This is a genomic window from Marinobacter sp. MMG032, assembly GCF_040112695.1.
Classification (GTDB): domain Bacteria; phylum Pseudomonadota; class Gammaproteobacteria; order Pseudomonadales; family Oleiphilaceae; genus Marinobacter; species Marinobacter salsuginis.
Genome location: NZ_CP157802.1, coordinates 1,203,581 through 1,261,251, shown reverse-complemented (window position 1 = coordinate 1,261,251; position 57,671 = coordinate 1,203,581). Strand labels below are relative to the sequence as shown.

Sequence of the window (57,671 nt, the reverse complement as noted above, 5' to 3'; positions counted from 1 at the left end):
GGCCAACTTGACCACGTAAGGGTCCAGTTCGGCCGGCGACTCAGTGATCCGTGTTACCTTCTCGTCTGGATTTTCCGGAGTCGGCTCTGGCTCTGCACCGGCATTGGCGCTGATGCTTTTTTCGGCCGCCGGGCTTTCGGGAGAACGGGTATTAGTCTGCTCACTCGGTGTTGTGGTTTGCGGTTGATTTGTAGTGACAATCTCCGGCTTCGGAGCGGATTCGGGGCGCGGAGGATCAATCTCGAAAGGTGGAATCCTTGATGTGGTCGGGCTCGGGCTGGAGTTCTCAGGCGTATTCGCTGTGGTTTCACGAGCGCCCCGAGGTACCAGCTCGAAACGGACACTGTCCTTATGGGTGACCGCCTGTTCTTCCACGGGGGCCGGGATACCTGACAGCAGCAATGTGTGGAGGAATAGTGCCAGAGATACTGCCAACCCCAGACGGTAAGGAGCCGGCAGGACATGTGGACTGCTTTTTTCAGGCATTGGCGTCAGGCAGTCTTGCTCCGCAGGGTGCCGACGACCGCATCAAGGGCCCGGTCAATCAGCGCCCCCTGCTCAAGCAGGGTCAGCCGGCCGCGCCGCATTTCATGAGCCAGTTCAATTCGGGTTTTCTCAATAACCTTCAGCCCCATCCGGTTCACAAAGACAAAGCAGTCTGCTTCGTCAATGATGGCGGATAGCTTGCACCGGAAATTGGCGCCATTCACGAGACGGAACTCCACCCAGTTGCCGATTTCAATGCCGTCAATCTGAGCAACATATTCGGCGATCGCAGCGTCTTCCAGCTCCTGCTGGCGTTCAACCGCTGTCTGGTGAACGGTGGCAATTTCTTCCTCTGGCTCCTCAGGCGAATCCTGAAGCGCTTCGATTGCAGCGTTTGTGCGGAATGCTTCGGCCAGCTGGTGTTTGAGTTGGCCCATCATCTCATCCAGCCTGGATGAGTTATAGGACACTTCCTCCAACCCTGATCGTAGTGACTTCAGCAGGCCTGGAACAACGCGCACCCACTGGTCTCTTTCGTCATCTTCCTGGTGAGGGTGGAGGCACCAGATAAGATCGTCGACAACCTTGACGGTCGCGTTCCATCGGTGCTCCACATCGTCACGGAGATAGGCGAGAAACATCACACGACTCCAGCCATTCATCAGAATGTCGTGGATCGATTCGGGAAGCTTGTACCGCGAGACTTTTTGCTTTAACAGGTTGTCGACGGTCTGTTGAGCGGTCTGGGATTTGATTCGGCCCCGCTCTGACTCTCGGGTTCTCTGCTCCACCAGGGACGCCTTGCGGTTCTCCCGTTCGAGAAACTGTTCGAATTCCTGGTTGAGGGTTTCGAATAAGGTAACGTCACCGTCAAATTCGTTGAGAATCCTTTGCACAATGTTGTGAATCTGTCCGTAGAGTTTGTCCTTGGCTTTTTCGTCGCTGCTACTCCAGCCAATGCCTGCTCTTGCCAGGGAATTTAGAAGTCGTCTGGCTGGGTGTGTAGCCTGGCTGAAGAAGCTCTTGTCCCTGATGACCACTTTCAGGATCGGAATCTGAAGCCGGCTTATCAATACCTGAACCGGAGCCGAGAGGTTGTAGTCGTCAAGAATAAACTCGAACAACATGGAAACGAGGTTGATGAGATCTTCATCAACCTCGTTCAGCGCCGGTTTTCGGCCGTCTCCGGTATCGGACTGGGAAAGTAGTTGTTGTACCAGTTGATGAAGATCAACGCTGACCGGTTCGCCCGCACTCAGGTTGTTCTGGTCCTGCCGGGCACCAGAGAGCGGTAACGAATTGAGAAGGCTTGCCAGCTCCGCGTCGCCAATAACCCGGAAATTTGGATCCGAGGCTCGGGGCGGTATGCCTGCATTGGCGCGCTGACGCGCCAGCATCTGCCTGATCTGCTCAAAAACAGCACCACTGCCTGTTTCCGCAGCCCTCTGCGTTGCGCTGGCATCAGGGGATGGTCCTTCCTCCTTATCGCTGCTGGCAGCCTCAGATCGGGCGGCCTCGTGCTGCTTACCGGCTTTTCCGTGATACCTGAAATTCGGAATGATGCCGGCCTGAATCAGTATGCGATTGGCTTCGTCCAGAAGCATACCCAGGTTGGAGACCACGTAGCGGTCAAACTGCTTCAGCAGAATCAGGCGTTCGCGAATCTGGATTTCCAGAGCCTGTATGGCCTCAGTAAAGGCGCTGCAAAGATGTTCAGGTGCCATGGGATTCACCGGTGATTCGTCGGTGGCTTCCGGGTACACCTGGCTGAAGCGGGTCTGGAGTTGAAGCAAGGGGCCCTGAAAGTGCGCTTTCGCCTTGGTGATCATGGCGTTGAGCGCAACCTGCTCTTCCAGGTCGTCATTGCCAACCAGGGAGAGAGTATCTGCGTTGGCCTGCTTGCTCAGGTTTTCCTCTTGAAGCGGGCCGGTATGAGGGGGATTGGCGAAGTACTGGGCTACCGTGTTCTGAAAGTGCCGCTCTACACCCTTCCGTTTGATGCGTATTTCACGCATCGCTTCGAAATACCGGTTTTGTTCATTATTGCTGCGGGCATTGTTGGCCAACTCGAACAGCGAATCGTCGACGGCGTCGAAGGCGCCCTGCAGCAAATCACCGAGTCCGGCGACAACGGTGTCCCGGATGCGGGTGACCTCCGCAGGAACCGGTCTGTTACTTCCGGCTTCCCTGTGCTCGCGGAGGTAATGTATGCCGGACTGCTTGTTCATGGCAGACTCCTGTTTACGCCTCAACCGGATACATGACCGAGCGGGTAATCCTTGAATTCTCGTTATTGGTTAAATTTACCGCATTTTATCCAAAGTTAACATGACCAAACGCTAACGTGAGAGCAAATTCAAAAAAAACATGGGGTGCCGGAAAGGCACCCTCATGCAGCTTACTGACTTGCCAATGAGTTTGCGTTCAACTCACATAGACCGGGCCGATACCCATGCTCCAGATGACGACGCTGATGGCAAGCAGAGCGACAAACATTACCAGACCCACAGTCAGGACTGATGAGGCAAACATGAAGCCCTTTTCCGCGGGTATTTTCATCAGGATAGGTAAGCCTTCGTAAAGCAGGTAGACTGCGTAGGCAACAGCTACCAAGCCTGCCAGCATGTTCACCCAGATGTTCGGATAAGCGGCAATGACTCCGATCAGGAAAATGGGGGTCGCTGTGTAGGCGGCCAGGGTCACGCCTCTGGGCGTTCGCTCCGATGCGTCATAAGTGGCTGCAAAGAAATCAATGAATTTGCCCAGCACAAAGATGCCGGCAAGCATGGCCCCATAAAAAAGCATCGATAGCTGTAGCGCACTCGTCACCGACAACTTCGTAATCTGGCCGTCACCAATCTGCCAGCCTACCTGGGTTGTTCCTATGAAACCGGCAACCGCTGGAATCAGTGCTAATAACAGAATATGACCGGCGTATAGCTTTGTGACGGACTCGGATTCATTGCGGATCGCTTCCCACTCCTGGTCAGGATGGGCGAGCAGGCCAAACGTGTGTGTCAGACTCATGGACGTATTCCTTGTGATTGTTTTTGTTTCGCACGCTCCTTCAGTGTTGGTGGGGGAACAACGGGGGTCAAGCTGGCGGTTAAATTTTGATCTTTCTAGAATGTGGGGCGCTATAACCGAAGAGTCTATAGCGCCATCCGGAGGGAGGTTTCAGGGGGTTACTGTTTCAGTGACAGTGAGCGCTTTTTGCGTTTTTTCGGGTGCACAATGGCTGCTTTCACGACGTTGTCCTTGATTTGAAGAACCTCCACCCGGTGGCCGTCCACTTTCAGGCAAACGTTGGTGTCGGGGATGTTCTCAAGGGTTTCTGTGATCAGGCCATTGAGCGTTTTCGGCCCGTCCGTGGGGAGTTTCCAGCCCAGTGTCTTGTTGATCGTGCGCACCGCAGAGGTGCCATCGATAATAAAGGTTCCGTTGTCCTGCGGGATAATGTCCGGGCTGGTGGCAGCGTAGTCCGTCGTGAAGTCGCCGACGATTTCTTCAAGTATGTCCTCAAGGGTTGCCAGACCCAGCACGTCGCCGTACTCGTCTACGACAACGCCAAACCTGCGCCGACCCTTCTGGAAGTTGATCAACTGGGTGTTCAGGGGCGTGCTTTCCGGAATGAAATAGGGCTCCTGGCAAAGCTGCATGATCATGGCCTTGTTGATCTCGTCCTGCTGAAGCAGCTTCGAAGCGCTGCGCAGGTGCAGTATGCCCTGAATGTTATTGATGTCGCCCTTGTAAACCGGAAGCCGCGTGTGTTGGCTGCTGCGCAACTGTCGCAGGATCGTGTCGGTGTCATCTTCCAGGTCGATACCGACCACCTCATTGCGCGGCACCATGATGTCATTTACGGTCACTTTCTCCAGATCCAGAATGCTGACAAGCATGTCCTTATGTTTGGCTGGTATCAGGGCTCCGGCCTCGTTCACCAGGGTTCGGAGTTCTTCCCGGCTAAGGTGGTCGTTGGCGGCGTCGGCGGCGGAAACCCCCAAAAGTTTCAGTATGCCGCCGGTAAACAGATTTACGGCCCAGACGATGGGATAGAGGATTTTGAGCAGTGGCCCAAGTATGTAGCTGGCTGGAAAGGCGATTTTCTCGGGAAACAGCGCCGCCAGGGTTTTCGGGGTGACTTCCGCGAAGATCAGAATCACGATTGTCAGCAGTATGGTGGCGATGGCGATGCCGGCATCGCCCCAGACGCGAATGGCAATAACGGTTGCGATCGACGATGCAAAGATGTTGACGAAATTGTTGCCAATCAGAATTACGCCGATCAACTGGTCAGTGCGTTGCAGCAAACCCTGGGCGCGCTTGGCACCTTTGTGGCCCGTTTTGGCCATGTGTTTCAGGCGGTATCGGTTCAGGGACATCATCCCGGTTTCAGAGCTTGAGAAGAAACCGGAGAGCAGGATCAGTCCGACCAGGAGGATAAACAGCGCGGTAAGCGATGTTTCGTTCAAAAGAGGTGTCCTTATATTGCTGACAAGTAGCGAAAATAGGGTTTTGGCGAGTGTTGTGTCAAGAGAATACCGGGGGCTCCAGGTGGTCAGCCGCCGCGCTGGAAGATCAGCTCCAGCACAAACTTGCTGCCGTAAAAGGCCAGCATCAGCAGTGCGCAGCCTGCGAGTGTCCATCGGCTCGCAGTAATGCCGCGCCAGCCTTTTGTGTAACGGCCGACTAGTAGCGCCACGAAAACCAGAAGGGAGAGAATCGAGAACAGGGTCTTGTGAGCGAGGTTCTGGGCAAAAAGATCTTCTATAAAGAGGGCGCCGGTCACTATTGCCAGGATCAGCATGACAACGCCTGCCCAGACCATTTCAAACAGCAGGGACTCCATGGTCTGCAAAGGTGGCAGGTTACGAACCAGCAGGCTGTTGTAGTTGTGCTTTAGTTGGCGATTCTGGAAATAAAGAAGGACTGCTTGGATGGCCGCCAGGGTGAAGAGGCTGTAGGCTGTTACAGAAAGTGCGATGTGGGAGAGCATGCCATAGCTTTGTTCCGACACCAGTCTCGAGGGACCGTGCGTAACAAGAGCAAGAATGATGGTGAGGCCTGCCAGGGGGTAGACACCCAGGAACAGGCTCTGCACTGGCTTTTTAAGGTTGAGGCCAAGCAACAGAAACACGATCAGCCAGGAAATCAGGACCGAGCTTTTAAAAAAGCTGAAGTCGAAACCTCCGTCGTGGTGGACCGTCTGACCAATCAGAAGTCCATGGCTGGTAAGTGCGAGAACGCCGATCAGGGTGGTAATGGCGATATTGCTCTGGACCCGGCCCCTGAAATGCAGGGCCTGCAGCGCGGTACCGACGCTGTAAAGAAAAAGAGAGGTGACCGCGAGAATCAGCGTTCCCATGACTTCCTTATTAACCACTGTTCTGACTGGGGATCGGCGCAGGTTTCGGCCGATTTGACCGGGCTGGTCGTTTCAGGGCGATAGTCTGGTTATAATGTCGCGATTATGCAACTGGAATCAAGGAGTCGTCGCCGGCTCTGCCGATTCACGCACTCAATTTATCCGAGGTACGGAAGAGCAACATGTTTGAGAACCTCCAAGACCGACTTTCCGGCAGTCTGCGCAAGATTTCCGGCCAGGCGCGCCTCACTGATGACAATATAAAGGACACCCTTCGGGAAGTGCGGATGGCGCTGCTGGAGGCGGACGTCGCCCTGCCAGTTGTGAAGGACTTTGTCGAGGGCGTCCGCAAGCGTGCTATTGGTCAGGAGGTTCAGCGCAGTCTGACGCCAGGCCAGGTCTTTGTGAAAGTTGTCCAGCAGGAGCTGGAGCGAGTAATGGGCGAGGGCAACGAGTCCCTCAACCTGAATGTCCAGCCGCCGGCGGTGGTCATGATGGCCGGTCTCCAGGGTGCAGGTAAAACCACGACCGTCGCCAAGCTGTCCCGTTTCCTTAAGGAGCGACAGAAAAAATCCGTGCTTGTGGTCAGTGCAGACGTATATCGTCCTGCCGCGATCCGCCAGCTTGAAACTCTTGCTGGCGATGTTGGTGTAGAGTTCTTCCCGAGCAGTGCGGATCAGGACCCCGTGGATATTGCCGAGGGCGCCATCGCAGCGGCCAGGAAGAAGCACATTGATGTGGTGATTCTTGATACCGCCGGTCGGCTGCATGTCGATGAACAGATGATGGGCGAAATCGGCCGGTTGCATAAGGCAGTCAACCCGGTTGAGACCCTGTTTGTGGTTGACGCCATGACCGGCCAGGATGCGGCCAACACCGCCAAGGCATTTAATGATGCTCTGCCGCTGACGGGTGTGGTGCTGACCAAAACCGATGGCGATGCCCGTGGCGGCGCCGCCCTGTCTGTTCGCCACATCACCGGAAAGCCAATCAAGTTCCTGGGTGTCGGTGAAAAGTCCGACGCCCTTGAGCCGTTCTACCCGGATCGTGTCGCGTCCCGGATCCTTGGTATGGGGGACGTGCTTTCGCTGATCGAAGAGGCGGAGCGCAAGCTCGACCAGAAAAAGGCCCAGAAGCTCACCAAGAAAATCAAGAAGGGCAAGAGTTTTGACCTGGAGGATTTTCGCGATCAGCTGCAGCAGATGAAGAATATGGGTGGCATCGGTGGTTTGCTCGACAAGCTGCCGGGCATGGGGCAGATGGCTCAGATGGCGCAACAACAGGTGAATGACAAGTCCATGGGGCAGATGGAAGCCATCATCTGTTCGATGACACCTAAAGAGCGCCGTTATCCGGATGTGATCAACAATTCCCGCAAGCGTCGGATAGCCACCGGGTCCGGAACCCAGATCCAGGATGTGAATCGTCTTCTTAAACAGCATAAGCAAATGCAGAAGATGATGAAAAAGTTTGGCAAGAAGGGCGGTATGGCGAATATGATGCGCGGCATGGGTGGCATGATGCCCCCGGGCGGCGGTGGAGGCGGCGGTATGCCTCCGTTTGGCCGTATGTAAAAAGCCTTACATGGAAAACGGGGAAACAACCGGTTTTGCTGTTTTCTTTGGCGCTTTTTTAGCATAGAATAGCGCCCCTTTCGAGTATGGGTCTTCGCGTCAGCTGGTCTTCAGCAGGCGTGAATCGTACAAAGTTCGTACAACAGAACAGGATATTGGTTAAATGGTAACAATCCGTTTGGCTCGTGGTGGCTCCAAGAAGCGCCCGTTCTACCATCTGACAGTCACCGACAGCCGCAAGTCCCGCGACGGTCGTTTCATTGAGCGCGTTGGCTTCTTTAACCCGGTCGCCCGCGGCCAGGAAGAGCGCCTGCGTGTTGATCGTGACCGTGTTGAATTCTGGCTCGGTCAGGGCGCACAGACCAGTGAGCGCGTTGCACAGCTGTTGAAGGCTGCTGAGTAAGACAGCACTGACGCCGGGGTTTATGGCATGACACAGAATTCGCAGGAAACTGTGATCGGCCGGATTACCTCGGTGTTTGGGGTCAAGGGGTGGCTTAAAGTCTTCTCTTACACTGACCCCAGGGAAGGAATACTGAACTATCCCGAGTGGACGCTCGATCTGGATGGCAAACGTATTCCGGCCAAGCTTGAGGAGGGTCGCCGCCAAGGGCAGGGGATCGTCGTCAGGCTTAAAGGTATCAATGACCGTGATCTGGCTCGCACATACTGCGGTGCCGAGGTCAGGGTCTCGACAGCTGAGTTGCCGGAACTCCCTGAAGGCGAGTTTTACTGGTTTCAGTTGGAGGGCCTTGATGTGTATACGGTCGATGATGAGTGCCTTGGTAAAGTGCACCATCTCATGGAAACCGGGTCCAACGATGTTCTGGTGGGACAAGCTACGGCAGGTTCCATCGATCAACGTGAGCGTCTGATTCCGTATCTGCCGGGCGAAGTTGTCCAGAATGTTGATCTGGATTCAAAGCGCATGGTGGTGGACTGGGATCCGGAGTTCTGACGGGTGTGGATTGGCGCAGTCAGTCTGTTCCCGGAAATGTTCGGTGCGGTAACGGATTACGGGATCACGGGAAGGGCAGTCCGGGATGGTCTTCTGACCTTCCAAAGCTGGAATCCCCGTGAATTCACCCATGATCGGCATCGCACGGTAGACGACAGGCCCTATGGGGGCGGCCCTGGCATGCTGATGAAAATTCAGCCGCTCCGGGACGCGATCCGTGCGGCGCGGGAAGCAGCACCCGGCAAACCCTGTGTGGTTTATCTCTCGCCCCAGGGCGAGACTCTGGATCAGTCTGTTGTCGAGTCGCTGGCTGCTGAGCAGCAACTGATTCTGGTGGCGGGCCGGTACGAGGGTGTTGATGAGCGCCTGATAGCGACGGAAGTCGATCGGGAAGTGTCACTGGGTGATTTTGTGCTTTCCGGTGGCGAATTGGCAGCCATGGCTGTCATTGATGCGGTTACACGCCTCATCCCCGGAGCGCTGGGTCATGCGCAGTCGGCAGAGCAGGATTCTTTCGCCGACGGTTTGCTGGATTGTCCGCACTACACCCGGCCCGAAGTTTACGAAGGTCAGGCGGTGCCGGATGTTTTATTGGGCGGTCACCATGATCAGATCCGGCGTTGGCGGCTGAAACAGTCGCTGAGGCGAACCCGGGAGCGACGCCCCGACCTGCTGGAAAGGCGGGTGTTTACGGACGAAGAGCGTGAGCTGCTGGAAGAGATTTTGAACGAACCGGGTGCCTCTGAATGATCAGGGCATTAACAGATTGGGTATCAGGAGCATTACGATGAGCGGCAAGAACAACATCATCAGTCAACTTGAAGCAGAACAGATGACCAAGGAAATCCCTGCGTTTGCGCCGGGCGACACCGTGGTCGTTCAGGTTCGCGTAACCGAGGGTAACCGTGAGCGTCTGCAGGCGTTCGAGGGTGTTGTCATCGGCAAGCGTAACCGCGGCATGAATTCCTCCTTCACCGTTCGTAAGATCTCTTACGGTGTTGGTGTTGAGCGTACCTTCCAGAGCTTCTCCAAGCTGATCGACAGCATCAGCGTGAAGCGTCGTGGCGATGTTCGCCAGGCCAAGCTCTACTACCTGCGCGACCTGTCCGGTAAGGCGGCTCGCATCAAGGAAAAGCTGGGCTGATCAGCAAGGCGCTGAATCGCAGGCAGAAAAAGGCAGCCAAGGGCTGCCTTTTTTGTGTCTGGGGTTCCGCTATCCTTGCCATAGACCGTTCGAAGTCTGGGAACTTGCCATGAAAGCGGAAGATGAATCACTGATTGTGCGGTTCGTTGATGCCATCTGGCTGGAGGACGGGCTTGGCGAAAAGACGCGGCAGGCCTACCGGAGTGATTTGTCGCGATTGGCGGAATGGCTGGAAAGCCAGCCCGGTAAGCCCTCGCTGGCGGATGTTCGCCGAACCGACCTTCTGGCCTGGATGTCGCGGGGGTTGGCCGAAGGAGTCAAGAGCTCCACAGCAGCCCGGCGGCTGTCCGGGCTGCGGCGCTTTTACCGCTTTCTGCTGCGCGAAGGGCTGATCGCTGAAGATCCGACCCTCAGGATCGACAGCCCGAGGTTACCCCGACGTCTTCCGGATTCTCTGACCGAGGAAGAGGTGGATGCACTGCTTTCCGAACCGGACCCGAATATTGCCATCGAACTTCGGGACAAAGCCATGCTCGAGATACTTTATGGTTGTGGTCTGAGGGTCTCCGAGCTGACAGAGTTGCGGGTTGATCAGGTAAACCTGCGCCAGGGCGTCATTCGGATCACCGGCAAGGGTGACAAGGAGCGACTTGTGCCCCTGGGAGAGGAGGCGGTGGACTGGCTGCTAAAGTACATGAAGAGTGCCCGCCCGGAGCTTCTGAAAGGCCGCTCCTGTGATGCGCTGTTTCCCGGCAATCGGGCGGCGGCGATGACCCGCCAGACATTCTGGCACCGCATCAAGCATTACGCCGTGCGGGTTGGTATTCGCAAGCATCTGTCCCCCCACACGCTCAGGCATGCCTTTGCCACGCATCTGCTCAATCATGGCGCGGATCTGCGGGTTGTCCAGATGCTTCTTGGGCACTCGGACCTGTCAACGACCCAGATCTATACCCATGTGGCTCGTCAGCGGCTTCAGTCGCTGCATCAGGCTCATCATCCCAGGGGGTGACAGGCCGACTGGTTGCCCTGCCGGAGGTGAACTTTCCTTTTATGAGCTTGTCGCATTGAATTGATTCCCGGCCTGTGCCAATACTGCCCGGGTTCTTTAACTGATCTCTGAAAAAGGTTGTTTGTCAGAATGAATATTAAACATGCGGTCGTGGCGCTTACCTTCAGTTTCGGCTCACTTGGTATGGCGAATGTCAGTGCCGGTGAAGTCGAAGACCGGATTTCCGAGCGCCTGACCCAGGCCGTCCCGGGCCTTCAGGTGATGTCGGTGAAAGAGTCCGAGGCAAAGGGGCTCTATGAGGTTCAGAGCAACAATGGCGACACGATATACGCGACCGAGGATGGCCAGTATCTGATGACGGGGGATCTTCTGAAGATCACCGAGCAGGGCATTGCCAATGTCACCGAGGCAGCTCGCACTGAGGCCCGTCGCGAAATGATGGCGGACTTTGGTGATAAGGGAGTCATCAGCTTCCCCGCCAAGAACGAAAAAGCCGTCGTGAGTGTGTTCACCGACATCGACTGCCCATACTGCAGGAAGCTGCATGACGAGGTGCCTCAGCTGAACGATTACGGCATTACCGTCAATTACTATGGGTTTCCCCGGTCCGGTCCCAACACTGCGTCTTTCAGGAAGTACGAGTCGGTCTGGTGTGCTGATGATCAGCAGGCTGCCATGAACGCGGCCAAGGCTGGTCAACAGGTGGCCGATGCAAGCTGTGAAAACCCCGTTCGTGAGCAGTTTGAGCTGGGTGGTCGAGTTGGCGTAACCGGTACGCCTGCCATTGTACTGGAAGACGGCAACATGGTGCGGGGCTATGTTCCGGCGCAGCGATTGGCTGAAGGACTGGGCTTGCTCTGACAACCTTCCGGATCCATTGTCCGGGCTGCGTCACAGGGTATTTTCTCTGGATCCGATTCGGGGCTTATTCAGTGGGGCCTGAATCGGTATACTATGCCCGCCTAATATAATTCATCAGCACCCCTTCGGGATCAGAGGTGAGAGTTTGAAAGACGTCAGTGTCGGAATCTGCGGATTGGGAACCGTCGGCGGCGGTACCTTTAATGTCTTGACCCGCAACGCCAGGCTGATTGCCGGCCGGGCCGGGTGCAATATCCGGATCACCCGGATTGCCAGTCGACGGGCCCGCGAGGATATGGACCTCGGGGACGTGCCTTTCAGCACCGACATTTATGACGTGGTGAACGATCCCGGTGTCGATATCGTGGTCGAGCTGATCGGTGGCTATGACGCCGCGCGGGAGCTGGTACTCGCGGCCATCCGCAATGGCAAGCACGTGGTGACTGCCAACAAGGCCCTGATCGCCGTCCACGGCAATGAAATCTTTGAAGCGGCCGAGAAAGCTGGCGTTGTGGTGGCCTACGAGGCAGGTGTTGCCGGTGGCATTCCGGTCATCAAGGCCGTACGTGAAGGCATGGCGGCGAACCGCATTGACTGGATTGCCGGCATTATCAACGGTACCGGTAACTACATTCTGACGGAAATGCGTGCCGGTCGGGAATTTTCCGAGGTTCTCAAGGAAGCCCAGGACCTGGGTTATGCGGAAGCGGATCCGACCTTTGATGTTGAGGGGATCGACGCCGCCCACAAACTGACCATTCTGGCATCCGCCGGTTTCGGTGTGCCCCTGCAATTCGAGAAGGGCTTTACCGAGGGGATCTCCAAGATTACCCCTTACGATATTGCCCATGCCGAGTTATTGGGTTACCGCATCAAGCACCTCGGTATTGCCCGCCGTCGGGATGATGGTATTGAACTTCGGGTTCATCCGACCCTGGTGCCCCAGAGCCACCTGATCGCCCAGGTTGACGGCGTGCTGAATGCAGTCCTGGTAGACGGCGATGCCGTTGGCCAGACCATGTATTACGGCCCTGGCGCCGGTGATGAGGCCACTGCCTCAGCGGTTATCGCAGATATCGTTGATGTCGCCCGTGCCGTAGCAACAGAAAGCAACCTGCGGGTGCCATACCTTGGGTTCTCACCGGAGGCCATGGAAGAGCTGGACGTGCTCTCCATGGAAGACATCCAGTCGGCGTACTACTTGCGAATTACCGCTCTTGATCGTCCGGGTGTGCTGGCCAAGATTGCCTCCATCCTGAGTGAACACGGCATCAATATCGAGTCGATCATGCAGAAGGAATCCGAACTGAAAGACGGTCGGATTCCGGTGATCATCCTGACTCACACCGTTCAGGAACGGCAGATCAACCGTGCGATTGAAGAGCTGGAAGCCCTGTCCGATACCGATGGCCAGGTTGTCCGCATCCGCGCCGAAAACTTCAACTGACAGGTACGAACGTGAGATACATCAGTACGCGGGGTGAAGCGCCCGCACTGGGTTTTGAAGACGTATTGCTGACGGGCCTTGCCACCGATGGCGGGCTTTACGTTCCCGAATCCCTGCCGCATTTCAGTCTGGAGGAAATCCGTAGCTGGCGTGGGCTCCCATACAGTGAGCTGGCCTTCAAGGTCATGCATCCGTTCGTGGACGACGCCATCCCGGCAGACGACTTCCGCAAGATGCTGGATGAGACCTATTCGGTCTTTGCCCATAAGGCAGTCGCTCCGCTGGTTCAGCTGGATACCAACGAGTGGGTGATGGAGCTTTTCCGCGGCCCGACCCTGGCGTTCAAGGACTTTGCACTGCAGCTGCTCGGCCGCCTGCTGGACTACGTGTTGGAAAAACGCAAGCAGCACGTGGTGATCATGGGGGCGACTTCCGGTGACACCGGCTCCGCTGCAATCGAAGGTTGCCGCCGGTGCGAGCATGTGGATATTTTCATCCTGCATCCGCACCAGCGCGTCTCTGAAGTCCAACGCCGCCAGATGACCACCGTTCAGGGTGACAACATCCACAACATTGCGGTGCGTGGCAACTTCGATGACTGCCAGCGCATGGTAAAAGAAAGTTTCGGCAACCAGTCGTTCCTGGGCGGAAAAACCCAGCTGGCCGCCGTGAACTCCATCAACTGGGCCCGGATCATGGCCCAGATTGTTTACTACTTCCATGCGTCCCTCGCCCTGGGTGGGCCGGATCGCAGCATGGCGTTCTCCGTTCCAACTGGAAACTTCGGGGACATCTTTGCCGGCTATCTGGCGAAGAAGATGGGGCTGCCGATCTCACAGCTGGTGATTGCCACCAATCGCAACGATATCCTGCACCGCTTCATGAGCGGCAACAAATACGAGCAGCATCAGCTCGAGCACACGTTGTCACCCAGCATGGATATCATGGTGTCCAGCAACTTCGAGCGCCTGCTGTTTGATCTGCATGGTCGCGATGGGCTGGCTGTGAAGACCCTGCTGGAAAATGCAGCCAAAGGCCCGGTCAGCATTGAAGATTACCGCTGGAAACACGCCCGGAAGCTGTTCGACAGCGACGCGGTGGACGACAAGACCACCTGTGACACCATCCGCGAGATCTACGAGCAGAACGAGTATCTGCTGGATCCCCACACCGCCATCGGGGTGCGCGCTGCGCGCAATTGCCGCCGAGATCCGGCGGTACCGATGATCACCCTGGGTACTGCGCACCCGGCCAAGTTCCCGGATGCAGTAGCCGAGTCCGGCTTGACTGTGGAGCCGCCTCTGCCAGCTCACATGGCTGACCTGTTCGAACGGGAAGAGCGCTACACGGTGCTGGATAACGACATCTCCGGGGTTCAGGAGTTTATTGCCAAGCACTGGAAAAACGCCTGATCGGGTATGACACCAAAAAAGATCCTGCGTCGCCCCCAGCCGGAGATAGTCCCGGACTGGGGGCAAAACCTGCCTCCGTTGCTTCGCCGTCTCTACGCCGCCCGTGGCGTAACCTCTGATGAGCAGCTGAGTTACACCCTCAGACATCTTGCATCTCCCCTGTCACTGAGAGGTATCGACCGGGCAGTTGAGCTGCTGTCGGAAGCGATCCAGCAGCAACAGCGGGTTCTGGTGCTTGGCGATTTCGATGCCGATGGCGCCACTAGCACCGCCGTAGCCATGCTTGGCCTTTCAATGCTCGGTTTGCAGAGCATTGATTTTCGGGTGCCCAGCCGTTTTGCCGACGGCTATGGCCTGACGCCAGGCATTATTGAGCGGCTGCGCGATGAGGGTGAGCTTCCCGACCTGATGGTCACCGTTGATAACGGTATATCCGCCGTTGAAGGTGTCAGAGCGGCCAAAGAACTTGGTGTGAAAGTCGTGGTGACGGATCACCATCTGGCCGGCGATGAGCTTCCGGACGCCGACGCCATCGTAAATCCCAATCAGCCAGGTTGTCCCTTCCTGAGCAAGAACGCCGCCGGTGTTGGTGTCATGTTTTACGTGCTCACGGCACTGCGCAAGCGGCTTCGGGAAAGCAGTCAACTCCCGGATCCTGAACCCAATCTGGGGAGCCTCCTGGACCTGGTGGCGCTGGGTACAGTCGCCGATGTCGTAGCCCTGGATCATAACAACCGGATTTTCGTAGAGCAGGGCTTGCGCCGGATAAGGCAGGGCGAGGCCCGGCCCGGTATCCTTGCGCTCCTTGAAGTCGCTGGCCGCGATCATACTGCAATCAGTTCAACCGATCTTGGGTTTGTGGTCGGCCCCCGATTGAATGCCGCCGGGCGTCTGGATGATATGAGCATCGGCATTGCCTGCCTTCTCGCCGACAGCCAGGACGAAGCGAGGCGCCTGGCCCGGGAGCTGGATACCTTCAACAGGGAACGCCGCACCATCGAGAAGGACATGAAAGCCCAGGCTCAGGATCTGCTTGCTTCCATGTCCCTGGATCTTGAAGGTCTGCCGTGGGGCCTGGCCCTGTTCGATCCCGACTGGCACCAGGGTGTCATCGGCATCCTCGCGGCACGGATTCGAGAACAGACCCACAGGCCCACCATTGCCTTCGCGCCGGATGACAATGGCGAGGATATCAAGGGCTCCGCCCGGTCGATTCCCGGGCTGCATATCCGTGATGTGCTCGCCGTGGTCGACTCCCGCCATCCCGGTATGCTGAAGAAGTTTGGCGGCCACGCCATGGCCGCCGGCATGACCCTGGCCAAAGCGGATCTGGATGCCTTCTCGGAAGCCTTCGATCGGGCCGTGCGAGACAGCGCCTCCGCCGAAGACCTGGAGGCTGCCATCACAACCGATGGCCCCCTGGCCTTGGAAGAGCTATCCCTGGACACCGCCGCACTGCTCAAGCGGGCCGGCCCCTGGGGGCAGCATTTCCCGGAGCCGTTGTTCGACGGCGAGTTTCGGGTGGTGAGCCAGAGAATCGTCGGTGAAAACCATCTGAAGCTGGTTCTGCAACCGGTTGAGGGCGGCGGGATCATTGACGGCATTGCCTTCAATACCGGGCCGGAAGTGCCGGATTACACCCGAACCGGTGCCCGGGTGGTGTATAAGCCGGATGCCAATACCTTTCGGGGGCGGACCAATCTTCAGCTTTTGGTCGATTATCTCGAGCCGCTATCCTGATCCTGCCTGCCTCCCGCTTACTCTGAAGTAGCGGTCAACCACGGCTGATTTACGAACTGATTTCCGGTAAACTCCGCCCTCTGTTTTTACTCTCCATTTTCAAGAGCGAGTAAGGGTTTCATGGAAATTAATCCCATTGTGACGAAGATTAAAGAGCTTCGTGAGCGCACTGAAGCGCTCAGGGGGTATCTTTGACTACGATCAGCGTAGTGAGCGACTGATCGAAGTTGAGCGCGAACTGGAGCAGCCAAGCGTCTGGGACGACCCCGAGCGGGCGCAGGCGCTGGGCAAAGAGCGTGCGGATCTTGAGCTGATCGTCAAGACCATCGATAACCTCACCTCCGGCCTGGAAGACGCCGAAGGCCTGCTGGATATTGCCGCAGAAGAAGAGGACGAAGGCACCGTTGCCGAGATCGAGTCCGATCTTGAGGGCCTTGATAAAGAGCTCGAAAAGCTCGAATTCCGCCGCATGTTCTCCGGCGAAATGGATGCCAACAACGCCTACCTCGATATCCAGGCTGGTTCCGGCGGCACCGAAGCCCAGGACTGGGCCAATATGCTGTTGCGTATGTACCTGCGCTGGGCTGAGCGCCGTGGCTTCAAGGCCGAGATTGTCGAGCTGATGGAAGGTGAAGTGGCGGGCATCAAGAGCGCCACCATTCACATCCAGGGCGACTATGCCTATGGCTGGCTGCGTACCGAAACCGGCGTACACCGGCTGGTGCGTAAATCACCGTTTGATTCCGGCAACCGTAGGCATACTTCGTTCTCTTCCGTGTTTGTATCGCCGGAAGTAGATGACAGCTTCGAGATCGAGATCAATCCGGCGGATTTGCGGGTGGATGTCTATCGTGCCTCCGGCGCCGGTGGTCAGCACGTTAACCGGACCGAGTCGGCGGTGCGTCTGACCCACAATCCCACCGGTATTGTCGTGGCCTGCCAGGCTGGCCGAAGCCAGCACCAGAACAAGGACCAGGCCATGAAGCAGCTGAAGGCCAAGCTGTTTGAGCGCGAGATGCAGGAGCGTAACGCCGAGAAGCAGAAGGCCGAGGACGCCAAGGCCGATATCGGTTGGGGCAGCCAGATCCGTTCCTACGTTCTGGATGACAGCCGTATCAAGGACCTGCGTACCAAGGTTGAAACCAGTAATACCCAGTCGGTGCTGGACGGTGACATTGACAAGTTCATCGAAGCCAGCCTGAAGATGGCGCTGTAACCAGCGCCGTTGCCACGCTAACCCGGACAACCCGATTCCTAGTGAGCCAAAATGACTGATCAAACTCAGAATGCCGCACAGCATGAGGACAACAAGCTGATTGCCGAGCGCCGCGCCAAACTGTCAGAGATGCGCGACCAGGGCAACGCCTTCCCGAACGACTTCCGTCGTGACGCCACCGCCGCCGAACTGCAGGCAAAATACGGCGAGAAAACCAAGGAAGAGCTGGAGTCCCTGGGTATCAAGGTGGCCATTGCCGGCCGCATGATGCTGGATCGCAAGGCATTCAAGGTGGTTCAGGACATGACTGGCCGGATCCAGATCTATGCTTCCAAGGATGTCCAGAAAGACACCAAGCACTGGGATCTGGGGGACATCGTGGGCGTCCGTGGGACCCTTTCCAAGTCAGGCAAGGGCGACCTGTACGTAACCATGGATGAGTACGTGCTGCTCACCAAGTCCCTGCGTCCGTTGCCTGAGAAGCACAAGGGCCTGACGGACACGGAAGCCCGCTACCGTCACCGCTACGTCGATTTGATGGTCAACGAGGACAGTCGCCGGGTGTTCCATGCGCGTTCGAAGATCATCAGCGCCATGCGCCAGTACTTCACCGACCGGGAGTTCATGGAAGTGGAAACTCCGATGCTTCAGGTGATCCCCGGTGGTGCCACCGCGCGGCCCTTCGTGACCCATCATAACGCCCTGGGCATCGACATGTACCTGCGTATTGCCCCGGAATTGTTCCTGAAGCGCCTGGTCGTCGGCGGCTTTGAGCGGGTGTTCGAGATCAACCGGAACTTCCGGAACGAGGGGCTTTCCACCCGTCATAATCCGGAATTCACCATGGTTGAGTTCTACCAGGCCTACGCAGACTACAACGACCTGATGGATCTGACCGAGGACATGCTGCGCACCATCACCGAGAAAGTGCTGGGCACCACCACGGTGGTGAACACCCGCACCCTGGCGGATGGCAGCGAAGAGACCATCGAGTACGACTTCGGCAAGACCTTCGAGCGCCTCACCGTTGTTGATGCCATCCTCCGCTATAACCCGGACATCAAGCCCGAGCAGCTGGCAGATGAGGCCAGCGCCCGCCAGGTCGCCAAAGATCTGGGTATTCACCTCAAGGAAGGCTGGGGTCTGGGCAAGGTGCAGATCGAGATCTTCGAGGCAACGGCGGAGCATCGCCTGATGCAACCGACCTTTATCACCGAGTACCCGAAAGAAGTGTCGCCCCTGGCCCGCTGCAAAGACAGTAACCCGTTCGTCACCGAACGCTTCGAGTTCTTCGTGGGCGGCCGCGAGATTGCCAACGGTTTCTCCGAGCTGAACGACGCCGAAGACCAGGCCGAGCGCTTCCAGGCCCAGGTGGCCGAGAAGGATGCCGGTGACGACGAGGCCATGTTCTACGACGAGGACTACGTCATGGCCCTGGAATATGGCCTGCCGCCCACCGCCGGCGAGGGCATCGGTATCGACCGCCTGGCCATGTTGCTGACCAACTCGGCTTCCATCCGCGACGTCATCCTGTTCCCGGCCATGCGCCCAGAACACAAGCCTGAAAGCCGCAAAGACGAGGAGTGATCCATGAGCCCGGTTGAGGTACTGGCCAGTCAGCTCAGGCCCGACCGGGGCTGGAAAGAACATCTCTCCGAAGAATTCCGCCAGCCCTACATGCAGGGCCTGGCGGAATTCCTGGCTGCCGAGGAGCAAGCCGGCAAAGTCCTGTTCCCCGCCAGCCAACACTGCTTCAACGCACTGAACAGCACGCCGCTGGAAAACGTAAGGGTGGTGATTCTCGGGCAAGACCCCTACCACGGCCCCGGCCAGGCCCACGGCCTGTGCTTCTCCGTGCGCCCGAACGTGGCCATCCCGCCCTCGCTGGTCAACATCTTCAAGGAAATTCAGGACGACCTGGGCATTGCTCCGCCCGATCACGGCTGCCTTCAACCCTGGGCAGAACAGGGCGTATTGCTACTCAACAGCGTCCTCACCGTCGTCCAGGGCCAGGCCGGCGCCCACCAGGGCAAAGGCTGGGAAACGTTCACCGACAAAGTCATCGAAACCATTAACCGCGAACGGGAAGGCGTGGTATTCCTGCTATGGGGTAGCTACGCCAAAAAGAAAGGCCAGCACATCGACCGCACCAAGCACCTCGTCCTCGATGGCCCCCATCCCTCGCCACTGAGCGCTTACCGGGGCTTCTTCGGTTGCAAACACTTCTCAAAGGCGAACGACTGGTTGCAACGGCAGGGAAAGCCCACCGTTAACTGGGCGTTGCCCAGCAAAGCTGAGTTGATCGAGAGATACAAGAAGAGCTGAAGGTCTGCCCGAAAGTAGTCTTCGGGATGGGGTCAGGCTCCCAGAACCGTGCGGAGCCATGGATGGCGGAGCCGAGCGTACAGGGATGTATTTACAGCGTGTTTTGGGAGCCTGACCCCATCTTGAAGACGGGCGGTCAAACTCCCAGCACAAATTACTGAAGCAGCGCCATGGCCGCTTCCATCTGGGCGTTCAGATCCTCTTCCTCGCTCATGTCGATATTCGGATCCAACCCAAGACGATCAAACGCCGAAATCTTCGTCCAGTCCATTTCGTTCCAGGGATGCTCTGAACCTGCAACCAGCTGCAGATTAGCCACCATCACCAGATCCGCATAGTCCGCAGCGGGAACCTGGCGGCTGAAGTTGGCGTATTCCAGCGGAACGTTCTGAAGCTCCTTCGGGAAATCCCACTTCTTGAGGATGGTCGCCCCGATCTTCGGGTGCAGTTCATCAACCACATTGTCCAGCATGATGCTGCTGATCTGGATATCCTGGTCTTCCACATAGCGAAGAATCGGCAGCACGCCGATCAGATGCACCAGGCCTGCAAGGGTGGCCTGGTCCGGCTTGAGCTTGGTGTAGTGTTGCGCCAGAACATGGCAGACACCGGCCACTTCGGTGCTGGTCTGCCAGGTGGCCCGCATGCGCTTGTCGATCATGTCGGAGGTGGCCTGGAACATCTGCTCCATTGCCAGACCCATGGCCAGGTTACTGGTATAGGCCATGCCGAGGCGGCTTACCGCCATGTTCAGATTCTCGATGGCGCGGCTGCCGCGGAACAGCGGGCTATTGGTCACCCGGATAATGCGGGCGGACAGGGCCGTGTCATTGCTGATGACCTTCACCAGGTCCGCTATTGAAGAATCCTCGGATTGCGCAATGTCTCTGACCTGAAGAGCTACTTCGGGAAGGGTGGGCAGCACCAGCTTGTCATTTTCGATAGCTGCGTTGAGATCGGCTTTGATGGTTTCAACAATATTCGACATGGTCAGTAAAGGTCCGCTTAAGGAGTTCGACGAGTGGTCGGAATGTCCGAGCCACGGTCCGAACAATCAAATATGTGAGCTACTGCATAGCAAAATAGCAAATTCTGGCGCGTTTGCCTGTCAACTTATGTATCTGATTGTGCGCTTTTTTCCCTTTCAGGCACCGAGTAGGGCAGCGGCAGAGGCTCCAGAACTACCTCCGGCAGGCCCTCCGGATGAAGGGGGGTGTCGGAGGCATCGTGGCGCACAACGGCAAGCAGTTCCATGCTGCCGTCACGGAATCTGATCGAGTTGACGACTTCTCCCGCGGATCGTTCGCCAGCAAACAGAGCGCTTCCGGGGGCGGGCAACTCTTTCGCCTCTTCCGCACGGAACCGGAACAGGCTTTTTTTCAATTGCCCCAGGAAATGCATGCGGGCAATCACTTCCTGACCCGTGTAGCAGCCCTTTTTGAAATGAACCCCGCCTACATGTTGCCAGTTCAGCATCTGTGGCACGAAGGATTCCTGGGTGGCGGCCGTGAGGGAGGCGACACCCGACGCAATCTCGGATGCCTGCCAGTCTGCCACCGACATCCGGTCGCTGGCGGGTAGTGTTATTTCGCCACCCCGGGTATGCCAGAACTCGAAGCGGGCCGTGCCTTCAGCTGTTGATTGGGTCTTCACAAGGATGCCGTCACGAAGTACGCAAGAGTCACCCGGTTCCCTCAGGCTGCCCATTGCAGTTTCGGCGAGCTTTTCGGCCAGCTCATTGCCCAGAATCCCTACGATGCTGGTTTCCTGGACCAGCTCCATGGTGGTTCCGCGAAAGAGCATCAGGTACTTGCCCAAATGGCTGATGATGTCGTCAGCGAGCTCGGAGGGAAAGTCCATCAGGATGTCGTCACCGGCCCGGACCATGCGGGTGAGGCAGTAGGCGCGGCCCTTGGGCGTCGCCGCTGCCGCTCGCGGGGAGCGATCCGGGGTTACCTCGTCCAGGTTCTGGCTGAACTGGCCCTGGAGAAACTTGTCGGTGCCCGGGCCGCTGATCCGCACAACCACCCGGTCGTCGAGAACCGCCCAGCCGCTATTGGGTAGGGGGAAGTCTGCAACGGCTGATACAGGAGAGTCTGTGTCGGTCATGGCGTGCTCCAGATTGGTGGATCAGATGGATGGTTGCCCGGATTGGCCCAGTCTGAGCCATACCCGCAGGCGACGAAAATCGTCTTTCGAAACGTTACCCGGTCTACCGGATGACGGTGCCAGCAGTATCGTATTGTACGACCGGAATCTGGTGCCAGTCGGACGCAGTTTCAAGAGTGCCAGTCCGGCCCAGACACGACTGGAAGCCGATGGACGGACCTGAACCTGCCGGTTGTCTCCGGTCTTGACGTACAACTCGCCATCCTCGACGACAAGCCCATTGACGGATCCGCCTCCGCGGAGCAAACCGTTGGACCGATACTGCAGCGCGGCTAGGCCGAGCGCAATGGGCGCTGCAGTGAGTAGCCATAACTTGCCGGCCAGCGCCGCAATGAAAAGGAACGCCAGCAGCAACAGCCAGGGCAGCACTGCCAGAGCGCCAACCAGCAGGGAGGGGGTGAGCGTCAGCTCAATCCGGCTGGACACGCTTGAGGATGATGTCGACCATGCGTTGGAGGTCCGGATCTGCCGGGCGGCTGCGCTGCATGAACCACTCGAACATGTCGCTGTCCTCACAGGCGAGCAGTTTCTTGTAGCGGGCCTGATCTTCGGCGTCCAGATCGCGAAAGGCTTCCTCCATGAATGGAATCAGGAGGTTGTCCAGCTCCAGCATCCCGCGACGGCTATGCCACCACAGGCGGTTGAATTCTGCTTTTTCGGACGATGCAGGTGTCTCTGACATAGTGTTTACCATTGAATCGATTGTAACAGTCGGCGTTGGTTCAGGGCGCGAGCGTTCGGTAGGTCGTGGGAACCAGTACGGTATCACGGACCTCGTTGAGTAGTCCCGGATAATCCAGTGTGTAGTGCAACCCCCGACTTTCCCTGCGCTGCAGTGCCGAACAGATGATCAGGTCGGAGACGGTGACCAGGTTCCGAAGTTCCAGCAGGTCGTTGGTCACACGGTAGTTGCTGTAAAACTCTCCGATCTCTGCGGACAGCAGGTCCACCCTGTGCTTGGCCCTCTGGAGCCGCTTGGTGGTCCGCACAATGCCCACGTAGTCCCACATGAAATGCCGCAGCTCGTCCCAGTTATGGGAGATAACAACGTCTTCATCAGAGTCTCTGACCTGGCTTTCGTCCCAGTCCGGGGCTTCTGGTGGTGGCGGAATGTCGGCTTCCCGGCGCGTAATATCCGCAGCGGCGGCGCGTCCATACACCAGGCACTCAAGCAGAGAGTTACTGGCCATGCGGTTGGCACCATGGAGTCCGGTGAATGCGGCCTCGCCCACCACATAGAGCTGATTGACGTCCGTTCTGGCCCGCTCGTCACTCATGACGCCGCCACAGGTATAGTGGGCTGCCGGAACCACGGGAATGGGCTCGCGTGTGATATCAATGCCAAAGCCCAGGCACTTCTCGTAAATGGTGGGGAAGTGGTGTTTGATGAAGTCGGCGGGTTTGTGGCTGATGTCCAGGTACAGATGATCAGCACCCAGTCGCTTCATCTCATGGTCAATGGCCCGGGCAACGATATCCCTTGGTGCCAGCTCTCCACGCTCGTCAAAGCGATCCATGAACCGCGACCCGTCTGGCAGTTTCAGCAGGCCACCCTCGCCCCTGACCGCTTCCGTGATCAAAAAGGATTTGGCGTGGGGGTGATACAGGCATGTTGGGTGGAATTGATTGAATTCCATGTTCGCGACACGGCATCCTGCCCGCCACGCCATGGCAATCCCGTCTCCGGAGGCACCGTCCGGATTGGTTGTATAGCGATAGGCCTTGGAGGCACCACCGGTAGCAATCACCGTGAATCGTGCCCGGAACAGCTCCACATGGTTGTCTTCAAGATTCAGGATATAGGCACCGACACATCGGTTTCCCGGCAGCGACAGTTTGCGATTGGTGATCAGGTCGACTGCCACCCTTCCCGACATGAGCTCGATGTTCGGACGCGCCTCTGCCTGGGACGTCAAAGTCGTTGAAACCGCATGGCCGGTGGCATCTGCTGCGTGAATGATGCGCCGGTGGCTGTGCCCACCTTCCCGCGTAAGGTGGTAATGCTCATCGCGGTCCCGGGTAAAATCAACGCCGGAATCGATCAGCCAATCGATGCTCTCCTTGCCGTGCTCCACAGTGAAACGTACGGCGTCTTCGTGGCAAAGGCCAGCGCCAGCATTCAGGGTGTCAGTAATGTGGTTTTCAGTGGAATCCTGATCATCCAGGACCGCAGCGATTCCGCCTTGCGCCCAGAGGGTTGCTCCACTGCTGATCTGCGCCTTGCTCACCACGCAGACTTTCAGATGCTCTGGCAGATTGAGGGCGACGGTGAGGCCGGCAGCGCCGCTGCCGATAATGAGAACATCGTATTCGAAGGACTGTGGCATCGGGTCGTTATCGCAGGCCATAATGTGGACGTGTATTGAACTAAACTTTACGCTTGCTGTCTATTTGGCCTGACAGGGTGAGCCGCCTGCCAGGAGGCTTCAGCCTGTTCCATTAACGGACGCCGGATAGCATCAATGACGCAGCGCAACTTGGTACAGGCCGGACAGCTGGCCATCAAATCAGGGAACCCCGGCAACCAGGTCATGACTCCGGATACAGAGAAACGACAGGGCGATCACCCAGACAGCCAGACGGACCTGCAACTGGTACGCAAGGTGCGTAATGGTGATCGCGCCGCCTTCGATCTTCTGGTGGTCAAATACCAGTCCAGGGTCGCCTCAATCATCAGCCGGTACGTCTACGACAGCCAGGAAGTCATGGATCTGACCCAGGAGACCTTCGTCAAAGCGTTCAGGGCAATTGAGCGTTTCCGGGGCGACAGCGCCTTTTATACGTGGCTCTACCGGATAGCCGTGAACACTGCGAAGAATTATCTGGAGTCCCGGGGGCGGCGCCCGCAGGGTAGTGCCGACTCGGCCGAGGCGGAGAATTTCGATGATGGCTCACGACTCCGGGACACTGCATCACCAGAAAGGCTTTTGCAACGGGAACAGCTCCAGAAAGAACTGAACAGGGCTATCGCCCAGCTTCCCGAGGAGCTGCGCTCTGCCTTTTTGCTCCGGGAATACGATGGCCTGAGTTATGAGGATATCGCAGGCATCCTGGAGTGTCCGATCGGCACTGTCCGCTCACGAATATTCAGGGCCCGGGATGCGGTTGATAGGCATCTTGGACCTTTACTCAATCACTCCGTGACGTAATCGAGGTTGCATCCCATGGATGATCGTCTCAGAGAAACATTGTCCGCCATGATGGACGACGAAGCTGACGAACTGTCGGTACGTCGCCTGCTGTCACACGATAGCCAGGATGACGTACGGGCACAGTGGCAGCGTTGGCAGGACGTGCGGGATCTCATGCATGATGGCCACTCCCCGGCCCATGGAATGGACGTCAGTGTTGCTGTCCGTGAATTGCTTGATGGCCGCGGTCCCGCGACAGCCCGGTCAGAGCCGGTTGTTCAGGACAGCAGAGCGGGTCGATGGCACTGGCCGGCGGCGGCTATGGTTGCGATGGCTCTGCTGGTCGGGTTTGGCGCTGGTGCAGGTTGGGACTCGCCCGGTGCCGGTCCGGTTCAGTCCGTGACTGCGGCCGCACCGGAAACGTCTGTGCAGGAACCACCGGTCAGGGAGATTGCCCTGCAGGGTCTGGATGAGGAACAGTGGGAATACATGAGCCGTTACCTGCTCGAGCATGCGCAGCATAACAGCGTAGGTGCCGGGCGTGGTGCCGTCGGCTATGCCCGCCTGGTCAGCGCCAATGGCGCCGGCTACTGAACCCCGGAGCAAGTGTCGTTATGCCCCATACCTTTATCAAGTTGTCCCGATGCCAGGCGCTGTCAGTGCTTTTGGGCCTTCTGCTTGTGCTTGCCGCGCCGCTTCCGGCTGCGGCAGACGAAGAAGAGGCATCCGCCTGGCTTGAAAAGCTGGGGCCGGCATTGAACATGACCTCCTATCGTGGCGTGTTTGTGTACGCCCGCGGCGAGAGTGTTCACTCCATGCAGATTGCCCATCGCTACCGCGATGGTGTTGTCGAGGAGCGACTGGTTCTGCAGGATGGTGGCAGCGGCGAAATCGTTCGCAAAGGCATGAACGTGGTTTGCGTGCTCCCCGAAACCGGCCGTGTGAAGCTTGATCAGGTGATTCCATCAGGCCCGTTTGCCGAAGCATTCACCAGCCAACTGGTACCGGTGAGCCGCTGGTATCGTGCAGAAATGAAAGGCGAGGACCGGGTCGCCGGCTATGAAGTGGTTTCGGTGGCGCTGAGCGCCAGAGATTCTTACCGCTATAGTCACAGGCTCTGGCTGGAGAAATCCACCGGGCTGTTGGTGAAGAGTCATGTCAGGAATGCTGAGGGCGAGGTGCTTGAGCAGTTCCAGTTCACCAGCCTGCACATTGGCGAGGACATCCCCGACACCGAATTCGAAATCCGTACCGAAGGTCGGGAAATTTCCAGAACGCTGGATGAGCCCGCTTCCCCGGCAGCCGTGGGGCAACGTATGAACGGCTGGCGGCTGGGCTGGCGTCCCGACGGTTTTGTGCCCGCCGCCGCACCCCGTTCCGGCAAGGGCCAGGCCGTTGCCTTCTCCGATGGCCTGGCAGCTTTCTCGGTGTTTGTTGAGCCGGCCGGGCCGGTAACCATGCCCACTGGCGCCTCCAAAATTGGCGCCACGACGGTTTACATGCATGAGGTAAAGGAAGGTGAAAGCGCCTTCCTGGTCACCGTCGTGGGCGAACTGCCGCCGCAAACAGCCCGTCAGGTTGCCGAGTCGGTGCGCATCGAAGATTCATTGGCCCTGGGTGCGGCTGAATCGTGATTACCGAAACCGGCAAGGTTGTTGCGCTCAAGGGCGACCGGGTCTGGGTCCAGACGATTCGAACCAGTGCCTGTCAGAGTTGTGCAGCTCGCAGTGGCTGTGGTCAGAAAGTGCTGGCCGCGGCATCGGGCGGGCGCGCCAACCAGATCCTGGTAATGAACTCGGTCAATGCCAGGGTAGGGGATGAAGTCACCATCGGTATTGACGAGCAAGCCCTGCTGGGCGCTTCTCTTCTGGTCTATGCCCTACCGCTGATCCTGATGGTGGTTGCCAGTGTCCTTGGTCACCAGCTGTCCGGTGGGCACGATGGCGCGGCGATGCTCGCTGCAGTCGCTGGGTTGGCCGTGGGCTTTTTCGCAGGGCGAAAATGGCAGCGGGCCGGTAACCGGGATTATGAGCCCCATCTGGTCCGGGTAAACCGGATTACCTCTGAAAACTGTCCGTAAACCCTACGGTTTTGTAAGTTGAAAATCGATGGGGTGAGCCCCAAATTTACGGCTAGATGTGAGAACAACAGGGGGTACTACATGTCGAGTGCAACAGCAGTTGCCCAACCGCTACGGAATGTTATATCCACAAGGATGCCGGCCATTGTGTTTCTCTTACTGTCCACGGTGCTTCTGGTGGTCTGGAGCCAGGCCAGTGTAGCCCGAAGTTTGCCCGATTTTACCGAGCTGGTTGAAGACAATGCCGGCGCGGTGGTGAACATCAGTACAACCACCGAACCCCGACGCGGCAATTCCCGCTCTCCTGGCATGCCGTTCGATGAACGCCAGCTCGAACAGCTTCCCGAATTTTTCCAGGATTTCTTTCGCGGCCCCCAGTCTCCATTTGGTGGCGGGCCCGGTAGTTCGCAGCCGCGCCGCTCCATGGGCTCCGGGTTTATCGTATCCTCTGACGGCTACGTACTGACCAACAACCATGTGGTTGAAGGGGCTGATGAGATCATCGTTCGCCTGAACGACCGCCGCGAACTGCCTGCAACCCTGGTTGGAACCGATCCCCGTTCCGATATGGCTGTGCTCAAGATTGAAAACGGCGATGACCTGCCAGTCGTGAAAGTAGGCCAGTCCCGGGATCTGAAAGTTGGTGAATGGGTCTTTGCGATTGGTTCGCCGTTCGGGTTCGACTATACGGTGACTGCCGGAATCGTCAGCGCCCTGGGTCGCTCACTCCCGTCGGAAAACTACGTGCCGTTCATCCAGACTGATGTGGCCATTAATCCCGGCAATTCAGGCGGCCCTCTGTTTAATCTGGATGGCGAAGTTGTGGGTATCAACTCCCAGATCTATACCCGATCCGGCGGCTTCATGGGCGTCTCGTTTGCCATCCCCATTGACGATGCAATGAATGTGTTCCGCCAACTGCGCGACAAGGGTTCGGTGTCCCGCGGCTGGCTCGGGGTGTTGATTCAGGAGGTCAACCGTGATCTGGCCGAGTCCTTTGGTCTGAAACGTCCCCGCGGCGCGCTGATTGCCGAAGTCATGGCGGACTCACCAGCTCAGAAAGCCGGTCTTCAGGCTGGGGATATTGTTCTCAGCTATGATGGCGATGAGGTTCAGCTTTCTTCTGATTTGCCACCTATGGTGGGCCGCACTCCAGTTGGTGAAACGGCCGAGCTGCAAGTCCTCCGTGGTGGCGAAGAGATCGAGCTTCAGGTTGAAATTGGTCGACTCCCCGAGGAGGGAAGTCAGCAGGCTTCAGCGCCGTCCAGCGACAGCAGTGGTCCCGCGTCGGCGCCTCTGGGCATGATGGTTGAGCCGCTTCCTGCGGATATGGCCGACTCCATGGGTGTTGAAGGCGGCGTTGTGGTCAATAATGTTGCCCGGGGTGCTGCGGCTGATGCCGGCATTCGGGCGGGCGATGTGATCACTGAAATTAACCGCCAGAAAGTGAGATCCGCCGAGGAGTTCCGCGAAGCTGTGCGGTCACTGCCCGAGGGCAAGGCGGTATCGGTACGGGTGGTGCGTCAGGGGCGTGCTCTGTACCTGGTGATGAAGCCCTGATATTGCCTAGCTGAACCGGTCTGGCTAATCCAAAAGCCCCCGCAGGTGTCGGAAACGACACCTGCGGGGGCTTTTGTTATACTTGGTCGACCAATAAAAACGAGTGGCCATGGAACGGACCAGCCCCATGATGAACAGACAGGAACTCTCTCTTCGCAAGTTACTGGAATTTCGCAATGCCTGGGTTGCCTGGCTGATCTTTGCAGTTGCCATTGCCGTCACCGTACTGCTCTGGCAGGTTTCCATCAGGCTGGTCGAAGACCGCACGGAAGCCCGCTTTCGCACCCAGTCCCTGCAACTGAAATCCGCCATCGAAGAACGCCTGCTGAACTACGAACAGGTGCTGGCCGGTAGTGCCGGTCTGTTTGCAGTGACCGGTGATGTTTCCCGCGATCAGTGGCGCGAATATGTCGACAAGGTGGATATTAACCGTTACTACCCCGGCATTCAGGGTATTGGCTATGTTCGCCGTATCGGTGTCCGCCAGATGGCCGATCACATTGCGTCTGTCCGGGCGGAGGGGGTACACAATTACCTTGTGAATCCGCTGGGCAGTGGCCCTTATTACTATCCCATGGTTTACCTGGAGCCGGGCACTGAACGCAATCGCCGGGCCCTTGGCTACGATGCCTTCAGCGATCCCATCCATCGTCGGGCCATGGAACAGGCGCGTGATGAGGCCGTCCCCACCGTGACTGCCAAGGTGGTTTTGGTTCAGGAGGAGCTCGGCGAAGATCAGGCAAGTTTCCTGATGTATTACCCGGTGTACCAGGGCGGGACCGTGCCCGAGATCCGGGCCGAGCGTCGCATGATGCTGGCCGGTTACGTGTTCAGTGCCTTCAGGATGAACAACCTGATCGACGGAATCGTCGGCCTCATTTCGCCATTTCTGGATGTCCGCATCTACGATGCCGGAGTGGTGGACCGGCAGAACCTGATGTATGGCTCCAATCTGGGCTCCCTCGATAACGAATTCAGTTTCCAGATGAGCCAGACAATCAGCCACGGTGGTCGCGATTGGCTGTTGCAGACCCGCTCCACCCCCGCCTTTGATTTTCTGGCTTCGGACCCACGCCCCCCAATCGTTCTGGGCAGCGGCCTGGTGATCAGTGCCTTGCTGTTCCTCTTTGTGCTGGCGCTGATCCGGTCACGCCTGATGGCGCAGATCAGTGCCGGTCGGTATCGGGCGATTACCGAGGGTGCCGCCAATGTCACTCTGGTGATGGATCGCGCGGGCAAAGCTCTGTATGCGAGCCCGTCCAGCCTCGATATTCTTGGCTTTGAGCCAGACCAGGTTCAGTCGCTGGACTTTGAAGAGCTGGTCCACGGTGATGACTGGCCTCAGCTGAAGAAAGGCTTTGACGATTCCGTGCAGTCGCCGGGCAAACAGATGCCGGTGATTCGGGTTCGTATTCGCGATGCCGAGGGGCAGTGGCGGGATATGGAAGGCACCTTCACCGCCATGTTGTCGGTGCCCGGTGTTAATGGCGTCGTGCTCAGTCTGCGCGATCTGACCCAGCTCAAGGCCGCACAATCGGAACTGCACCGGCTGGCCTTCTACGATCCGCTCACTGGCCTGGCGAACCGGCAACTGTTCCGTGACCGACTCAACCATGTGGTCAGCCGCAGCCGCCGAAGCGGTGAGCCGGCCGCACTCATGTTCCTGGACCTGGACGGGTTCAAGCGTATCAACGATACCCTGGGACATGATTCCGGTGACGAGCTCCTGCGCCAGGTGGCCCAATGGCTGGTGGGGTGTGTTCGTGAGGAGGACTCGGTTGCCCGGCTCGGCGGCGACGAGTTTGTGGTGTTATTGTCCCGCATCAGCGATTCGGACGCCGCCAGCAAGGTGGCAGAGACGATCCTGCGCAGTTTGTGCCAGCGGATCCGGCTGAACGATCACGAAGTCGGGATCACGGTCAGTATTGGCATTACCATGATCCCGCACGACAGCGAGGATGCCGGGACCCTGATGAAATATGCTGACCTGGCCATGTATCGCGCCAAGGAGCTCGGGCGGAATACTTTCCAGTTCTTCACGCCGGCCATGAATATCAAGGCGGCCCGCCGTCTTCTGCAGCAGGAGGAGTTGGCGACGGCCCTGGGCGGCGACCGCTTCGTTCTGCATTACCAGCCGAAGATTGATCTGGCCAGTGAACGGGTCATCGGCGTCGAAGCGTTCCTGCGCTGGCATCATCCGGAGAAAGGGCTGGTGTCCGCCCAGCAATTCATCGGTCTGGCCGAGGAGACGGGCCTGATTGTGCGCCTGGGCGAGTGGGCTCTGCGGCAGGCCTGTATTCAGGTGCAGGCTCTTGAGCGGGCCGGTTTTGAATCCCTGAAAATGGCGGTGAATCTGTCGGTTCGACAGCTGACCGATTCGGGCTTTCTGGACATGATCCGGCAGGTTATCACGGAAACCGGTGTGTCACCCGAGCGCCTGGAGCTCGAAATGCCGGCGGAACTGCTCAATGAAGATCCGCGAATGCTCCGGGAGTTGCTGGTATCGCTCCATGATCTTGGGGTCTGCCTGATTCTCGACGATTTTGGAACCGGTTCCTGTTCACTGGTCTCGCTGCAACAGTTGCCGCTGGATGTGATCAAGATCGATCACCGGTTCATTCGGGATATTCCTTACAATGTCAGTGCTACGGACGTCGCATCGGCGGTCATTGCCCTGGCCCGCAAGCTCCATCTCACGGTGGTCGCAGAGGGTGTGGAAACCCCGCAGCAGCTGAGCTTCCTCAAAACCCATGGCTGCGCCCAGTGCCAGGGGAACCTGTTCAGCTATCCGCTGGACGAGGATGCCCTCATTGGTTTCCTGATCCGGCAGTACGAAAGGCCGCTGATTTCCTGATCATGGCAATGGCGGCCGGTAACCGGTAAAATCACGCCGTTCCCGGACCCCGGTAGCGGCCTCTCCGGGCTCAATCCTTCGTCTTAACTGAGTATTCATTGTCTGTGACTGAACTGAGCCGAATCCGTAACTTTTCCATCATCGCCCACATCGACCATGGCAAATCCACGCTGGCAGACCGCTTTATCCAGGTTTGCGGCGGCCTGACCGACCGTGAAATGGCCGAGCAGGTCCTGGATTCCATGGATCTTGAGCGGGAGCGGGGGATTACCATCAAGGCCCAGAGTGTCACTCTGAATTACAAAGCCCGTGACGGTCAGGAATACAAACTGAACTTCATCGACACCCCGGGCCATGTGGATTTTTCCTACGAGGTATCACGCTCGCTCTATGCCTGCGAAGGGGCCCTGCTGGTGGTGGATGCCGGGCAAGGCGTCGAGGCCCAGTCCGTGGCCAACTGCTATACCGCCATTGAGCAGGGGCTGGAAGTGGTGCCGGTTCTGAACAAGATGGATCTGCCCCAGGCCGAGCCGGAGCGGGTAGCGGCGGAAATCGAGGATATCATCGGTATCGAAGCCTCTGATGCGGTCCGCTGCAGCGCCAAGAGCGGCATGGGTGTTGAAGACGTGCTTGAGGATTTGATCAAGAAGATCCCGCCGCCCAAGGGTGACCGCGATGCGCCGCTGCAGGCTCTGATCATCGATTCCTGGTTCGACAACTATCTCGGTGTGGTATCTCTGGTGCGGGTGACCGAGGGTACCCTGAAAAAGGGTGACAAGATCGTTATCAAGTCTACCGGCAAGGCCTGGAACGCCGACAAGGTCGGTATATTCAATCCCAAGCCGAAAGACACTGACGTACTTGAATCCGGTGACGTTGGCTTTGTCGTGGCCGGTATCAAGGATATCCACGGTGCGCCGGTGGGTGACACCATCGTGCATCAGAAGTTTGCCGAACAGACCCCCATGCTTCCCGGGTTCAAGAAGGTCAAACCCCAGGTTTATGCCGGGCTGTTCCCGGTCAGTGCCGACGACTACAACGATTTCCGGGATGCCCTGGAAAAGCTCACCCTGAACGATGCCTCCCTGTTTTTCGAGCCGGAAAACTCCGATGCCCTCGGTTTCGGTTTCCGCTGTGGTTTCCTGGGCATGCTGCACATGGAGATTATCCAGGAGCGGCTGGAGCGGGAATACGACATCGACCTGATTACCACCGCACCAACGGTGATCTATGAGGTGGTTACCAAGCAGGGTGAGACTCTGTCGGTAGACAACCCGTCGCGGCTTCCGGATATTGGTTCCATTGAGGAAATGCGTGAGCCGATTGTGGAAGCGAATATCCTGGTGCCCCAGGAACATATCGGCAACGTCATCGCCCTGTGCGAGGAAAAGCGTGGCGTTCAGAAGAACATGCACTTCATGACCACCCAGGTTCAGCTTACCTATGAGCTGCCCATGGCCGAGGTGGTGATGGACTTCTTCGACCGGATCAAGTCGGCCAGCCGCGGCTTTGCATCACTGGACTATCACTTTACCCGATTCCAGACCGCCAACCTGGTGCGGCTGGATGTACTGATCAATGGCGAACGAGTTGATGCCCTTGCCCTGATCGTGCACAAAGAACAGGCTCATCACAAAGGTCGGCAGCTGATCGAAAAGATGAAGGAACTGATTCCTCGGCAGATGTTCGATATTGCCATTCAGGCCGCCATCGGCAACCAGGTGGTGTCGCGGGTCACGGTCAAGGCGCTGCGCAAGAACGTAACCGCCAAGTGTTACGGTGGTGACGTCAGCCGGAAGAAGAAACTGCTGCAGAAGCAGAAAGAAGGTAAAAAGCGTATGAAGCAGCTGGGTAATGTCGAGGTGCCTCAGGAAGCGTTTCTTGCCGTATTGAAAGTAGATAAATAAAAGGCTTCCCGGATGGATATTGATTTTCCCCTGGTACTGGTGGTGCTGACCTTTGCGACAGGTCTGATCTGGCTGGCGGACAAGCTGTTTCTTCGTGAGCGCCGGCTTGCTGCCTACCGTGCCAGTGGTGCTTCCGGAGAGGTCGGTGAGGGCTCATCGGAGGAATCGGAGGAGCCGAAAGAGCCCTACCTGGTCGACCTGAGCCGATCGTTTTTTCCGGTACTGGCGATTGTCTTGGTGCTGCGCTCCTTCCTGGTGGAGCCCTTCCAGATTCCATCGGGATCCATGCTGCCAACCCTTGAGGTGGGCGACTTCATTCTGGTGAACAAATACGCCTACGGCTTAAGGCTGCCTGTTGCCGGAACCAAAGTGGTTCCCGTCGGCGATCCCCAACGCGGCGATGTCATGGTGTTCCGCTATCCGGAAGATGGCCAGACCAACTACATCAAACGAGTGATTGGCCTGCCCGGCGATCATGTTCGCTATCGTGACAAGCAGCTGTACATCAACGGGGAGAAGGTCGAAACCCGATTTATCGCCAGACTCCCGCCGATGGAGCTGCGTCGTGAGGACCTGGGTGAAGTCGAACACGACATTTTCCTGACCATGGGCCGGCCCGGTGGCAGTGGTGAGGGCGAGTGGGTGGTGCCCGAAGGCCATTACTTTGTCATGGGTGACAATCGCGACAACAGTAATGACAGCCGCTACTGGGGCACGGTCCCGGACGAGCTGGTGGTGGGCAAGGCCTTCGCTATCTGGATGCACTGGAAATCCCTAACCAGTCTGCCATCCTTTGATCGTGTAGGCGGAATCGAGTAATTCGGACTATCTGGAGCGCAGTCATAATGCAGAAAAACAATCTTTCCGGCATGGGCCGTCAGCGGGGAGCCTCGGCATTGACCATGATGGTTATGGTGCTGTTTTTTGGTGGCTTGCTGACGCTGGTGATCAAGCTGGGTCCCGCCTACCTTGATGACATCACCATTCAGGAAGCGCTGGAAAGCCTGGATGGCACAGAAGGCCTCTCTCAGATGGGGCCAGCCCAGGTTCGCACACTGATTAACAAGCGGCTCAGTGTGAACAATGTCCGGGGCTTTGATGCCAAGAACATTTTAGTCGATAAGGATGGCGACCTGGTCGTCATCAACGTTGATTACGAAGTGCGTAACAACCTGTTCAGCAATGTGGATACGGTGGTTCACTTCAAACACACCTATGAGATGAAGGGCAAGTGAGTTCACAACTGGACCTGGATCAGTTACAGCGACGCATCGGCTATCAGTTCAGATCGCCGGAGCGACTTCTGCTGGCACTTACTCACCGGAGCTACGGAAACCAGAATAACGAGCGTCTGGAATTTCTCGGCGACTCCATCGTGAACATGGTGATTGCCGAGTATCTGTTTCTGCACTTCGAAAAAGCCCGAGAAGGCCAGCTGAGCCGCCTGCGGGCCCGCATGGTAAAGGGCGTTACCCTGGCTGAGATTGGCCGGGAATTCCAGCTTGGAGGTTACCTCCGGCTGGGCTCCGGAGAGTTGAAAAGCGGAGGCTACCGTCGGGAATCCATCCTGGCCGATGCCGTGGAATCGATTATCGGCGCCATCTATCTGGACAGCGATTTTCACACCTGCCGGGAGCAGGTCCTGCGTTGGTTTGAACACCGGTTGGAGAAGCTTGATCTCCAGGATACCCAGAAAGATCCCAAGACCCGTTTGCAGGAATATCTCCAGTCCCGCCAGTTTCCATTGCCACGCTATGACGTCATTTCCGTAGACGGCGAGGCTCACAACCAGACATTTCACGTATCCTGTGCGCTGCCTTCGCTGGACCGAAAGACCACCGGGACTGGTAGCAGCCGCCGGGTGGCCGAGCAGCAGGCAGCCCGTAACGCCCTGAAAGAACTGGGCGTGGAGAATCAGTAATGAACGATATCACCCGTCCGGAAAACCCGGACAGTCGCTGCGGTTTCGTGGCCATCGTCGGTCGTCCGAACGTCGGGAAGTCCACTCTGCTCAATCACATCCTCGGGCAGAAACTGAGCATTACCTCCCGCAAGCCCCAGACCACCCGTCATCAGGTGCTTGGTATCAAGACCGTCGGTCCGGTCCAGGCGATCTATGTGGACACACCGGGCATGCACGAGGAAGAGCCACGGGCCATCAACCGTTATATGAACAAGGCCGCCACCTCTGCGCTCATTGATGTCGATGTGGTGGTTTTCGTGGTGGACCAGCTGGCCTGGACCACCGCGGATGAGATGGTGCTGGAGAAGCTCAGCCGGCTGAAATGCCCGGTGATTCTGGCGGTAAACAAGGTCGATAAGATCGAAAAGCGGGAAAGCCTGCTACCGCATCTGGATATGCTCTCGAAAAAGCGTGAATTTGCCGAGATCATTCCGCTTTCGGCACTGAAAGAGACCAATCTCGAGCCTTTGGAAGAGGCGGTCGGGCGCTACCTGCCTGAGAGTATCCACTTCTACCCGGACGATCAGATCACCGATCGCAGTGAACGTTTCCTGGCATCGGAGATTGTCCGGGAAAAGATTACCCGCCAGTTGGGAGCTGAGTTGCCGTACTCGGTTGCCGTGGAGATCGAGGAGTTCAAGCGGGAGGGCAAGACCCTGCACATTTCCGCCCTGATACTGGTTGAGCGTGAAGGCCAGAAGAAGATTATCATCGGCGAGAAAGGCGAGCAGATGCGTCGGATTGGTCAGGAGGCTCGCACGGACATGGAGCGACTGTTCGACAGCAAGATCATGCTCAGACTCTGGGTCAAGGTGAAGCGCGGCTGGGCAGACAGCGACCGGGCCCTGAAGAGCCTGGGCATGAACGACCTCTGAGGCGGTTATGAAAGGGCCTGAGCTGCAGGAGCCCGCTTATGTCCTTCATCGCCGCCCCTGGCGGGAAACCAGCCTTATGGTGGATCTGTTTTCCCTGAACCATGGCCGGATGACCGTCATCGCCCGGGGCGCGAACAGCGCCAAAAGCCCCCTGAAAGCCCAGCTACAACCTTTTCAGCCCCTGATCGTGGACTGGGCCGGCCGGGGCGACCTGAAAACCCTTACCCAGGTAGATGTCCGAACCGGCCCGACCCTGAGTCGGACAGTGTCACTCTACAGCGGCCTTTACCTGAATGAACTGTTGCAACGGGTTCTGCCCGCCGCTGACCCCCATCCGACCCTCTTTGCAGCCTATATAGATGCCATCCGGCAGCTGTCCGACACCACGGATGTTGAGCCGGTGCTGCGGAGGTTCGAACGGGCCTTTGCCGCCGCCCTGGGCTTCGACTTCGCCTGGGACCTCGCCACTGATAGCGGGCAATCCGTCGAGCCCGGCCGGGAGTATTGTTATGATCCGGAGCAGGGCATTGTTTTCGGGCTGTCACCGGGTGTGCGCCTGCGGAATCTCCCGGGTGATGTTTTACTGGATCTGGCCCGCGATGATCTGCAATCGGACAGCGCCCGGCGGTTGGCGAAACGGGTCATGCGGGTACTGATTGACTATCTTCTGCAGGGTCGCCCCCTGAACAGTCGCAGCCTTTTCACTCACCTTCGGGGAGAATCCCATGAATCCTAGAGTACTGCTTGGCGTCAACATTGATCACGTAGCCACCCTCCGCCAGGCGAGGGGAACCCGGTATCCCGACCCGGTGCAGGCAGCACTGATGGCCGAGGAAGCCGGGGCGGACGGCATCACGATCCATCCCAGGGAAGACCGGCGTCATATCCAGGATCGGGATGTGCTGTTACTCAAGGAAGTGCTCCAGACCAAGATGAACCTGGAAATGGCCGTTACCGATGCCATGCTGGCGTTCGCCGAGCAGGTGCGGCCGGAATGTGTCTGCCTGGTGCCGGAAAAGCGTGAGGAATTGACCACCGAAGGCGGTCTGGATGTCGAGGGTCAGGAATCCCGCGTGGCCAAAGCCTGTGAGCGTCTGGCCCGCATTGGCTCCGAAGTGTCATTGTTTATTGACCCGGACCCGGCCCAGATAGATGCCGCAGTGCGTTGCGGGGCGCCGGTGGTGGAGCTGCACACCGGTGAGTATGCCGAAGCGGAGACGCCAGAGGCTGAGAACGCTGCGTTCAAGACGATTGCCGATGCGGTGGCCTATGCCCGCAAGAAAGGGCTGATCGTCAATGCCGGCCACGGTCTGCATTATCACAACACCGAGCGGGTGGCGGCGATTCACGGTATCAACGAATTGAATATTGGCCATGCCATTATCGCCCGCGCGGTGTTTACCGGTCTGAAAGAGGCGGTTCGGGATATGAAGGCCATTATCGATCAGGCCCGGAGCCGGGCCTGATTCGGCGTTTTGTCAGGTGGTTTCCGCGGCCTCGCGGCGTTCGCGGAACAGCTGTTGCCAGTCGGTCTGGTCACTCCAGATCTCAAGCCGCTCCATCGCGGACAGCAACTGGTCTTTCTGGTGTTCCAGATCCGGTGCGGCGCATTTGATCGCCGTTTCCAGGTGATTGGCCGCGGCCCGCAGTTCGGGTACGCCGCAGTAGCGGGTCGCGCCGTGGAGTTTGTGGACGCACTCGAGCAACTCATCCATATGCTCGCCGGTCCAGAGCTCCGGTATTCGCGCCCGATCCACATGGACCTGTTCCAGCAGCATACTGAACAGTTCTTCGGCGAGGTCGGCCTTTCCGGCGGCGAGCTGAATACTCTCCTCGACACTGACGCAGTCCTGTTGCATTTTTCGGGTTGACGGCCGCAGGGCCCGGCGCGTGTCGCGGACTTCCGGCACCGGGAGCCGACCGTTGCCACTGTTCTTGGGGCAGATATAACCAGTGTACTCATGGATGATTTCGGTCAGCTGTCCGCTGCTGATCGGTTTTGGCATGTAGCCATCGAAACCTTGCTTGGTCAGCCGTTCCTGCTCGTCGGCCAGGGCATGGGCAGTTAGGGCAATGATCGGCGTCCGGTGATTGCCGGTATCCATCTCCCTCAGCCTGGCCGTGGTTTCCACTCCGTCCATGCCGGGCATCTGCAGATCCATGAACACCAGGTCGAAGGGCTTCTGTCTGGCCTTGCTCAGGGCCTCAAAACCACTGGAGGCGCTTTCGGCCTCCAGTTGGCAGTCTTCCAACAGGGTCATCACCAGTTTCAGGTTGGCGTCGTTGTCATCCACCGCCAGCACCCTGGGAACATTGGCAGTGGTCACACGGTTGGCGGAAGTCTCGTACTCAGGGGCCCGACCGCCGGAATGGATGCCGTGCACCAGTAGCAGAAGCTCATCGTAAAGCGAGTCCCTGCACACCGGTTTGGTGAGATGGCCGCTGGCAAGCCCCGATAGGGGTGTGTCGTGGGTTTCCAGCGTGGGCGTCAGCAACAGGGTCCGGCAATCCCGTTCAATCTCCAGGGTACGGACAAGGCCACAATACTGGCTGGAATTGAGCAGGTGGCGGGTGATGCCGACAATGGCCACGGCATAACCGGCCTGGCTTTTCTGGGCCTCTTCGATCTGTTCCTGCAGTGCTCCGGGTGAGGCCACCCGGTCCACCACCATGCCCCAATCCCGCAGCAGGTGTTCCACCGCCAGCCCGGTGGTTTTCTGTTGTTCCAGGTAGATCACCCGTTCCCCACGCAGACCATCCCGCGGGGCAATGGCCTCTCCGCTGGTGGTAAGCTCCGAGGTCAGGGTGAACCAGAAGGTCGAGCCTTTGCCTAGCTCGCTCTCAAGTCCTATCTTGCCTCCCATTTCTTCGACCAGGCGTTTGGAAATGGCCAGTCCCAGGCCGGTGCCACCGTATTGTCTGGCGGTGGAAGCATCGGCCTGACTGAAGGCGTTGAACAGGGACTGCTGCTGGGCGCGGGAGAGGCCCACGCCGGAATCCGTGATGCTCAGGCGCAGGGTTACACGGTTGGTATCCGCTTCTTCCTCTTCCAGGCTTGCCCGCAGGACCACCTCGCCGGTCTGGGTAAACTTGATGGCGTTGTTGACCAGGTTGGTGATCACCTGTTTGACGCGCAAAGGGTCACCCATGATGTTGTCCGGCACATCGTTGTAGACCAGCGGCACCAGATCCAGATTCTTGGCATGGGCGGCCGGCGCCAGCATGACCATGACTTCCTCGACAATATCCCGCAACTGGAAAGGCACCCGGTCCAGGATCAGCTTGCCGGCCTCGATCTTCGAGAAATCCAGAATGTCGTTAATGATGGTCAGAAGAATCTCTGAGGACTTCCTGATGGTGCTCAGATGGTCCCGTTGCTGCCTTGGCAGGGGGCTCTTCAGGAGCAGTTCGGTGAAACCGATGATGCCATTCAGCGGGGTTCGGATCTCGTGGGACATGTTGGCCAGGAACTCTGATTTTATCCGGCTGGCCTCGAGCGCCTCTTTCCTGGCGAAATCCAGCTCAATGTTCTGGATCTCGATGGTTTCCAGGGTTTCCCGCAGGTCTTCGGTGGCCTGGTCGATGTTCTGCTGCATTTCTGCCTGGGCCTTGCTCAGCTCTTCAGCCATGGCATTGAGGCCGGACTCCAGTTGTTCAAACTCGGGGCCGGCGCCGGTGTATACGCGGGTATCCAGCTTGCCTTCCTTGAGTTTGGCCACCGCCTCGTTCAGTTCAAATACCGGGTTGGTGAACGCGCGGCTCAGGCGCAGTGCAATGGCCATGCTGAGAATAACGCCGCCGATAATGAGCAGCAGGGAGATCAGCAGGGCCTTGTAGGTCTCTTTTTCGGTGCGGATGTGTGACATTTCCACAACCACCCAGCCCAGAGGCTCCCGCAGATTCGACATGGACTGGCGGGCATCCGGGTCGAGCATGCTCTCGATCATCAGATCCTGAAGAAAGACGGGGGTGATAAACCGGGTGCTGTTTTCCCGGGAAATCCGGGTTGCGTGCTCGGCGGTAAGTTCCTCCGACCTGACAGTCTCCGAGCTTCCCGGCCCGGTGTGAAGCAGGCGCGAGCCGTCGCTACCGAAGAAGGTAATGGAGCGCACGTCCTGCTCTTCCAGGAGCGCATTGGAGAGGCTGCTCAGGAGGCTACGGTTTGCGGTAAACAGGCCATATTCGGAACCAGCGGCGAGCTGGCGGGAGAGAGATTCGCCCCGGTCCTTCAGAAGGCTCTCGATATTGTTGACCCAGCTGTAGGTGAAGAAAAGCCCCAGCATCAGGGTGGTCAGCAGGGTGGGAACCAGCGTGACCACCAAAACTTTCTTGCGAATGCCCCAACGTCGCATACCGTGTTCCTGAATTATTGCTTTTGTCCGCACCGCAGGGCGGAAAACGTCCGTGTTAAGAATAGCTGATCCGGAACGGGATAACTGTGGTATCAGTCCCGGCGGTACCGGAAAATCCCGCATCGGATATAGCCGCCGGTCATGGATATAGCGAGAAGCTGTATTGGGAGACCGGGGCGATAACGCGTATCATGCGAAGCCAAAAGTGTACCACAGGGTTATCATATGCATTTTCCCACCATTGAAGATTATGTCGGGCACACCCCTCTGGTTCGCCTGCAGCGTCTCCCCGGTGAGACCAGTAACGTGATTCTGGCCAAGCTGGAGGGTAACAATCCGGCCGGCTCGGTGAAGGATCGTCCGGCCATCAGCATGATCCAGGAGGCTGAGCGCCGGGGCGACATAAAACCGGGTGACACCCTGATCGAGGCAACCAGCGGTAACACCGGCATTGCCCTTGCCATGGCGGCTGCGATCAAGGGTTACCGCATGGTACTGATTATGCCCGCGAACATGAGTGAGGAGCGCCGGGCGTCCATGCGCGCCTATGGTGCGGAGATTGTCACGGTCACCAAGGAAGAGGGGATGGAGACGGCCCGTGACCTGGCGCTCAAGATGCAGGCAGAGGGCAAGGGCAGGGTGCTGGATCAGTTCAGCAACCAGGACAACCCGCTGGCGCACTACCGCACCACCGGTCCCGAGATTTGGGAACAGACCGGTGGCCGTGTCACCCATTTTGTCAGCTCCATGGGAACCACCGGCACCATCATGGGCGTGTCCCGTTACCTGAAGGAGCGCAACCCGGATATCCAGATTATCGGGCTTCAGCCCAAAGAAGGCGCGGCCATACCCGGGATCCGGCGCTGGCCAGAGGCCTACCTGCCCAAAATCTATGATGCCGCACGGGTGGACGAGGTTCTTGATATTGGCCAGGAAGAAGCCGAGAACACCATGCGAGCCCTGGCTTCCGAGGAAGGCATCTTCTGTGGTGTTTCTTCCGGTGGTTCGATCGCGGCGGCTCTCAAACTCTCTGAGCAGGTTGAAAACGCCATCATCGTGGCCATTATCTGTGACCGCGGCGACCGCTATCTTTCCACCGGTGTGTTCCCCGGCGCCTGAACACGACTTTACCAAGAGACCCGAGTATGAGCAGACGACGCAGGAAGGTTCTTCCGAAAGAGCCCGTGCGCTGTGAGATTGAAACCCTGAGCCACGACGGCCGGGGTATTGCCCGTCAGGACGGCAAAACGCAGTTTGTGGATGGAGCCCTGCCGGGCGAAACGGTCATGGCGAAAGTGGTGTCCAGCCGTAGCAAGTTCGACGAGTTGCGCACTGAAGAGGTTCTGGAAGCCGCGCCGGACCGCCAGACGCCACCCTGCGAGTTTGCCGACCTGTGCGGTGGCTGCAGCCTCCAGCATATGAGTGGCGATGCCCAGATCGCGTTCAAGGAGAACACCCTGCGGGAGCATTTTGCCCATTTTGGGGGCATTGAGCCCGAGGAGTGGATTGAGCCGCTGCGTTCCGAGGAGAGTCTTGGCTATCGTCGCAAGGCTCGTTTGGGCGTTCGTTACGTCAAGGCCAGGGAGTCGGTTCTGGTCGGCTTCCGGGAAAAGCGCAACAGTTTCCTGACCGACATTGATCGTTGCGCGGTGCTGGACCCCAGAATTGGTGAGCGCATATTGCCCCTGCGCAACATGCTGCATGATCTGGACGCGTATAGCCGGATTGCCCAGGTAGAAGTTGCCTGTGGTGACGATGTGGCCGTGATGGTGTTCCGGAACATGGATGATCTGTCGGACGGTGACCGGGAAAAGCTTATCGCCTTTGGTCAGGCCCACGACTTGCATATCTACCTGCAGCCCAAGGGGCCTGACACCGTGCATCGGATCTGGCCCGAATCCTCGGGTCCGGATGACGAACGGTTGAGTTACCGGCTGGATGAATTCGACCTGACCATGAAATTTCATCCCATGGACTTTACCCAGGTCAATGCAGGCATTAACCGCGCGATGGTACACAGGGCCGTGGAGTGGCTGGATGTCCAGCCGGGAGATCGTGTGCTGGATCTCTTCTGTGGTCTGGGCAACTTCACGTTGCCTCTGGCCCGAAGAGGAGGGCAGGTCGTTGGCGTGGAAGGCGACGAGACCATGGTCGTGCGCGGCCGGGAGAATGCGGAACTGAATGGTCTGGACAATGTCGATTTCCACGGTGCGGATCTGCACGGGGATTTCACCGGCCAGAGTTGGGCGAAGGAAGGGTTCGACAAGATTCTGATTGACCCCCCCCGCTCCGGTGCCGAGGAAATCTGCAAGTACCTCACCGCCTTCGGGGCGCGACGGATCGTCTACGTCTCCTGTAACCCGGCGACCCTCGCGCGGGATGCAGGCGTTATGGTGCGCAACGGCTACCGTCTGGTGCGCGCGGGTGTGATGGACATGTTTCCCCACACCACCCACGTGGAATCCATCGCGTTGTTTGAGCGGGATTCCGGCTGACAATGTTGTGGGCAGCCAGGGATGGCTGCGTAAACCATCAGGAACAACAAGACTGATATGGTAAAAGTTCGCGAAGACTACGCAATGACGGGCGATGGCCAGGTGGACATCGAGGGCTGGGTACAGCAGATCGCCTCGCAGACACACCTGGAAGACCCCGATCAGTTCCGGCAGGCCTGCGAAAAAGCGGCCGAGATTGACCTTCAGGCCTTCCGGCAGGACCGTCAGTGGGCCCCCGGTTCCAGTAGCTTCCGGATCGGCATTGAAATGGCCCAGGTGCTGGCAGAGCTGCACCTGGACCAGGCCAGCCTGGTAGCAGCGATTCTTTACCGGGCGGTACGCGAAGAGCGTGTTCCACTGGAAACCATCCGCAAGGAATTTGGCGACGAGGTGGCGGGCCTGATCAACGGCGTGCAGCAGATGGCGGCGATTTCATCCATCCATCACCCGCTGAAAGGGAACGTCCTCGGGCAGAGTGAGGGGCAGTTGGACAACGTCCGCAAGATGCTCGTCACCATGATTGACGACGTCCGGGTTGCCCTGATCAAACTGGCCGAGCGGACCTGCGCCATTCGGGCCGTTAAGGACGCTCCGGAAGAAAAGCGCATGCGTGTGGCCCGGGAAGTGTTCGATATCTATGCGCCGCTGGCCCATCGTCTTGGTATCGGTCATATAAAATGGGAGTTGGAGGACCTGTCCTTCCGCTACCTGCATGAGTCCGCCTACAAAAAGATCGCCAAGCTGCTCGACGAGAAGCGCCTGGACCGTGATAGCTACATCAAGCGCGTCATTGCGACTCTGCAGACCGAACTGAAAGCCTATGGCATTGAGGGTGAGCTGTCCGGCCGCGCCAAGCACATCTACAGCATCTGGCGGAAAATGCGGCGCAAGGGCATCGATTTCTCCCAGGTCTACGATGTTCGCGCCGTGCGTATTCTTGTTCCGGAAGTGCGCGACTGTTACGCCGCCCTGGGTATTGTCCACACTCTGTGGCGCCATATTCCGAACGAATTCGATGATTACATAGCCAACCCCAAGGAAAACGGTTACCAGTCCTTGCACACAGCGGTGATCGGGCCGGAGGGCAAGGTTATGGAAGTGCAGATTCGTACCCACAAGATGCATGAGGAGGCGGAACTGGGCGTCTGTGCGCACTGGTTGTACAAGGGGATGGACAAGAGCAACAAGTCCACCGGTTACGATGCCAAGATCAACTGGCTGCGCCAGGTGCTGGAGTGGCAGGAAGAGCTGGGCGACCTGTCCGGGCTGGCCGACCACCTGAAATCCGATGTGGCCTCAGACAGGGTGTATGTTTTCACGCCCGAGGGCCATGTGGTGGATCTGCCCCAGGGGGCAACGCCGGTGGACTTTGCTTATCGGGTGCATACCGAGATTGGTCATGCCTGCCGTGGCGCCAGGGTGAACAGCCGGATCGTGCCGCTGACCTATCCACTGAAAACCGGCGACCAGGTGTTCATCCTGACCTCCAACAACCCAGCTCCCAGCCGCGACTGGCTGAATCCGAGCCTGGGTTACATCCAGACCTCCCGGGCAAGAGCCAAGGTTACCCACTGGTTCAAGCAGCAGGATCGGGGCCGCAATATCGTTGATGGCCGTGCCATTCTCGAGGACGAATTCAAGCGGCTGTCCCTGTACGACGTGGATCTTGGCGAGCTCGCGAAGAAGGTCAATTATCACAGTGCCGAGGACATGTTTGCTGCGACAGGTGCTGGCGATCTTCGTCCGACTCATGTTGCCAATGTGGCCCAGCAGATGCTGGAGCCCAAATCTGAACAGCTGGATCTGAAGCTCGGCACCCAGCGCCGCAAACCTTACGATACGGAATCGGATATCCAGATCCTGGGCGTCGGCAAGCTCAAGACCCAGGTGGCGAAATGCTGCAAACCCCTGCCGGGAGATGCGATTGGTGGCTACATCACGGTCGGTCGGGGCGTGACGGTGCATCGTCAGGACTGCCTCACATTTCTGAATCTGCGAGAGTTTGAGCCCAATCGGATCATTGAGGTGAGTTGGGGTGGCCGGCAGGCAGCGGTTTATCCGGTTGATATCGAAATCGAGGCCTATGACCGGTCCGGGTTGCTGCGGGATATAACCCAGGTGCTGTCGGCTTCGAAGAGTGATGTACTGTCGCTCAATACCCTGAGTAACAAGGATGAGAACACGGCTACCATGACGGTGACCGTGGAGATCTCCAGTCTGGAGCAGCTGGCCCGATTGCTGGCACAGATTCGCAACCTGCCCAATATCATTGATGTAAGGCGTAAACGCGGATGAGCTATACCATCGAGGATCTGAAATATCTGATGGCCCGGCTACGGGATCCGGATACCGGCTGTCCATGGGATACGAAGCAATCTTACAAGTCCATCGTGCCTCACACGCTGGAGGAAGCCTACGAAGTTGCCGATGCCATCGAACGTGAGGATTACCCGCATCTGAAAGACGAGCTGGGAGATCTGCTGTTCCAGGTGATTTTCTATGCTCAGATCGGACGGGAAGACGGGCATTTCGACTTCGACGGCGTTGTCGATCATCTGGTGCGCAAACTGGTGCGCCGGCATCCACATGTTTTTCCGGAAGGAACCCTGGACAGTCGAATCGATCCGGATAACCGGCCGGATGAGGCGTGGATCAAGGAAAGTTGGGAACGTATCAAGGCCGAGGAGCGGACACTGAAGCCGGCACCGGATGCCGGCGCACCGGAAAGCCGGCTTGACGGCATTGCCCGCACCCTGCCGGCCATGGCACGGGCCGAAAAGCTCCAGAAACGGGCGGCGCGCCACGGCTTTGACTGGCCGGATATCGCCCCCGTGTTCGACAAGCTCCATGAGGAAATTGACGAGCTCAAGGAGGCCTGGGAAGCGGCGCAAACCGGCGCTGGTGATCCGGACGCCGTTGAGGATGAGCTGGGCGATCTCCTGTTTGTCTGTGTGAACCTGGCACGGTTCATGAAGGTTAATCCCGAGCAGGCTCTCAATCGGACCAATCACAAGTTCGATGCCCGGTTCCGGGCCATTGAAAAAGTGCTTGAGCGTGAGGGCCGCGACATGGACGAAGAATCACTGGAGGCGCTGGATGCCGTCTGGCAGGCGGTCAAAGGCGTGGAGCGGGGAGGAAGAGAGGGCTGAACAGGGCGGATCGGTAAGTACAATCCGTTACCAATTTTCTCGCCCCCGGACCGACGGCTTCGTCTACACTTCCGGAAACGGACGCACAGTTTTCGTGCGCCGTGCGCCATCAATAAGATGCAGGAGTGAAGGCACCATGAAAATCAAAGATCTGGTCAATTACTGGGACAAGCATGCACGTGGTCGGCTTACCCGAGACGCCTATTTCATGGCGTTGTCTGACCAGCATCACAAGCGCCTCGAAAAGCTCGCAGCGCTTTATCCGATGAAGTCACCTCAGGATCTGATGCGGGATCTGATTTCTGCAGCACTGGATGAAATGGAGACCAGCTTTCCGTATGTCCAGGGCACCAAGGTGGTGGCGTATGACGAGGACGGCTTCGAGATCTATGAGGACCAGGGTCTCACCCCGAAATTCGTCAGCCTGAGCCAGAAGCACATCCAGCGCCTCAAGGCTCGCCAGCTCGAGTCAGTGGCCTGACGAAAGGGCAGCTAACGCTGCCCCTCGTTTCTTACTTGTCTTTCCCTTCCAGCTTGTCCTTCAGCGGGCTCTGGCGAACGAGATCGTCCAGCGCTGCGCCAATCATATCGTTCAGAATGTCGCTCTCGCTGCGATCCGGGTAAAGCTCCGCCAGTGCGGCCACGCGTGCGGCATCTTCCAGCGGCAGGCGCAGATTGTAATCGTGCGTGCGCTCCACGGGCTCTTTTTGCTTCTCCCAGTGTTTGGGCAAATCAGTGACCTTCATGATGACTCCTTGCAGCTACAGGCTTGAATCGCCAATAGACTTTCTCGACTGTTCCTTAGTATCGTAAGTTTACTTCGCCTCCGTCAATTCAAAAGGACGTCAATGTGACTGAGCTTCATCCCGAACTCCGAGAAAACGTACGAATGCTGGGCGAACTGCTTGGCCAGAGCATACGGCGGTATCCAGGACAGGATTGCTATGAACTGATCGAGGAAATCCGTGCGGCGGCCAAGGCAGATCGCCGCCAGGAAAGCGGATCCGGGCAGCGGCTTGTAAACCTGCTGGGCAAGTTGAGCGATGATGAACTGCTTCCGGTTACCCGGGCGTTCAACCAGTTTCTGAACCTGGCCAACCTGGCCGAGCAATACCATGGCATCCGTCGCAAGCGCGGCCATCAGTCAGACCTGATGGTGGAATCTCTCGGTGAAGTGTTTGAGCGGTTGAAGCAGGGCGATGTGACGCCGGAAGAACTTCATCAGAGGGTCGCGGACCTGCGCATCGAGTTCGTCCTTACGGCCCACCCTACTGAAGTGGCCCGGCGCACCCTGATCATGAAATACGACGAAATGTCGGACTGCCTGGCACGGCTGGACCATGACGACCTGATGCCGGCCGAGCGGGAGGAGATCGTTACCCGCCTGTCCCAGTTGGTTACGGAAGCGTGGCACACCGACGAAATTCGCCATGAGCGACCAACCGCAGTGGATGAGGCCAAGTGGGGCTTTGCGGTTATAGAAAACAGTCTGTGGCAGGCACTGCCCCAATTTCTGAGAAGCCTGGATACTTCCTTGCAGGACGCCACCGGGAAGGGCCTGCCCCTGCAGGCATCCCCCATCCGGATTGCATCCTGGATGGGCGGTGATCGCGATGGTAATCCGAACGTTACCCATAAGGTCACCCGCCGGGTCTTCCTGCTTGGCCGCTGGATGGCAGCGGATCTCTACCTTCGTGATATTCAGGCGCTGCGGGCGGAACTGTCCATGTGGCAGGCAAGCGACGAACTCAAGGCAGTTGTCGGTGATTCCCGGGAACCCTATCGCCATGTGCTCGCCGAACTTCGCGAACGGCTGATCAAAACCCGGGACTGGGCCGAGGCGAGCGTCAATGGCGAAACCGCGGACGCCAGCGGGATCCTGTTTGAGAATGAGGATTTCACCGGCCCCCTGGAGCTCTGCTATCGATCCCTGGTTGAGTGTGGGCTGGAAGATATTGCCAACGGCCCTCTGCTGGATACCATCCGGCGGGCACATACCTTCGGCCTGCCGTTGATCCGACTGGACATTCGCCAGGAAGCGAGCCGCCACGCCGAGGCCGTCGCCGAGATGGTCGACTACCTCGGCCTGGGGGATTACCTGTCCTGGTCCGAACAGGAGCGTCAGGCGTTCCTCGTGCAGGAGCTACAGGGCCGACGTCCGCTGGTCCCACGCAATTGGGAGCCCTCTGAATCCGTTGCGGAGGTGCTGGCGACCTGCGAGGTAGTGGCGCAACAAACCCCGGAAGCTCTCGGCTCCTACGTGATTAGCATGGCCAGCAAGCCCTCCGACGTGTTGAGCGTGATTCTGCTGCTGCGGGAATCGGGGATGAAGTTTCCGATGCGGGTCGTCCCTCTGTTTGAAACCCTGGACGACCTGCGTGGCGCGCCGGACAGCATGTCGGCTCTGTACGAGGTTGAATGGTACCGGGAGTATTGCCAGGGCCGTCAGGAAGTGATGATCGGCTACTCGGATTCCTCCAAGGATGCGGGTCAGCTGATGGCGGCGTGGGCCCAGTATCAGGCCCAAGAGAAACTTACCCAGGTCGCCCGCCAGTATGGGGTCCATCTGACCCTGTTCCACGGTCGGGGCGGCACCGTTGGCCGAGGCGGTGGGCCTGCCAACCGGGCAATTCTGTCCCAGCCGCCGGGCTCGGTTAACGGCAGTTTCCGGATCACCGAGCAGGGGGAGATGATTCGTTTCAAGTTCGGTTTGCCCCGGCTGGCTGTTCAAAGTCTGACGCTCTACACCACCGCCGTCATTGAAGCCACACTGGCTCCGCCACCCAAACCGGAGGACAGCTGGCGTGAGACCATGGACTGGCTCACCGAACGCTCCCTGAAAGCCTACCGCGATGTGGTTCGTGAGAATCCGGATTTCGTGCCTTATTTCCGTCAGGTTACACCCGAGCAGGCCCTGGGCAAGCTGGCGCTGGGCAGCCGACCGGCGCGGCGCAAGGCCACCGGCGGCGTGGAAAGCCTGCGGGCAATACCCTGGATCTTCGCCTGGACCCAGATGCGGCTGATGCTGCCCAGCTGGCTTGGCAGCGACGTGGCGCTTGAGGAAGCGGCCCGCGATAACCGGTTGCCGGTACTGAGGGAGATGATGCAGGGCTGGCCGTTTTTCCGCACCTACGTCGACATGCTGGAAATGGTACTGGCCAAGGCGGATCTGCGGATCGCGAGTTATTATGAACAGACCCTGCTTGATGATGACCAACTGAAAGCCCTGGGTGAAAGCCTTCGAACCCGGCTCCAGGGGTGCATCGAGCGGCTTCTGGAACTCAAGGAGCAAACGGATCTGCTTGAGGCGGAGCCCGTGTTCGCGCACTCTATGCGAGTCCGCAACCCCTACACCGATCCATTGCACTACCTGCAGGCCGAGCTGCTGCGACGAGATCGGGAAAGTGAGGGCAAGGGCGAGGTTCCCGAACTGGTGGAGCGCGCCCTCAAAGTCACCATGGCGGGTATCGCAGCAGGTATGCGCAACACCGGCTGATCAATACAGGTGTCGAAAATAGTGCTGGCAAAGGCCGGGTAGCCTGGCCGCTGACAACGAACGAAGGGAGTAAGCTGTGGCTCTGGCTGCACGATTGGAACGTTTTCTTGCCCGCAAGGGCATCAGCTATCGGGAGTTGCCGATTGACCAGGTGACCAGCCTCGATGCGGCAGTTATGGCCTCGGGACTGTCGCAGGATGCCTTCATTCAAGCCACTCTCCTGATCGACATTACCGGTGTCGTGATGGCAGTGCACAAGTTCGATAGTTCCCTTGATCCGGATGCCGTTCACCAGTTGACCGGCCGGCGCCTCCAGCCACTTACCGCACGGCAGACCATGCGGCTGTTCGGGGATTGCGACCCCGGCTTCACGCCGCCCATCGGGCAGGCCTATGAACTGCCCGTGATCGTGGATGAGGATGTGATACTCGCGGATCAGGTCGTGTTCTCCAGTGGTACCGATCATTCGCTGATACAGATGGATGGTCGCTCACTCCGGTTGGCGCTGGCAGGCGCCAGGGAAGGCCACCTGGTTATCCGGGGGCCGGGCAATGGTAACCGCGAGGCCCTGACGCTCGAGGAAGTGGCCGACAAGCTTCAGAAACTCTACCGGTTGCCACCAATGCCGGCTCTCGCCCTGCGCATTCTGCGGTTGACCGCCAATACCGATGCCACCGCCCGGGAGCTTGCCGAGCTGATCGAGTTTGACCCGAGCCTGACCGCCCAGATCATGCGCTATGCCCGGTCTGCACTGTTCAATTATCCCGGCCAGATCAACTCGGTCCAGGAAGCGGTTACCCGTGTTCTGGGCTTTGATCGCGTGGCACATATCGCCCTGGGCATTGCCTCCGTTCGCGCCTTTGAGGTGCCTCGCCAGGGGATGCTGGGTATGGACAATTTCTGGCGCCACTCGCTGTATTGCGCGTTCCTGTGCCAGATCATTGCTCCGCGATGCGGCGCCGAGAAAGGACTGGGTTATCTGTGCGGTCTGTTGCACAACTTCGGCCTGTTGCTGGTGGGGCATCTTTTCCCGGCCGAATTCGATGAACTCAATGAGCTTCGCGAGGCCAATCCCGAAGCCAGCATGCACTCTCTCGAACAACAGGTCTTCGGACAGGGCAATGGGCAGGAAATCCTGTCGGTTGGCCATGGTGCCATTGGCGGAATACTCCACCGTTTGTGGCAACTGCCGGATCCGGTGGTCAAGGCGGCCGGTGTTCATCAGCAGTCAGGTTACCATGGTGAGCATGAGAACTACGTCCTCATGGTTCAGTTGGCGAATGCCCTTCTGAAGGATCGCGGTATTGGCGATGAGTTTAACCCCGATGATGTGCCCTCTCTGCTGGAAGGCCTGGGGCTGCAGCCGGACGTTGTGGAAGAACTGAACGCCGAACTGGAGCGTGTTGCTCCCGATCTGGACGCACTGGCCAATTCCCTGTCATCCTGACACCCTGTCTGTATTCGCTGGGAAATGCGCACTTCCGGTGCATGATACGGAGGTCGACTTTCTCTGACGTGGCTGACTTCGTATAATGCGCCTTCGCCGTTTCCGGCTGACACCTGTTCCGTGCAGGAGAGGCTGTCGCAAAGGCAGAGGTTTTTGCCACAGCTTTTCAAATGATAATGACTAAAACGGGAGCACAGCGTTATGCGAATCATCATGTTAGGCGCACCGGGCGCAGGCAAGGGGACTCAGGCCCAGTTCATTACGGAACGGTTTGATATTCCCCAGATCTCCACCGGTGACATGCTGCGCGCGGCGGTAAAGGCGGAGTCCGAGCTGGGCAAGCAGGTCAAGGAAGTCATGGCAACGGGCGGGCTGGTGTCGGACGACATCATCATTGCGCTGATCGAGGAGCGCATCCAGCAGCCGGACTGCAAGAACGGTTTCCTGCTGGATGGTTTTCCCCGCACGATTCCCCAGGCCGAGGCTTTGAAAGAGCAGGGGATTGCCATTGATTATGTGGTTGAAATTGCCGTCGATGACGAGGAAATCGTCAGTCGTCTGTCCGGTCGCCGAGTACATGAAGGCAGCGGTCGCATCTACCACGTGAAATACGATCCGCCCAAAGTTGAGGGCAAGGATGATGAAACCGGTGAACCTCTGGTTCAGCGCGAGGACGACAAGGAAGAGACGGTTCGCAAGCGTCTGAAGATCTATCACGACCAGACCGCACCGCTGGTCGGCTACTACCAGGACTGGGCTTCGAAAGACCCTGCAGCCGCGCCGAAATATGTTCGCGTGGAAGGCGTTGGCAGCCTTGACAGCATTCGCGACCAGATCCTTTCAGAACTCAAGTAAATTATTGGCATCCTGACCTGAGGTTTTCACACCGGTGAAACTGTTGGCATTGGATACGTCATCAGAGGGCTGCTCGGCAGCCCTTCTTGTTGATGGCGAGATCTCCGAACGCTTCGAGCTTGCCCCCAGAGGCCACACCCGGCTGCTGATGCCAATGGTGCGGGAACTGCTGGCAGAGAAAAATCTGGCCCCGGCCGAGCTGGATGCCCTGGCGTTCGCCCGCGGCCCCGGATCTTTCACTGGCGTGAGAATCGCAACCGGTGTCGTGCAGGGGCTTGCCTGGGGGCTGGATATCCCGGTGGTGCCCGTGTCGTCACTGGAGGCGGTTGCATTGGGCGCCATTGATAGCATGGATATTCCCGAGAACGGCGGCATTGCGGTGGCATTCGACGCGCGTATGGGAGAGCTTTATTGGGGGTGTTTTGCTGCCCGTTCAGGACTGCCGGTGGCTCTGGCTCCGGAACAGGTCTGTCCGCCGGAGGCAGTTAGCCTGCCCGCCGCCACTGAAGGCTGGTGCGGAGCTGGTCCGGGCTGGCAGTATCGCTCCGCAATGCCGGTGGAGGTATCTGAGAGTGTTGATAACGTAGATGAGACTCTGGTACTTCGTGCTGCCTGGGTAGCGCGTCTTGCGGCGAATGCATACGAGCAGGGGAAGACGGTGTCAGCGGAGCAGGCTCAACCGGTGTACATCAGGGATGAAGTGGCCTGGAAAAAACTGCCTGGCCGATAGTCTCACCGGCTGTCTTCGCGAATCCCGGAACGCCAGGCTGGGTAAAAAGTGATCATCCACCTTTTCTTCCTCAAGATAATCTTTCATACTTTCGGTTCACGTTTTCCTGTCATCCGGCCAGCGGTATCTGAACATGATTGGCGGTATTAATCCGGGTAACAATTTCAATTTCCAGACCGGCAACAACAGCCCTGTCCGGGAGCGCAGTGATACGGCCCGGGCGCCTGCATCAACGCCGGAGAAAACACCCGATGCGGCTCGCCGTGACCTCGCCGATGGTCGCCAGGGCATTGTCAGCGAACGCAATGCGACCGAAAGCCTCGAGCGCCGTGTTGAGGCCCGTCGTGCCGCCGAAGACGCCCGTCTGGAGCGTTTCCGTGCCGACGAGGTCTCGCTGCCAGCCGCTAGGGCTCTCTCCACATTTGCCTCTGTAGCCGCTGCCGGTCAGGAAGCAGGCGGCGATGGTAGCCTGGCCGGGATTGATATTCTGGTCTGATGCCTGACTCCTCCTCGCCCGAACCCTCTGCCCTTTGCAGCACCATCGCTGTTGCCCACAGTGCACTTGGCGACCGAGTCCAGGCCGAAAGTCTGGCCCAATCGCTTGGGCTGACTAACCTGGGTGTTGTTCGCCCAAGAGATGTCACGGACTTCCCGGTTTTACTATTTCTTGATGAGCTGGGCCTTGGCCTGCAGGTCACCGGCAAAGGTGCGCCAGGGCCAGTTCGTGCAGAGTTCGTTACCGGAAAAATGGGGTACCGGCGTGAGCATGGTGGTGGCGCGGGCCAACTGGTGGCCAAGGCGGTTGGCCTGCAGAAAACCCGAGCCACCCTGGATGTGGTTGATGCAACGGCGGGACTGGGCCAGGATGCCTTTGTTCTCGCCAGCCTTGGCTGCAGGGTCACATTGTTCGAACGCAATCCGGTTATTCATGCGCTGTTGGCCGACGGTTTGGCGCGGGCAGCGATGAACGTGGATTGCGCCGCCATTGTCGAGCGCATGCGGCTGCTGGAAGGCAGCAGTATTGAGTGGCTGGCACAAAGTGAAATCGAAGCCGCGGACGTTGTCTATCTGGATCCGATGTTCCCACATCGAGACAAGTCGGCCCTGGTAAAAAAAGAAATGCAGGTGTTTCGCACCATCGTGGGTGACGACGAAGATTCCGGACAATTGCTGGCGAGCGCGCTCGAGCATGCTCGTTACCGGGTGGTGGTGAAGCGGCCCCGTAAGGCGCCGGCGATTGAAGGACCGGAGCCGACCACCCGCGTGGAAGGCAAAAGTAGCCGCTATGACGTGTATTCGATTCGGGCGCTGCCGTCCCGGTGAGCGCCGTCAGGCGCCCATCATGGTAACCTGCTGGATAGCCTGTCGCTTCTCGACGCTCAGCACCAGACGGGCATCATCAGCCACCTCATCCAGCCCTTCCCCGTAGCACAGCAAGCCATTATCGTCGGTGGTGATCACACCATTGTTCTGCATATTGGCAATGAAGTTCCGGAACAGGCTCTTGTCAAAGAATTCCGGTGCATTGAGACCGAACAGGATGGACATGCGTTCGGCGAGCAGGGCGCTCTGCTCTTCCAGTTCGGCGGCGCTGATCTTGCCCGAACCGTACTTGCGCAGAATGCCCAGGGCAATGTGGTAGCGCTCGACCGTCTGGATGATAAAGCGGGACAGCACCCTGAGCCTGAGCATGGCTTCGGTGCCTTCCTCTGGTCGTCCGATCCGGTCATCGTCCAGGGGCTTTAGCAGGCCCTGTTCAATAAGAACATCAATCCACTGATTGATCACGTTTCTGGCTTCATCCGGCTGGTACTTCAGGAAAAGCTCGGATTGAAGGTAGGGGTAGGCCACGCTGGCAAGGAAGACGATCTTGTCGCGCCCCAGTGAATCCTTGTTTTCAAACAGGCTGGCAATCAGTGAGGGCAGTGCGAACAGGTGCTGGATGTTGTTCCTGTAGTAGGTCATCAGGATCGCGTTGCTGCCCTCCAGGGCAATGATATCGCCGAGCTTTTGCGGCTGCCGGCTGATCAGACCCATACCCTCGCAGTAAGCGACCCAGTCTTTGCCCGAGCCCTCGGGCAGGGTCACCGTTTCCGCGTAGGGGAAGGCCTTGAGCAGGGCTGCGTATTGATCCATCAGGCGGATCAACTGGCCCTCATCCATCGCCAGTCGTTCGGTACCCAGCAGCACCGTTGCGGTCATGCCGATCGGGTTGACGGCAACAGAGGCGTTAATGCTGGACGCCACCCGGAACGACAGTTCTGAAACCGCGCTGTTGAGCCACTTGGGACGATACTCGGCGTCGTAGGCCTCGTCTCGCCAGCTGCTGTTTACGTCGTCGAGAACCTCGGACAGATGGATGGCCTCGCCGAAGTTTACCGCGACGCGACCAAAGGAGTTGCTGAGTTTGCGGACGGTCTTGGCCAGGCCGAAGACGCTCTCTTTCTCTTTTTTCTTGCCGCGAAGTTCGCCCAGGTAGGAGCGCCCTTCCATAACCTTTTCATAGCCAATGTAAACGGGCACGAACACAATGGGTTTGCGATGGTCGCGCAGGAAGCTGCGAACGGTCATTGCCAGCATGCCTGGCCGGGGCTGAAGCATCCGACCCGTGCGGCTGCGACCACCCTCGACAAAATACTCCACGGAATAGCCGCGGGAGAACATCACATGCATGTATTCATTGAAAACGGTAGCGTACAGGGGATTGTCCTTGAAGCTGCGGCGCATGAAGAAGGCCCCGCCACGGCGCAGGATCGGTCCGACAATGGGCATGTTGAGATTGATACCTGCCGCGATGTGCGGCGGCATCAGGCCATTCTTGTAAAGCACGTAGGACAGCAGCAGGTAGTCGATGTGTGACCGGTGGCAAGGCACGTATACCACCGCGTTGTCCTGGGCGACTTCTTTCACCACCCGGATATTGTTGATGGCAATACCGTTGTAGATCCGGTTCCACAGCCATGACAGCACCACCTCAAGGAAGCGGATGGTGACGATGGACATGCTGGCGGCGATTTCGTCCGCGTATTTGTAAGCCTTGGCACGTACTTTTTCCGGCGGGATGTCGTCTTTGGCTGCGGTCTCCCTGATGGCCTCCTTGACTGCCTGAGTGCGCACCAGCCCTGCCACCAGAGTACGACGATGGGAGAGGTCTGGGCCCAGAACGGCCTGGCGAACGCGGCGGAAGTGGGTTCTCAGAATCCGTGCCAGCTTGCGGTTGGCGCGCTCCTCGCTGTGTCGGTATTCATCGATAACCTGCTTTAGCGAAAGCGGCTGGTTGAACTGCACGTAGGTATTGCGGCCGTGAACCATGATGATCAGGAACTTCTGAAGCCGGCCGGCAATGGACCAGGTATCAGACAGCAGCAGTTTGACCAGGGATTTCTCCTTGTCAGGGGAGCGGCCCCAGAACAGGGAAACAGGCACAATCTGGACATCCTGGTCCGGGTGTTCCAGACCATAGCGCACCAGTGCCTGGAATTCGTTCGTAGGTGCCGGAGCCTGGCGACCTCGGAAAAAACCACCAATCCGGCGATAGAGAAAAAAGAAGGAGTGGGATGGGCCATTTTTCACGGGGAGTGCTTCGGAGGCGCCCGGCAGTCCCGCCCGGATGACTTCCTGCTCGAGAACCAGACGGCTGGAAAGGGAGCTGTATTGCAGCACGTAGCAGACCGGTTTGTCGGGATCCAGGGCGAGGGCGTCAACGCTGTTGCCGCTGACATCGGTCCGGACCCAGATGAACAGTATCTTGCGGAAAAGGGTCAGGATCAGGCTGCGAATGCCCTGGTAAAGACGCATAAAGTGCAACTCCGTTGAATAAACAGGTGCCAAGTTTACTTGGTTGAGTACAGGGCGGAAAGTCGAGCTTTCATTCTTGGCCGGTGCAGCAATGTGGTACATTTCGGACTCATCTTTTTATCACCCAGTTGATTCATCGAATGGTGGTCGCAATGACTCAGTGGATACCCGGCTGGACAACCCGGCGGCCAGAAAAAAGCGATCTGATCCTCGCCTTGTCGGGGTCTGGAGTGGTCAAGGCTGAAAACGGCTGGCTGCATTCCGGCGACAGCGATCTTTTCGAGGGCGGGTTGCCCGAGTCAGTGTCACTGGGCAGCTACGACGGCCGGGACCTGTTTGTTACCGAATTACCGGAGTCTGGCCTTGGTGACCAGGAGGTGATTCCGCTTCGGGATGCTTTGCTGATGCTGAGCGACGCGCCTGCGGATATGCTCAGTACCGGGTTCCAGGTCTGGCAGTGGTGGCGAGACCACCGGTATTGCGGCCGCTGTGGACAGGAAACCGGTTTTCATCCCCGGGAACGGGCCAAATGGTGCGACCCTTGCGGCATTCCCTGGTATCCGAGGTTGGCGCCCTGCGTGATCGTGGTCATACGCAGGGAGGATCGGTTTTTGCTCGCCAGGTCCTCAAGGGTCAAGCGGCACTTTTACAGCCTCATTGCCGGATTTGTCGAGCCGGGGGAAAGTCTTGAGGGCGCCGTGCACCGTGAAGTGAAAGAGGAGACCGGACTGGATGTCACCAACATCCGCTATCACGCCTCGCAACCCTGGCCATTCCCCCATCAGCTGATGGTCGGCTTCTTTGCCGACTACGCGGGAGGGGAACTGGTACTCCAGGAAGACGAACTTGCCGATGCTGACTGGTTCCTGCCCGGTGATACGCCACCGGTGCCGCCGGAAACCACGATTTCTGGCCGCCTTATCCGGGCCATGGAAAATGAGATTTCCCGGGGAGGCATTCCGGTTTGAACGAGCAGGGGCCTCCAAGGGTATTGGTGTTCGACTCCGGCGTGGGTGGGCTGAGCGTCGCAGCCTGTATTCACCGGCATTTGCCCGGGCTGGAGCTCGTCTACCTGGCGGATAACGCAGGTTTCCCCTACGGCGACAAATCCGAAACAGTCGTGATTGATCGCTGTTGCGCACTGATTAATTCAGCCCTGGCGCTTTACCCGTCGGACGTTATCGTGGTGGCCTGTAACACGGCCAGCACGGTGGTTTTACCCCATTTAAGGGCCATGACAAAGGTGCCGGTTGTGGGTGTAGTGCCCGCC

Annotated in this window: 52 protein-coding genes (2 of these 52 running past the window's edge); 39 read left to right on the top strand and 13 right to left on the bottom strand. The window is 58.2% G+C overall.

Translation table 11 applies throughout. The annotated features are described in order from the left end of the window. The 5 genes from ABNF92_RS05815 to ccsA all read right to left on the bottom strand — a co-directional run. Positions 1–486 carry the 5' portion of an energy transducer TonB gene (locus ABNF92_RS05815; protein ID WP_349343710.1) on the bottom strand. 267 nt of this gene lie to the left of the window's left edge, so 486 of the gene's 753 nt are visible here — the first part of the coding sequence; it begins with the start codon at positions 484–486; its stop codon lies off the left edge, out of view. A 5-nt stretch (positions 487–491) separates the two neighbouring features. Further along, a complete protein-coding gene (locus tag ABNF92_RS05810) occupies positions 492–2,714 on the bottom strand; it encodes a DUF1631 domain-containing protein (protein ID WP_349343709.1) in 2,223 nt (740 codons plus the stop codon). Positions 2,715–2,910: 196 nt separating this feature from the next. Further along, the gene (locus ABNF92_RS05805) at positions 2,911–3,513 is read right to left on the bottom strand and encodes a Yip1 family protein (RefSeq protein WP_209398750.1); all 603 of its coding nucleotides are present in this window, start codon (positions 3,511–3,513) and stop codon (positions 2,911–2,913) included. A 158-nt stretch (positions 3,514–3,671) separates the two neighbouring features. Then, complete coding sequence (locus ABNF92_RS05800; RefSeq protein WP_064227101.1) at positions 3,672–4,958, bottom strand: HlyC/CorC family transporter; 1,287 nt, start codon at positions 4,956–4,958, stop codon at positions 3,672–3,674. An 86-nt stretch (positions 4,959–5,044) separates the two neighbouring features. Continuing rightward, positions 5,045–5,851 (bottom strand): cytochrome c biogenesis protein CcsA, encoded by an 807-nt coding sequence (ccsA, locus tag ABNF92_RS05795; RefSeq protein ID WP_349343708.1) that lies wholly within the window; start codon positions 5,849–5,851, stop codon positions 5,045–5,047. A 182-nt stretch (positions 5,852–6,033) separates the two neighbouring features. On the opposite strand from ccsA, the gene ffh reads away from it, so the two are divergent. From ffh to ung, 13 genes are all read left to right on the top strand, one after another. Continuing rightward, positions 6,034–7,425 carry a signal recognition particle protein gene (ffh, locus tag ABNF92_RS05790; protein ID WP_349343707.1) on the top strand — a complete coding sequence of 464 codons (1,392 nt, stop codon included), beginning with the start codon at positions 6,034–6,036 and terminating at the stop codon, positions 7,423–7,425. Positions 7,426–7,588: 163 nt separating this feature from the next. Then, entirely contained in the window at positions 7,589–7,828 is a 240-nt protein-coding gene (rpsP, locus tag ABNF92_RS05785; RefSeq protein ID WP_069184097.1) for a 30S ribosomal protein S16, read from the top strand. Positions 7,829–7,855: 27 nt separating this feature from the next. Next, the gene (gene rimM, locus ABNF92_RS05780; protein ID WP_349343706.1) at positions 7,856–8,383 is read left to right on the top strand and encodes a ribosome maturation factor RimM; all 528 of its coding nucleotides are present in this window, start codon (positions 7,856–7,858) and stop codon (positions 8,381–8,383) included. Between the two features lie 3 nt (positions 8,384–8,386). Further along, positions 8,387–9,133, top strand: a complete 747-nt coding sequence (gene trmD, locus ABNF92_RS05775) for a tRNA (guanosine(37)-N1)-methyltransferase TrmD (protein WP_069184099.1) — start codon at positions 8,387–8,389, stop codon at positions 9,131–9,133. 37 nt (positions 9,134–9,170) lie between these two features. After that, positions 9,171–9,527 carry a 50S ribosomal protein L19 gene (gene rplS, locus ABNF92_RS05770; protein ID WP_048495327.1) on the top strand — a complete coding sequence of 119 codons (357 nt, stop codon included), beginning with the start codon at positions 9,171–9,173 and terminating at the stop codon, positions 9,525–9,527. A gap of 109 nt (positions 9,528–9,636) precedes the next feature. Then, entirely contained in the window at positions 9,637–10,539 is a 903-nt protein-coding gene (xerD, locus tag ABNF92_RS05765; protein ID WP_069184100.1) for a site-specific tyrosine recombinase XerD, read from the top strand. Between the two features lie 183 nt (positions 10,540–10,722). Next, entirely contained in the window at positions 10,723–11,400 is a 678-nt protein-coding gene (locus ABNF92_RS05760) for a DsbC family protein (protein WP_228290138.1), read from the top strand. Positions 11,401–11,545: 145 nt separating this feature from the next. Continuing rightward, on the top strand, positions 11,546–12,847 hold the full coding sequence (locus ABNF92_RS05755; RefSeq protein ID WP_136629332.1) for a homoserine dehydrogenase: 1,302 nt from the start codon (positions 11,546–11,548) through the stop codon (positions 12,845–12,847). An 11-nt stretch (positions 12,848–12,858) separates the two neighbouring features. Next, a complete protein-coding gene (gene thrC / locus ABNF92_RS05750; protein ID WP_069184103.1) occupies positions 12,859–14,259 on the top strand; it encodes a threonine synthase in 1,401 nt (466 codons plus the stop codon). A gap of 6 nt (positions 14,260–14,265) precedes the next feature. Next, the gene (gene recJ / locus ABNF92_RS05745; RefSeq protein WP_349343705.1) at positions 14,266–15,999 is read left to right on the top strand and encodes a single-stranded-DNA-specific exonuclease RecJ; all 1,734 of its coding nucleotides are present in this window, start codon (positions 14,266–14,268) and stop codon (positions 15,997–15,999) included. 120 nt (positions 16,000–16,119) lie between these two features. After that, positions 16,120–17,215 (top strand): peptide chain release factor 2 gene (gene prfB / locus ABNF92_RS05740; protein ID WP_099045589.1). Its coding sequence is split into 2 segments (ribosomal slippage): positions 16,120–16,191 and positions 16,193–17,215, totalling 1,095 coding nucleotides; the frame shifts between segments, so codons are not numbered across the junction. A 51-nt stretch (positions 17,216–17,266) separates the two neighbouring features. Then, the gene (gene lysS / locus ABNF92_RS05735; RefSeq protein ID WP_349343704.1) at positions 17,267–18,802 is read left to right on the top strand and encodes a lysine--tRNA ligase; all 1,536 of its coding nucleotides are present in this window, start codon (positions 17,267–17,269) and stop codon (positions 18,800–18,802) included. A gap of 3 nt (positions 18,803–18,805) precedes the next feature. Continuing rightward, positions 18,806–19,540, top strand: a complete 735-nt coding sequence (gene ung, locus ABNF92_RS05730; RefSeq protein WP_136629328.1) for a uracil-DNA glycosylase — start codon at positions 18,806–18,808, stop codon at positions 19,538–19,540. A gap of 154 nt (positions 19,541–19,694) precedes the next feature. Here ung and ABNF92_RS05725 read toward each other — a convergent pair whose 3' ends face one another. From ABNF92_RS05725 to nadB, 5 genes are all read right to left on the bottom strand, one after another. Next, the gene (locus ABNF92_RS05725) at positions 19,695–20,528 is read right to left on the bottom strand and encodes an HDOD domain-containing protein (RefSeq protein ID WP_209398735.1); all 834 of its coding nucleotides are present in this window, start codon (positions 20,526–20,528) and stop codon (positions 19,695–19,697) included. A 125-nt stretch (positions 20,529–20,653) separates the two neighbouring features. Continuing rightward, positions 20,654–21,649 carry a folate-binding protein gene (locus ABNF92_RS05720; RefSeq protein ID WP_349343703.1) on the bottom strand — a complete coding sequence of 332 codons (996 nt, stop codon included), beginning with the start codon at positions 21,647–21,649 and terminating at the stop codon, positions 20,654–20,656. A gap of 21 nt (positions 21,650–21,670) precedes the next feature. Further along, positions 21,671–22,135 (bottom strand): hypothetical protein, encoded by a 465-nt coding sequence (locus ABNF92_RS05715; protein WP_069184109.1) that lies wholly within the window; start codon positions 22,133–22,135, stop codon positions 21,671–21,673. Next, entirely contained in the window at positions 22,119–22,391 is a 273-nt protein-coding gene (locus ABNF92_RS05710) for a succinate dehydrogenase assembly factor 2 (RefSeq protein ID WP_069184110.1), read from the bottom strand. Before ABNF92_RS05710 ends, ABNF92_RS05715 begins: the two co-directional genes overlap by 17 nt. A 40-nt stretch (positions 22,392–22,431) precedes the next feature. Beyond that, a complete protein-coding gene (gene nadB / locus ABNF92_RS05705; protein ID WP_194839000.1) occupies positions 22,432–24,036 on the bottom strand; it encodes an L-aspartate oxidase in 1,605 nt (534 codons plus the stop codon). Positions 24,037–24,171: 135 nt separating this feature from the next. Here nadB and rpoE point away from each other — a divergent pair, with 135 nt between their 5' ends. From rpoE to pdxJ, 13 genes are all read left to right on the top strand, one after another. Further along, entirely contained in the window at positions 24,172–24,858 is a 687-nt protein-coding gene (gene rpoE, locus ABNF92_RS05700; protein ID WP_069184112.1) for an RNA polymerase sigma factor RpoE, read from the top strand. Positions 24,859–24,873: 15 nt separating this feature from the next. Next, the gene (locus ABNF92_RS05695; protein WP_069184113.1) at positions 24,874–25,434 is read left to right on the top strand and encodes a sigma-E factor negative regulatory protein; all 561 of its coding nucleotides are present in this window, start codon (positions 24,874–24,876) and stop codon (positions 25,432–25,434) included. A 20-nt stretch (positions 25,435–25,454) separates the two neighbouring features. Beyond that, entirely contained in the window at positions 25,455–26,474 is a 1,020-nt protein-coding gene (locus ABNF92_RS05690) for a MucB/RseB C-terminal domain-containing protein (RefSeq protein WP_227549462.1), read from the top strand. Next, a complete protein-coding gene (locus ABNF92_RS05685) occupies positions 26,471–26,920 on the top strand; it encodes a SoxR reducing system RseC family protein (protein ID WP_069184115.1) in 450 nt (149 codons plus the stop codon). The genes ABNF92_RS05690 and ABNF92_RS05685 overlap by 4 nt, the downstream gene beginning before the upstream one ends. 135 nt (positions 26,921–27,055) lie before the next feature. Further along, a complete protein-coding gene (locus ABNF92_RS05680; RefSeq protein WP_349344064.1) occupies positions 27,056–28,480 on the top strand; it encodes a DegQ family serine endoprotease in 1,425 nt (474 codons plus the stop codon). A 127-nt stretch (positions 28,481–28,607) separates the two neighbouring features. Then, entirely contained in the window at positions 28,608–31,334 is a 2,727-nt protein-coding gene (locus tag ABNF92_RS05675) for an EAL domain-containing protein (protein WP_069184117.1), read from the top strand. A 104-nt stretch (positions 31,335–31,438) separates the two neighbouring features. Then, positions 31,439–33,241, top strand: coding sequence for a translation elongation factor 4 (gene lepA / locus ABNF92_RS05670; protein WP_069184275.1), 1,803 nt, complete (start codon positions 31,439–31,441; stop codon positions 33,239–33,241). Positions 33,242–33,253: 12 nt separating this feature from the next. Beyond that, positions 33,254–34,060, top strand: coding sequence for a signal peptidase I (gene lepB, locus ABNF92_RS05665; RefSeq protein WP_069184118.1), 807 nt, complete (start codon positions 33,254–33,256; stop codon positions 34,058–34,060). A 26-nt stretch (positions 34,061–34,086) separates the two neighbouring features. Next, the gene (locus tag ABNF92_RS05660; RefSeq protein WP_349343702.1) at positions 34,087–34,476 is read left to right on the top strand and encodes a DUF4845 domain-containing protein; all 390 of its coding nucleotides are present in this window, start codon (positions 34,087–34,089) and stop codon (positions 34,474–34,476) included. Continuing rightward, positions 34,473–35,162, top strand: a complete 690-nt coding sequence (rnc, locus tag ABNF92_RS05655; protein WP_349343701.1) for a ribonuclease III — start codon at positions 34,473–34,475, stop codon at positions 35,160–35,162. The genes ABNF92_RS05660 and rnc overlap by 4 nt, the downstream gene beginning before the upstream one ends. After that, positions 35,162–36,079, top strand: coding sequence for a GTPase Era (era, locus tag ABNF92_RS05650; RefSeq protein WP_349343700.1), 918 nt, complete (start codon positions 35,162–35,164; stop codon positions 36,077–36,079). Before rnc ends, era begins: the two co-directional genes overlap by 1 nt. A 7-nt stretch (positions 36,080–36,086) precedes the next feature. Beyond that, positions 36,087–36,815 (top strand): DNA repair protein RecO, encoded by a 729-nt coding sequence (gene recO / locus ABNF92_RS05645; protein ID WP_136629321.1) that lies wholly within the window; start codon positions 36,087–36,089, stop codon positions 36,813–36,815. Continuing rightward, a complete protein-coding gene (gene pdxJ, locus ABNF92_RS05640) occupies positions 36,805–37,545 on the top strand; it encodes a pyridoxine 5'-phosphate synthase (RefSeq protein WP_153634525.1) in 741 nt (246 codons plus the stop codon). The genes recO and pdxJ overlap by 11 nt, the downstream gene beginning before the upstream one ends. A 12-nt stretch (positions 37,546–37,557) precedes the next feature. On the opposite strand, the gene ABNF92_RS05635 is transcribed toward pdxJ, so the two are convergent. Next, positions 37,558–40,431: an ATP-binding protein gene (locus ABNF92_RS05635; protein ID WP_136629320.1), complete on the bottom strand. Its 2,874-nt coding sequence runs from the start codon at positions 40,429–40,431 to the stop codon at positions 37,558–37,560. Positions 40,432–40,656: 225 nt separating this feature from the next. Here ABNF92_RS05635 and cysM point away from each other — a divergent pair, with 225 nt between their 5' ends. The 5 genes from cysM to ABNF92_RS05610 all read left to right on the top strand — a co-directional run bounded on the left by cysM (position 40,657) and on the right by ABNF92_RS05610 (position 46,556). Continuing rightward, on the top strand, positions 40,657–41,550 hold the full coding sequence (gene cysM, locus ABNF92_RS05630) for a cysteine synthase CysM (RefSeq protein WP_069184125.1): 894 nt from the start codon (positions 40,657–40,659) through the stop codon (positions 41,548–41,550). Between the two features lie 26 nt (positions 41,551–41,576). After that, positions 41,577–42,926 carry a 23S rRNA (uracil(1939)-C(5))-methyltransferase RlmD gene (gene rlmD / locus ABNF92_RS05625; protein ID WP_349343699.1) on the top strand — a complete coding sequence of 450 codons (1,350 nt, stop codon included), beginning with the start codon at positions 41,577–41,579 and terminating at the stop codon, positions 42,924–42,926. Between the two features lie 57 nt (positions 42,927–42,983). Beyond that, positions 42,984–45,221: a GTP diphosphokinase gene (gene relA, locus ABNF92_RS05620; RefSeq protein WP_349343698.1), complete on the top strand. Its 2,238-nt coding sequence runs from the start codon at positions 42,984–42,986 to the stop codon at positions 45,219–45,221. Next, a complete protein-coding gene (gene mazG, locus ABNF92_RS05615) occupies positions 45,218–46,075 on the top strand; it encodes a nucleoside triphosphate pyrophosphohydrolase (RefSeq protein ID WP_136629318.1) in 858 nt (285 codons plus the stop codon). The genes relA and mazG overlap by 4 nt, the downstream gene beginning before the upstream one ends. Before the next feature lie 136 nt (positions 46,076–46,211). After that, positions 46,212–46,556 carry a hypothetical protein gene (locus ABNF92_RS05610; protein ID WP_008176163.1) on the top strand — a complete coding sequence of 115 codons (345 nt, stop codon included), beginning with the start codon at positions 46,212–46,214 and terminating at the stop codon, positions 46,554–46,556. A gap of 31 nt (positions 46,557–46,587) precedes the next feature. On the opposite strand, the gene ABNF92_RS05605 is transcribed toward ABNF92_RS05610, so the two are convergent. Next, positions 46,588–46,821, bottom strand: a complete 234-nt coding sequence (locus ABNF92_RS05605) for a hypothetical protein (RefSeq protein WP_091991508.1) — start codon at positions 46,819–46,821, stop codon at positions 46,588–46,590. Between the two features lie 104 nt (positions 46,822–46,925). Between ABNF92_RS05605 and ppc the strand changes: the two genes are divergently transcribed. The 6 genes from ppc (at position 46,926) to ABNF92_RS05575 (ending at position 53,926) form a co-directional block, all read left to right on the top strand. Further along, entirely contained in the window at positions 46,926–49,571 is a 2,646-nt protein-coding gene (ppc, locus tag ABNF92_RS05600; RefSeq protein WP_349343697.1) for a phosphoenolpyruvate carboxylase, read from the top strand. 76 nt (positions 49,572–49,647) lie between these two features. Continuing rightward, complete coding sequence (locus ABNF92_RS05595) at positions 49,648–51,018, top strand: HDOD domain-containing protein (RefSeq protein ID WP_136629315.1); 1,371 nt, start codon at positions 49,648–49,650, stop codon at positions 51,016–51,018. Between the two features lie 201 nt (positions 51,019–51,219). Then, a complete protein-coding gene (gene adk / locus ABNF92_RS05590) occupies positions 51,220–51,873 on the top strand; it encodes an adenylate kinase (RefSeq protein WP_069184132.1) in 654 nt (217 codons plus the stop codon). Between the two features lie 34 nt (positions 51,874–51,907). After that, positions 51,908–52,603, top strand: coding sequence for a tRNA (adenosine(37)-N6)-threonylcarbamoyltransferase complex dimerization subunit type 1 TsaB (tsaB, locus tag ABNF92_RS05585; protein WP_291909775.1), 696 nt, complete (start codon positions 51,908–51,910; stop codon positions 52,601–52,603). 133 nt (positions 52,604–52,736) lie between these two features. Further along, a complete protein-coding gene (locus tag ABNF92_RS05580; protein ID WP_069184134.1) occupies positions 52,737–53,099 on the top strand; it encodes a UDP pyrophosphate phosphatase in 363 nt (120 codons plus the stop codon). Then, positions 53,099–53,926: a class I SAM-dependent methyltransferase gene (locus ABNF92_RS05575; RefSeq protein ID WP_349343696.1), complete on the top strand. Its 828-nt coding sequence runs from the start codon at positions 53,099–53,101 to the stop codon at positions 53,924–53,926. Before ABNF92_RS05580 ends, ABNF92_RS05575 begins: the two co-directional genes overlap by 1 nt. Positions 53,927–53,932: 6 nt before the next feature. Here the strand turns inward: ABNF92_RS05575 and plsB are convergent, their stop codons facing one another. Beyond that, entirely contained in the window at positions 53,933–56,401 is a 2,469-nt protein-coding gene (gene plsB, locus ABNF92_RS05570; RefSeq protein WP_136631305.1) for a glycerol-3-phosphate 1-O-acyltransferase PlsB, read from the bottom strand. A gap of 152 nt (positions 56,402–56,553) precedes the next feature. Between plsB and nudC the strand changes: the two genes are divergently transcribed. Then, positions 56,554–57,369, top strand: coding sequence for an NAD(+) diphosphatase (gene nudC / locus ABNF92_RS05565; protein WP_349343695.1), 816 nt, complete (start codon positions 56,554–56,556; stop codon positions 57,367–57,369). Further along, positions 57,366–57,671, top strand: partial view of a glutamate racemase gene (gene murI / locus ABNF92_RS05560; RefSeq protein WP_349343694.1) — the start only. It continues 558 nt past the right edge of the window; 306 of the gene's 864 nt are visible here — the first part of the coding sequence; the start codon lies at positions 57,366–57,368; the stop codon falls past the right edge of the window. Before nudC ends, murI begins: the two co-directional genes overlap by 4 nt.

Coding starts and splice junctions, on each gene's coding strand:
- ABNF92_RS05810 (WP_349343709.1), bottom strand. CDS start 2,714: ATGAACAAGCAGTCCGGCATACATTACCTCCGCGAGCACAGGGAAGCC.
- ABNF92_RS05805 (WP_209398750.1), bottom strand. CDS start 3,513: ATGAGTCTGACACACACGTTTGGCCTGCTCGCCCATCCTGACCAGGAG.
- ccsA (WP_349343708.1), bottom strand. CDS start 5,851: ATGGGAACGCTGATTCTCGCGGTCACCTCTCTTTTTCTTTACAGCGTC.
- ffh (WP_349343707.1), top strand. CDS start 6,034: ATGTTTGAGAACCTCCAAGACCGACTTTCCGGCAGTCTGCGCAAGATT.
- rpsP (WP_069184097.1), top strand. CDS start 7,589: ATGGTAACAATCCGTTTGGCTCGTGGTGGCTCCAAGAAGCGCCCGTTC.
- rimM (WP_349343706.1), top strand. CDS start 7,856: ATGACACAGAATTCGCAGGAAACTGTGATCGGCCGGATTACCTCGGTG.
- rplS (WP_048495327.1), top strand. CDS start 9,171: ATGAGCGGCAAGAACAACATCATCAGTCAACTTGAAGCAGAACAGATG.
- xerD (WP_069184100.1), top strand. CDS start 9,637: ATGAAAGCGGAAGATGAATCACTGATTGTGCGGTTCGTTGATGCCATC.
- ABNF92_RS05760 (WP_228290138.1), top strand. CDS start 10,723: ATGGCGAATGTCAGTGCCGGTGAAGTCGAAGACCGGATTTCCGAGCGC.
- recJ (WP_349343705.1), top strand. CDS start 14,266: ATGACACCAAAAAAGATCCTGCGTCGCCCCCAGCCGGAGATAGTCCCG.
- lysS (WP_349343704.1), top strand. CDS start 17,267: ATGACTGATCAAACTCAGAATGCCGCACAGCATGAGGACAACAAGCTG.
- ung (WP_136629328.1), top strand. CDS start 18,806: ATGAGCCCGGTTGAGGTACTGGCCAGTCAGCTCAGGCCCGACCGGGGC.
- ABNF92_RS05725 (WP_209398735.1), bottom strand. CDS start 20,528: ATGTCGAATATTGTTGAAACCATCAAAGCCGATCTCAACGCAGCTATC.
- ABNF92_RS05720 (WP_349343703.1), bottom strand. CDS start 21,649: ATGACCGACACAGACTCTCCTGTATCAGCCGTTGCAGACTTCCCCCTA.
- ABNF92_RS05710 (WP_069184110.1), bottom strand. CDS start 22,391: ATGTCAGAGACACCTGCATCGTCCGAAAAAGCAGAATTCAACCGCCTG.
- nadB (WP_194839000.1), bottom strand. CDS start 24,036: ATGCCACAGTCCTTCGAATACGATGTTCTCATTATCGGCAGCGGCGCT.
- rpoE (WP_069184112.1), top strand. CDS start 24,172: ATGACGCAGCGCAACTTGGTACAGGCCGGACAGCTGGCCATCAAATCA.
- ABNF92_RS05695 (WP_069184113.1), top strand. CDS start 24,874: ATGGATGATCGTCTCAGAGAAACATTGTCCGCCATGATGGACGACGAA.
- ABNF92_RS05690 (WP_227549462.1), top strand. CDS start 25,455: ATGCCCCATACCTTTATCAAGTTGTCCCGATGCCAGGCGCTGTCAGTG.
- ABNF92_RS05680 (WP_349344064.1), top strand. CDS start 27,056: ATGCCGGCCATTGTGTTTCTCTTACTGTCCACGGTGCTTCTGGTGGTC.
- ABNF92_RS05675 (WP_069184117.1), top strand. CDS start 28,608: ATGATGAACAGACAGGAACTCTCTCTTCGCAAGTTACTGGAATTTCGC.
- lepB (WP_069184118.1), top strand. CDS start 33,254: ATGGATATTGATTTTCCCCTGGTACTGGTGGTGCTGACCTTTGCGACA.
- ABNF92_RS05660 (WP_349343702.1), top strand. CDS start 34,087: ATGCAGAAAAACAATCTTTCCGGCATGGGCCGTCAGCGGGGAGCCTCG.
- era (WP_349343700.1), top strand. CDS start 35,162: ATGAACGATATCACCCGTCCGGAAAACCCGGACAGTCGCTGCGGTTTC.
- recO (WP_136629321.1), top strand. CDS start 36,087: ATGAAAGGGCCTGAGCTGCAGGAGCCCGCTTATGTCCTTCATCGCCGC.
- pdxJ (WP_153634525.1), top strand. CDS start 36,805: ATGAATCCTAGAGTACTGCTTGGCGTCAACATTGATCACGTAGCCACC.
- ABNF92_RS05635 (WP_136629320.1), bottom strand. CDS start 40,431: ATGCGACGTTGGGGCATTCGCAAGAAAGTTTTGGTGGTCACGCTGGTT.
- cysM (WP_069184125.1), top strand. CDS start 40,657: ATGCATTTTCCCACCATTGAAGATTATGTCGGGCACACCCCTCTGGTT.
- rlmD (WP_349343699.1), top strand. CDS start 41,577: ATGAGCAGACGACGCAGGAAGGTTCTTCCGAAAGAGCCCGTGCGCTGT.
- relA (WP_349343698.1), top strand. CDS start 42,984: ATGGTAAAAGTTCGCGAAGACTACGCAATGACGGGCGATGGCCAGGTG.
- mazG (WP_136629318.1), top strand. CDS start 45,218: ATGAGCTATACCATCGAGGATCTGAAATATCTGATGGCCCGGCTACGG.
- ABNF92_RS05610 (WP_008176163.1), top strand. CDS start 46,212: ATGAAAATCAAAGATCTGGTCAATTACTGGGACAAGCATGCACGTGGT.
- ABNF92_RS05605 (WP_091991508.1), bottom strand. CDS start 46,821: ATGAAGGTCACTGATTTGCCCAAACACTGGGAGAAGCAAAAAGAGCCC.
- adk (WP_069184132.1), top strand. CDS start 51,220: ATGCGAATCATCATGTTAGGCGCACCGGGCGCAGGCAAGGGGACTCAG.
- ABNF92_RS05580 (WP_069184134.1), top strand. CDS start 52,737: ATGATTGGCGGTATTAATCCGGGTAACAATTTCAATTTCCAGACCGGC.
- ABNF92_RS05575 (WP_349343696.1), top strand. CDS start 53,099: ATGCCTGACTCCTCCTCGCCCGAACCCTCTGCCCTTTGCAGCACCATC.
- plsB (WP_136631305.1), bottom strand. CDS start 56,401: ATGCGTCTTTACCAGGGCATTCGCAGCCTGATCCTGACCCTTTTCCGC.
- nudC (WP_349343695.1), top strand. CDS start 56,554: ATGACTCAGTGGATACCCGGCTGGACAACCCGGCGGCCAGAAAAAAGC.